The following is a 54,611-nucleotide window of genomic DNA, read 5'->3' on the forward strand; positions in this document are numbered from 1 at the left end:
GTTGATAGGCCGGATGTGGAAGCCCCGTAAGGGGTGGAGCTGACCGGTACTAATAGGCCGAGGGCTTGTCCTCAGTTGCTCGCGTCCACTGTGTTAGTTCTGAAGTAACGAACTGTGCCGATTTCCGGTTGGTTAACTTCATAGAGTTTCGGTGGTCATAGCGTTAGGGAAACGCCCGGTTACATTCCGAACCCGGAAGCTAAGCCTTTCAGCGCCGATGGTACTGCAGGGGGGACCCTGTGGGAGAGTAGGACACCGCCGAACAATCATTGTGGGAAAGCCCCGCACCTTCTGGTGCGGGGCTTTTCTGCGTTTACAGGCCGGACGGGCCCGGGCCCTTTCAGGTCGGTGTGACCAGTTGTGTGTCGTACGCCAGGATCACCGCCTGGACGCGGTCGCGGGCGCCGGTCTTGGCGAGGATGCGGCCCACGTGGGTCTTCACCGTGGACTCCGCGAGATGCAGGCGTTCCGCGATCTCGGTGTTCGTCCAGCCCTGGCCGATGACCGTGAGGATCTCGCGTTCCCGGTCCGTGAGGGAGGCGAGGCGGGAGTCCTCCTCACGCGGGGCCGTCGTGGGGGCCGACGGCAGATGGTGGACGTAGGCGTCCAGGAGACGGCGGGTCAGGCTCGGGGCCACCACCGCGTCGCCGCTCGCGACCGCGCGGATGCCCGCGAGGAGCTCCTCCGGCTGGGCGTCCTTCACCAGGAAGCCGCTCGCGCCGGCGCGGAGGCCGTCGTACGCGTACTCGTCCAGGTCGAAGGTGGTGACGATCAGGATCCGGGTGCGGTCGCCGGTGGCGATGATGCGGCGGGTGGCCTCGATGCCGTCGAGGCCGGGCATCCGGATGTCCATCAGGACGACGTCCGGATGGAAGCGGTCGACCAGCCGGATGGCTTCGGCGCCGTTCGACGCCTCTCCTACGACGGTCATGTCGTCCTGGCTCTCGAGCAGCATGCGGAAGCCGAAGCGCTGCATCGGCTGGTCGTCCGCGATGAGAACGGTCGTCACGAGGGGGAGCCCTCCCGGGGGAGTCGGAGTCGGACGGTCCAGCCGCCGGTCGGCAGCGGGCCGCAGTCGAGTGTGCCGTCGTAGAGGGCCGCGCGCTCGCGCATGCCCGTGAGGCCCTGTCCCTGGCCGGGGGAAGGGCGGCGCGTCGTCGTTCCCGTGTCGGTGACCTCCACCCGTACCTCCGCAGGGGTGTGTGCCAGGAGGACGGTCGCCCTCGCTCCGTCGCCGGCGTGCTTGAGGGTGTTCGTCAGGGCCTCCTGCACCACCCGGTAGACCGTCAGCTGGGCGCCCGGCGCGAGCGGTCGGGCGATGGGTTCGTCACGGAGGTCGAAGCGTACGGACAGGCCCGCCTTGCGCACGCCGGTGATCAGGGCGTCCAGGTCGGCCAGGGTGGGCTGGGGGTCGCGTACCGCCTCCTGCTCGTCGTCGCGGAGGACGCCGAGGAGGCGGCGGAGTTCCCCGAGGGCCTCACGGCTCGTCGTACCGATGGCGTCGAGGGCCTGGGCGGCGCGCTCGGGGCTCTTCGCCGCCGCGTACCGGCCGCCGTCCGCCAGACCGGTGATGACCGAGAGGTTGTGGCCGATGATGTCGTGCATCTCGCGGGCGATGCGGGTGCGTTCGGCCGCCGCGGCGAGCCGAACCTCCTGGTCGCGCTCGATCTCCAGGCGGCGGGCCCGGTCGACGAGGCCCGCCGTGTAGTCCTTGCGGGCACGGACCGCGATGCCGAGGAGAGCGACGAGCGCGTACGCCCACAGGACGGGGATGACGCGCTGGTCCCAGGCCTCCCGGGAGAAGCGCAGCGCCCCCGTCACGAGGGGCGGCACGATGAAGGCCAGGGACCACAGGAGCGCGCGGGGCGGGCGGAGCAGCGCGATGTGGAAGACCGGGAGCATCTGGAGGTAGGAGGCCTGGAGGAAGGCGCCGGAGGCGTCGCCGGCGAGGGCCGCGCAGGCCATCACGGCGAGGACGGCCAGGGGGTGGCGGCGGCGCCAGTACAGCGGCAGGGTGATGACCAGGCCGAGGACGGTCACGAACCAGGTGGGGAGGGTCGGGTCGGGGGCGGTGTTCCGCCAGCCGCCCGACGCGTCCACGAGCGCCGCCACCGTCCAGAGGAGCGTCACGGTGGCGTCCCACGGCCAGGGGTGCCGGGTGTCGAAGGCCCGGAGCCGGTCCAGCAGGCGCTGGACGTGTCGGCTCAGGCCCGTCGGTCCGGCCGTGTGCGGCGGCTCCTTCGTGGTCATGCCGTCATCTTCCTCATACGTCCCGGCGGTTGAGCAACAGGGCGGGGGCGGCGAGGGCCGCGACCGCCCAGAGGAGCAGGGCGAGCAGGGCGGCGCCGGGGGAGGCGGCACCCGGCAGGGGGGTCGCGGAGCCGAGGGCGCCGGCCGCCTGGGTGGGGAAGTACCGGACGGCGGTGTCCATCGCCTCGTACGGGAGCATTCCGAGGACCTCGGGGACGATCAGGACCCCGCCGACGAACGCGCCGATCGCGCCCGGTACCGAGCGGAGGGCGGCGCCGAGACCGAGGGCGATCACGCCGAGGAGGGTGACGCCGGCGGCGTTGCCCGCGACGGCGGCGAGGACGCCGTCGTCGGTGAGGGAGGCGGCCTGGTCGGTGTCGGAGAGGAAGAGCTGGGCGGTGAGGAAGGTCAGTAGGGCGGTGAGGAACGAGAGCGTGAAGACGGTGGCCGTGTAGACCGCGGCCTTCGCCCACAGGACGGGGAGGCGGCGTGGGACGGCGGTGAGGGAGGCGCGGATCATGCCCGTCGCGTACTCGCCGGCCGTGACCAGGATGCCGAGGACGGCGAGGGCGATACCGCCGAGCTGGGAGCCGTAGAGGGTGAGGACGACGGTGTCGACGTCGGAGTCACCGCCGTCGGAGGTGTAGGTGGCGCCCATGAGGACGCCGACGCCGAGGACGAGTGCGACGGCGGTGAGGACGGTGGCCCAGGTGGAGCGGACGGTCCACAGTTTGTGCCACTCCGAGTGGAGTACGCGCGCGTGGGTGAGGGCCGGGGCGACGGTCGGGGGCGTGGTCATGCGGGGGCTCCCTGGTATTCGACGGAGTCGTGGGTGAGGGCCATGAACGCCTGCTCCAGGGAGGCGGCCTGCGGGGTGAGTTCGTGGAGGGGGACGCCGTGGGCGGCGGCCGCGCGGCCGATCTCCGGTGCGTCGGGGCCGGTGACGAGGAGGGTGTCGGGTGCCTCCACGGTGATTCCGGCGCCCGGCAGCAGGGTGCGCAGCCGGGCCGCCTCGGGGGTGACGACCTTGGCCGAGGCGCCGCCGGAGGCCCGTACGAGTTCGTCCACGGTCGTGTCGGCGAGGAGCCGGCCCTTGCCGATGACGATGAGGTGGTCGGCGGTGAGGGCCATCTCGCTCATGAGGTGGGAGGAGACGAGGACGGTACGGCCTTCGGCGGCCAGGGTTTTGAGGAGGGTGCGGATCCAGAGGACGCCCTCGGGGTCGAGGCCGTTGACCGGTTCGTCGAGGACGACGGTGGCCGGGTCGCCGAGGAGGGCGGCGGCGATGCCGAGGCGCTGGCCCATGCCGAGGGAGAAGCCCTTGACGCGTTTGTGGGCGACAGGGGTGAGGCCGCTGAGGGCGAGGACCCGCTCCACGCGTGCGCGGGGGATGCCGTGGGTGTGGGCGAGGGCCATGAGGTGGTGGTGGGCGGAGCGGCCGGGATGGATCGAGCGGGCTTCCAGGAGGGCGCCGACCTGGGTCAGGGGCGCGCGGTGGGCCGCGTAGGGGCGGTCCCCGATGGTCGCGTGGCCGCGGGTGGGGGCGTCGAGGCCGAGGATCATGCGGAGGGTGGTGGACTTTCCGGCTCCGTTGGGGCCGAGGAAGCCGGTGACGGCGCCGGGGCGGACGGTGAAACTGAGGTCCTCGACGACGGTGGTGTCCCCGTACCGCTTGGTGAGGTGCTCTGCTCGGATCATGCTTCGACGTTAGGGAGCGGGCGGCGGAGGGACGTCCGACCGGGGGCGGGAGGTGGGCGGTGGGCGTAGTACCTGGGTACGACGGGGGAAAAGGCCTTGTCAGGGCGGGAGGCGCTGGTCAGGATCGCGGCATGGACTATTCGATACGCACCGTCCGCGCCGACGAATGGGAGAAGGCCCGGGAGTTGCGGCTCGCGGCGCTTCAGGACCCGGTCGCGCACCTCGCTTTCCTGGATACGTACGAGGCTGCCGTGGAGCGGCCGGACTCCTTCTGGCGGGAGCGGACCGAGGGGGGATCGGAGGACGGGCCCGGCGCGGTGCGCCAGTTCGTCGCGGAGGCACCGGACGGGCGCTGGGTGGGCACGGTGACGGTGCTGGTGGAGCGGGTCGGGGCCGAGCTGATCTTCGGGGCCGCACCCGAGGTCGAACAGACCCATGTCGTCGGGGTGTTCGTACGGGAGGAGGCGCGCGGCTCGGGGGTGATCGACGCGCTGTTCGAGGCGGCGGCGGAGTGGTCCTGGTCGCTGGTGGAGCCGCGGATCGAGCGGACGCGGTTGTACGTGCACGCCGAGAACACGCGGGCGCAGGCGGTGTACCGGCGGCTCGGATACACGGCGACCGGTGCCCGGGTCGCCGTGCCCGGCAGCGAGGACGAGGTCGAGCTGGAGTACGAGCTGCCGCGACCGGTCTGATCAGCCGCCCTGATCGGGCGGGTGCGGTCAGTGGCTGAGCGAGTTCTCCGGCCAGCGGGTCCTGGCCTGTTCGCGGGAGCGCATCAGGGCCAGGGTCGGGAGGCCCTGGGTGGTTCCGGTGGCGAGGAGTTCGGGGAGCCGGGGGAGCGGGGCCACGGCTGCGACGTCCTCGAGGACGAGCGTCAGTGGTGGGTCGAGCCGACCGTCGGATGACCGTGCGGCCATGCGGCGGCCGTGCTCGACCACGCTTGCGGCGAGGGCCGTCAGGAGCGGCATGGCGCCGGGGTGGGCGCGGGGATCCTCGATCGGTTCCCCCACCACGTAGAGGGTGCCCCCTTCGGGGAGGAAAGATGCCAGTGCCAGCGAATCCGTTCGATTCGGGGTGCAGGCCTCGCGGATGTGGACCGAGGCCAGCGAGGCGAACGCACGGGCCGTCAGTTCCTGGGCGGTGCGGCGGCTTTCGGGGTGGGCGGTGAGGGCCGATTCGAGGAGCCCCGCGTGGCCCGAGGCGGCCTTGGGGTGGCTGCGGAGGATCCGTACCGGCTCGGGGGCGCCGGTGCCCTGGGCCCAGCGGTGGACCTGGCGGAAGGGGCGTCCGTCGACGGCGGCGGCGTGCAGCCAGCAGCGCAGGAGCGTTTCCGCGGTGTCGGCGGTGGCCGCGTCGAGGCGGGAGTGCGGGCGTACGGGGGCGAGCAGTGCGGCCGCCCGTTCCTGCGCGGTGTCCGGGTTCTCGCAGCCGTCCGACGGGGACCAGTGGAGGCGGGCCGGGGTGTCGCAGAGGTGTCCGGGGTCGTAGAGGAGGACGGGGCCGAGCTTGCCGCGCGCGTCCTTGGTGGCGGCCCAGACGGTGGGGTCGGAGGTGACGACGAGGACCGGGCCGTCGGCGTCCTGGATCGCCTGGACGGCGGCGGGGCGGCGGGCCTCCGGGGGGCCGTAGAGGAGGCTGGGGGAGGTGCCGGGGGCTTCCCACAGGGGCGCGGGTGCCTGGGCCGGCCGCGGGGTCGGCGGCTGTTCCTCGGCGGGACGGCGCGGGGCCGGCGGGCTCGCTTCTCGTACGGGCGCGGGGGCCTCGTCCACGGGTGCGGGAGCCTCGTCCCGTACGGGGTCGGGGTCTTCGTCCCGCACCGGCCCGTACGCCCCCGCCCTGCGGTGCGCGCGGACCGTGCGCCAGCGGGCGATCGTGCCGAGGACGAAGACCGCGAGGACGATCAGGATCATCGCCTCGCCGATCAGCAGGCCCCAGAAGAGCCCGTATCCCGAGAGCTGTCCCGGCGGGGTGGTCGGCCAGGCCGCCGGGAGGTCCGTGGGGGCGGTCACCAGGGAGCGCAGGGCGGACGGCGTGCCCGTGAGGGTGATGCCCTCCGGCCAGGCTCCGTGGGAGAGGAGGGCGGCCAGGCCGGTCGCCGTCCACACCAGGACCGTGAGGCAGAGGAGGAGGCCGAACAGGCTGAGCAGGAGCCCGTCGGAGATCCCTCCCCCTCCCTTCCGTGCCGTGTCCATCCGGTTACGCCACCGTCGACTGGGACGTGCCGTTCATCTGCTCCTCGATGAGGATCGCGCGCTGTTCCGTCTCCCACTCCAGTTCCGGGTCGACGGCCGAGGCCTCGGTCATGGCGCGGTCGGTGTAGACGAGGGGGCGTTCCTTCTCGGTGATGAGGTGTTTGACCACCTGCACGTTGCCGTTGACGTCCCAGACCGCGATGCCGGGGGTGAGGGTCGGGATGATCTCGACCGCCCAGCGGGGCAGGCCGAGGACCCGGCCCGTGTTGCGTGCCTCGTCGGCCTTCTGGGCGTAGATGGTCCGGGTGGAGGCCATCTTGAGGATCGCCGCGGCCTCCTTCGCCGCCGCTCCGTCGACGACGTCGGAGAGGTGGTGGACGACGGCGACGAAGGACAGGCCGAGCCGGCGGCCGAACTTCAGCAGACGCTGGAACAGCTGGGCCACGAAGGGGCTGTTGATGATGTGCCAGGCCTCCTCGACGAGGAAGATGCGCTTCTTCCGGTCGGGGCGGATCCAGGTGTGCTCCAGCCAGACGCCGACGATCGCCATCAGGATCGGCATGGCGATGGAGTTGCGGTCGATGTGGGACAGGTCGAAGACGATCAGGGGCGCGTCGAGGTCGATGCCGACGGTCGTCGGACCGTCGAACATGCCGCGGAGGTCACCGTCCACCAGCCGGTCGAGGACGAGGGCGACGTCCAGGCCCCAGGCCCGTACGTCGTCTATGTCGACGTTCATCGCCTCGGCCGATTCCGCCTCGGGGTGGCGGAGCCGCTCCACGATGTCGGTGAGGATCGGCTGCCGGTCGGTGGTGTGGTCGATGACGTGGGCATGGGCGACCTTGAGCGCGAAGCCGGACCGCTCGTCGAGGCCGTGGCCCATCGCCACCTCGATGATCGTACGGAGCAGGGCGAGCTGTCCCGTGGTCGTGATCGAGGGGTCGAGGGGGTTGAGGCGGATCCCGGAGTCGTTGGCGACCATCGGGTCCAGACGGATGGGGGTTATCCCCAGCTCCTGGGCGATGAGGTTCCACTCGCCGACGCCGTCCTCGCCCTGTGCGTCGAGGACGACGACCTGCCGGTCGCGGAACCGGAGCTGGCGGAGCACGTACGTCTTCTCCAGGGCCGACTTGCCGTTGCCCGACTCGCCGAGGACCAGCCAGTGCGGGGCGGGGAGTTGCTGCCCGTACAGCTGGAAGGGGTCGTAGATGTACCCCTTGCCGCTGTAGACCTCGCGGCCGATGATGACGCCGGAGTCGCCGAGGCCGGGAGCGGCGGTCGGCAGGTAGACGGCCTGGGCCTGCCCGGTGGAGGTGCGGACGGGCAGACGGGTCGTCTCCACCTTCCCGAAGAGGAAGGAGGTGAAGGCTTCGGTGAGGACGGACAGCGGATCTCGCATGGGTCTGTGCCCCTTCGGCCCTAGCGGCGGATGCCGGTCGCGAACGGCAAGGTGTTCACAAAGGCCCGGTGGTGCTCGCGGTCGCACCACTCCAGCTTGAGATACGACTTGCCGGCGGAGGCCCTGATCGTGCGCTTGTCCCGGGCCAGGGCCTCGGGCGAACGCGACGACACCGTGATGTACCCGACGAGGTTCACCCCGGCCGCGCCGCTGGCGAGATCTTCACCCCGCTGGTCGAGCCGGCCGTGGGCGGCGATGTCGCGCGGGTCGACCGTGCGGTTCATCTTCGCGGCGCGGCTGGCGTCGGCCTCGTCGTTGGTCTTCTCGGTGAGCATCCGCTCGATGGCGACCTCGGTGGGCTCCAGGTCCATGGTCACGGCGACCGTACGGATCACGTCCGGGGTGTGGACGAGGAGGGGGGCGAGGAAGTTGACGCCGACCGGGGTCATCGGCCACTCCTTCACCCAGGCCGTGGCGTGGCACCAGGGGGCGCGGGTGGAGGACTCGCGGGTCTTCGCCTGGAGGTACGTCGGTTCCATCGCGTCGAGTTCGGCCGGCCAAGCGTTTCGTTTCGTCATGGCCTGGATGTGGTCGATGGGGTGGTCCGGGTCGTACATGGAGTGCACGAGGGAGGCGAGCCGGGACTGGCCGAGGGGCTGGCGGACCCGGATGTCGGCCTCGGCGAGGCGGGCGCAGATGTCGGTGAGCTCGCGGGCCATGACGACGGCGAGGCCGGCGTCGCGGTCGAGGCGGCGGGCGCCGGAGGCGTGCTTGGCGGCGCGGGCCATGGCGTTGGCCTCGGCGGCGAGGTCCCGCGTGTAGTGCATGCAGGCGACGAGGTAGGCGCGGTGCTGCTCGCTGGAGGTGGAGACCATCGACTGGAGCTGGTCGTACGACTCCATGAGCCACGCGGGCGCGTGCGGGTCGCCGCGCTGGCCGACGTCCTTGGCGTGCGCGTCCGGGTCGGCGGGGAGGGTGCGGGCCAGCATCTGGAGGCGGGTGACGAAGCCGTCGCCGTTGGCGACGTGCTTCAGGAGGGTGCCGAACCGGTCGACCAGGGCCTCCTGGTCCTCGCTGTCGCGCAGGCCGACGCCGGGGCCCTCGATCTCGATGGCGGCGGTGACCGTACGGCGGTCGGCGTGCAGGAGGACGGCGATCTCGTCGGGGCCGAAGGGGGCGGCGAGCCAGCCGACGCGGCCGATGCCGGGTGGCGGGCCGACCTCGACCTCGCGGCCGTCCAGGCGGGTGCCGGCCTCGGCGACGACGGAACGGTAGGCCGTACCGCGCTTGAGCATCCGCTTGTAGCTGCGGTTGATCTCGAACCACTTGTAGAAGGTGCGCTGCTTGTACGGGAGGTACACGGCGGCGATGGCGAGCATGGGCAGACCGGCGAGGAGCGCGATCCGCACGGGGAGGACGGGGACGAGGAGTCCGCTCATCATGCCGAGGAAGGCACCGACGATGATCAGGGCGATCTCGCCGGTCTCGCGGTTCTTGCCGACGATCGCGTTCGGCCGGGCACGGCCCACGAGATACGTACGGCGGGGCGCGACCGGCTGGGACTGGGTCGTCAACGCCCTCCACCTCCAGAGTTCTTGCGGTTGCTGTGCGGGGTGCCCGTGGTGGGGCTGCTGCTACGGGGCGGGGGCGGGGGAGTCGCACCGCCGCCACCGCCGCGGCTGCTGTGGGCGGCCATGCCGCCGGACATGGGGTTGGCGGGGCGGGCGGCCTGGGCGCCGCTCTGGCCGCCGCCGTCGCCGCGGGAGCTGTGGGTCTTGATGCCCTGGGAGACGAGGGAGGCCGGGGAGGTCATGACGGCCGCGGCCGCGTTCTCGCCCGCGCGGTGGAGACGGTTGTTGCGGGAGGCGGCGATCTCGTCGCCGAAACCGGGGACGAAGCGGTAGATCATCGCGGAGGCGAAGATCGCGAGCAGGATGATCGCGAGTCCGGACACGACGGCGGAGAACGAGTCCGGGCCGGTGCCCGAGGAGAGCGCCCCGGCCAGCCCGAGGACGATCACGATGACCGGTTTCACCAGGATGATCGCGATCATGATGCCGGCCCAGCGGCGGACGTGCCCCCACATGTTCTTGTCGACGAGGCCCGAGTAGACGACGACACCGAGGAGCGCGCCGACGTACAGCATGACGGCGCGGAGGAACAGCTCCAGGTACAGCACGCCCGCGGCGACGACCGTCACCAGGGACACGATGATCAGCATGATCGGGCCGCCACCGATGCTGTCGCCCTTCTGTAGGGCCTGCTTGAAGCTTCCGAAGAAGACGTCGGTCTGCTGGCCGGTGCCGGCGGCGATGACCTCGGTGACGGCGTCGGTGGCGTTGACGACGGTGTAGAGGATCAGCGGGGTGAAGGCGGAGGCCAGGACCGTCAGCCAGAGGAAACCGATGGCTTCGGAGAGCGCGGTGGTGAGGGGGACGCCCCGGATGGCGCGCTTGGCGACGGCGAGCAGCCAGATGAGGAGGGTGAGGAAGGTGGAGGCGGCGAAGACGATCGCGTACCGGCCGAGGAACTCCATGTTGGTGAAGTCGACGTCGGCGGTCTCTTTGACGGCCTTGGAGAGGTAGTCGATGGTGGCGACGGCGGCGTCGGCGCAGCCCCGGGCGAGGGAGGCGAGGGGGTCGAGGGCGGTGGTGGGGTCGGTGAGGGTGGACCTGTCGGCACCACCACCGGTTCCGGGACGGTCGGTTTCGGAGCAGTAGTCCCTTGCGGGGCCGCGGATCAGGTCGCAGGGATTGTTGCTGCTGCTCGGGCTGGGGGTAGGCGTGGGCGCGGCGAAGGCGCGGCCGGCGAAGAGCACGGCGGCCGTCTGGGCCATGCCGAGCGCCGCGGCGACCCTGGCGACGCGCGGGAGGCGCTTACCGGGCATAGGTGAAGCCTCCGAACTGACCGACTGCGTCGCTCATTTCCTCCGCCGTGGAGGCCCTCTGGTCGCTGCCGACAGGCACCGGTCCGTCCTTCTGGCTGAAGGCGGTGACCTTCCAGTCCTCGTCGACCCATTGCAGGTCGTACGTGTTGGTGTACCAGGCCTCGGAAACGGGGTTCTTCGAACCTTCACCGGCCATCCCGAACAGGGACGAGTACCAGACCGACACCGTGGCCTTGTCGTCCGTGTAGCTCTCGACCTTCGTCCCCACGGGGATGATGCGGGAGATGAAGGTCAGGCCCTGCGGGGTGGTGCCGTCCTCCTGGAGACCGATTCGGCCGAGGAAGCCCTTGTCGCTGTACACCTTGTCGAGATCGCCTTGGCGCGCGGCGGCGACGGCGGGGGCGTAGACCGTGTGCACGATCTCGTTCCGCCCCGAGCCGGTGAACATCTCGGCCGAGCCCAGCGCCACCGCGTAGTTGGACGCCGCGCTCTGTGCGCCCTGTTCGTCGTGGGCGTAGCCCGTGGGGATGGTGCCGTTCTTGCCCGTGACCGGGCGGACGCCCGTCGCCGCCGTCGGGGCCGTCTTGTCCGGGGTGTCGGCGGACGGGCCCGCCGCGCCCGCCGGATCGCCGCCGCCGCGGTTGGCGAAGGCGATCGCCGCGACGAGGAGGACCACCACGCCCACGACCGTGATGAGGGAGCGGGAGCTGCGGACGGGGCGGCGGGCACCGCCGTAGACGTCGCCGCTGTTGCCCTCGGGCAGGCGGGTCCGGGTCTGGCCCGAGCCGCCCACGCCGCCGAAGCTGTCGTGCTCGTCACCGGGACTCATGCCGGGTACGCCCCCTCACTGGTTCGCGGTACGGGCAGGCTGCAACATGACTGGACATCGGGAACGCAATCTCAGGAGGACGGGGTCCGACGGGGTATCAGACGGCCATCCCGTACACGATCGTGAAGAGCGTCCCCAGGGAACCGATGATGAAGACCCCGGTCAGGCCGGCCACGATCAGGCCCTTGCCCTGTTCCGCGCTGAACGTGTCGCGGAGGGCGGTCGCGCCGATGCGCTGCTTGGCCGCTCCCCAGATCGCGATGCCGAGGCAGAGCAGGATGGCCACGGCCATCACGACCTCGATCATGATTTTGGCCTCGGCGCCCAGACTGCCGAAAGGGCCCCAGTTCGGGGCGATTCCACCGATGATGGTGGTGATGTCGCCCTTTTCTGCCGCCAGGTACATGTAACTCACCGCCCCTGTTGGGTAGTTAGCTGCCCCTGCCGGACGGCATGGGTCATCACCCTATCTTCGCTGATGAAACCGCCCGCGTGTGACGGCTTGGCGGCTCTCTTTACCCGATCCCCGCACACTTGACCGGTCTGACCGTCTTGACCTGCGATGGTGTGGCCGGTTTCCATGCGAAGAAGCGTATGGTCACTCTGTGTATCACGGAGAGTGACTCCGGGCAATGATTGTCGTTGTTGCACTCTTGGGGCCGCGTCGGGGCGGGTCTCGCCTCCTAGACTGGCTCCCCGGGGCGTACTGCCATGAGCCGAGGGGTGGTTGACGGTGCGTAGGGCTGGCAAGGCGTGGCTGATGGGCGGAGGGGTCTTCGGGATCTGCCTCGGCTTCGTCGCACTGCTCGTCGTCGGTACGTACTCCGCCGCGGCCGGTCTCATCGGCGGCGCGGGCGGCTCCAAGAACGGCACCGTGGCGTTGGCCAAGGGTTCGGTCCCCGCCCTCTACCAGGGGCTCGTGCAGCGGTGGGGGAACCTCTGCCCCGCCATCAACCCGGCCCTGCTCGCCGCCCAGCTCTACCAGGAGAGCGGCTGGAACCCGCGGGCCGTCTCCCCCGCCGACGCCCGGGGCATCGCCCAGTTCATCCCCGGCACCTGGGCCGGGCACGGTGTGGACGGCGACGGGGACGGCGACCGGGACATCTGGGATCCAGCGGACGCGATCCCGTCGGCGGCCTCGTACGACTGCGAGCTCGCCGGCTACGTGAAGGACGTGCCCGGCGACCCGACGAGCAACATGCTGGCCGCGTACAACGCGGGCGCGTACCGGGTGATCAGGTACGGCGGGGTCCCGCCGTTCACCGAGACCCGGAACTACGTGCGCATCATCCGGTCCCTGGAGAAGAGCTTCGCCCGGCCCGTGGGGCGCGTCGAGCCCTCCCGGCAGGCGGCGGGCGCGATCCACTACGCGCAGCAGAAGCTCGGCACGCCGTACCTGTGGGGCGGTACGGGCACGGCCGCGCAGAACGGCCGGTTCGACTGCTCCGGGCTCACCCAGGCCGCGTACGAGAGCGTCGGCATCGACCTGCCGCGCGTCGCCAACGACCAGTACAACGCCGGGCCGCATCCGAGCAGGGACGAGCTTCTCCCGGGCGACCTGGTCTTCTTCTCCGACGACCTGACCAACTCCCGGGCCATCCGGCACGTCGGCATCTACGTCGGCGGCGGGTACATGATCGACGCACCGCGCACCGGGGCGGTGATCCGTTTCGACCGGATCGACACCCCGGACTACTTCGGTGCGACCCGGGTCACGGCGGAGGGCGCGGCGGCGCTGCCCACCCGTCTCCCGCAGAGCTGAGCCGGGCGGACGGGAGGTCGGACCGCCGGCCGGCCTGTGGGGCTCGGGGCGTACCCGACATGGCTGGAACTCTCCGTCATGCACTGGCCCTGAGCTGCGGTGCACCGTCACTCTTCGATAACGTCATCATGATCCACCGGAGAGAGCGGAACGTGGGCCTCAGGCGGTTCGTTCCCTGATCCGACCACTCTGACCACGGGGGTTGGAAACCACAGACACGAGAGCAAGGGGCCTCAGCAGATGGCTGGACTCGCATCGGACGGCTCGAACCCCGATGTCAGCCTGCTCTACGACATCAACGGGCTGGCCAAGGCCGCCCCGCCGTGGTTCGACCGCGTCATGGAGTTCGTCGGCGAGTACGGGATCATGCTCGCGATGGCCCTCGTCTGCCTGTGGTGCTGGTGGAGCGTCCGCCGCCGCGGCACCCTCGCCGACTCCGTCTCGGCCGTCGCCGGGCTCGTGTGGGCCCCGCTGGCCGCCGGAGTCGCCCTCCTGGTGAACGTCCCCATCCGGGACTTCGTGGAGCGCCCCAGACCCTTCAAGGACCATCAGGGGCTCGACGTCCTCGTCGACGGGAAGACCGACTTCTCCTTCGTCAGCGACCACGCCACGCTGGCGATGGCCCTCGGCGTCGGAGTCTTCGTCGCCCACCGGGGGTTCGGGCTCGCCGCCATCGGACTCGCCCTCGCCGAGGGCTTCGCGCGGGTCTACATGGGCGTTCACTACCCGACCGACGTGATCGGCGGCTTCGCCCTCGGTACGGCGGTCGCACTGCTCCTCGCCCCGCTCGCCCTCGCGCTGCTCACCCCGGTGGTCTCCGCCGTCGCCCGCTCGGTCCGCTGCGCCGGGCTCGTCCGCTCCCGCCGGGCCGCGGCGCCGCGGTGCGCGGAGGCGGTCGGCATCCCCGAGTCCCGGGTCGGCGCCCCGGCCTCGGGCACCGGCAGGAACGACCTCGCGGCCTGACCCGGCCCGATCCGACCCTGCCCGATCCGGCCTGACCCGGGCTGATGGGCACGACGTCCTCAGGTCCGGCCGACGCCCTCAGGCCTCTCCGGTGCCCGCCGTGCGGACGTGGTCCGCCGCGTCCGTACGGGCACGGTCCCTGGACCTTCGTGCCGGGCCCGTCCAGCCGCAGCTGCAGCGTGCCAGCGCGAACGAACCGCGCTCCGTCGTCGTGGCCGTGTGATGAGTGGACTGCGCGTGCACACCACCACCGTACTGCGCGTGACGACACGCCCCGACCGTCGTTATGCGGATCGGGTCTCCCCGGCCCACGGACCCGGGGAGGGGCGGGTCCCGGGCAAACAGCGGTGAGGCGTTGGGGGTTGGCAGGCGATGGTGGTGCAGCGGTACGGGCGTCCGCACGGTCGTACGAGCGGGGTGTTCGCCGTCACCGCCGCCCTGGTCGGTTCCCTCGTCGGGACCACGGCGGTCACGGGGTGCGCCGCACCCGAGGACCCGAAGCCCACGGTCGATCCCATGCTCGCCGTACGGAACGCCGCCGACGCGCTGACGAAGGCCGGCACCTCCAAGGCGAGCACCTCCATGGAGATGGCCTCCGGCGGGACCCGGGTCACGATCCGGGGCGAGGGAGGTTACGACTTCCGGCGCCGCACCGGGCGGCTCCAGGTGGTCCTGCCGAAGGATCCGGCCGGGACCGGCGACCACCGGCCGATCACCGAGCTCCTCACCCCCGGCGCCCTCTACATGAAGAACAGGGGAGCCGGCGTGCCCGCCGACAAGTGGGTCCGGGTCGACACCACCGCCCTCGACGACGGGAACCTCGTCACGGGCGGCGCCACCGACCCGGCCGCGGCGGCCGAACTGCTCCGGGGCGCCCGGAAGGTCACGTACGTCGGCGAGGTCGAGCTGGCAGGGGTGAAAGTCAGCCACTACCGGGGGATCGCCGACATCGCCCACGCCGCGCGGGTCGCCTCGCCGCAGCTGCGCGGGCCGCTCGCCGCGGCGGCGAAAGGGTTCGCCACGGACACCGTGCCCTTCGACGCGTACCTCGACGGGGAGGGGCGGCTGCGGAAGGTGCGCCACCAGTTCAGCTTCAGCAACCAGGGCCGTACGGTCGCGGTCGCGTCGACGACGCTCCTTTACGGCTTCGGCGTCCGCGTCGAGGTGACGCTGCCGGACCGCCGGGACATCTACGCCGGGAAGATCAAGGCCTGAACCGGGCCGACGCTTGTCCGGACCATCGGCAAATGGTCCGGACGTGTCATGCGCGGTGCGTGTCGCCGTCCCTACGCTGGGAGACCGCTGGGAGACCGACGCCGGCAGGAAGAGGTGGATGCGCGTGGCCCCGCCCGGTACAGCAACCGTGTCCGCGGACCCGGACTCCGTCGCCCTCGCCGAGATCGAACTGTGCGGCGAGCTGATCATCGCCGCTTCGGCGGCGGACGGGGAACGGCTCAGCGCCGACCGCATCGACGAGGTGCTGCGGGTGGCGGCGGAGCGGGCCGTGAAGGACCGCTGAGGGGCGCCGGCGAGGGGCACGGCCCGAGTCCCCGCCGGCCCCCGGACCCCGTCCCTCACCCTCGTACGGTGGGACGGGGCCCCTCGTGCCTCAGGTGCGCAGCATGCGGGCGATGGCCTTCGTGGCCTCCTCGACCTTGGCGTCGATGCCCTCGCCGGTCGCCGCCGCGTCCGCGACGCAGTGCCGCAGGTGCTCCTCCAGGAGCTGGAGCGCGAAGGACTGGAGCGCCTTCGTCGAGGCGGAGACCTGCGTGAGTATGTCGATGCAGTAGACGTCCTCGTCGACCATCCGCTGCAGACCGCGGATCTGGCCCTCGATCCGGCGGAGCCGCTTGAGGTGCTCGTCCTTCTGCTTGTGGTAGCCGTGCACGCCGTGATCGTGGTCGGTCGCCCCGACGGCCCCGACGGCCTCGGGGGTGACCTGGTCCGCCTCGGTGGTCGTCATCGCGTCCTCCCGCTGTCCATTAAGGGGGTGTATACCCCTCGTGGGTATATGGTACCGATCCCCGCCGATCCGGGCGGGGGCCCGTGCTGTTCACTGTGCCTGATGGGCGACACTGAGAGGACGCCGGTTAGCCGTGGCCGGATGATGCGCCTAGCATCAGCCTGACCGAAACCCAGCACCCCGAGGACCCCACGTGCGATTTCGTCTGACCCCCAGGGAGACGAGCTTCTACGACATGTTCGCCGCGTCCGCGGACAACATCGTCACGGGCTCCAAGCTCCTCATGGAACTGCTCGGAGCGGAGCCTTCCGCCCGGGCCGAGATCGCGGAGCGGATGCGGGCAGCGGAGCACGCCGGCGACGACGCCACCCACGCGATCTTCCACCAGCTGAACTCCTCCTTCATCACACCCTTCGACCGCGAGGACATCTACAACCTCGCGTCCTCCCTCGACGACATCATGGACTTCATGGAGGAGGCCGTCGACCTGGTCGTCCTCTACAACGTCGAGGAACTCCCCAAGGGTGTCGAGCAGCAGATCGAGGTCCTGGCGCGGGCGGCGGAGCTGACCGCCGAGGCCATGCCGAACCTGCGGACGATGGCCAACCTCACCGAGTACTGGATCGAGGTCAACCGTCTGGAGAACCAGGCCGACCAGATCCACCGCAAACTGCTCGCACAGCTCTTCAACGGCAAGTACGACGCCATCGAGGTGCTGAAGCTCAAGCAGATCGTCGACGTGCTGGAAGAGGCGGCCGACGCGTTCGAGCACGTGGCCAACACGGTGGAGACCATCGCGGTCAAGGAGTCCTGAGCTTCGTGGACACCTTCGCTCTGGTCGTGACCATCGGTGTCGCGCTCGGCTTCACGTATACGAACGGCTTCCACGACTCCGCCAACGCCATCGCCACCTCGGTGTCCACGCGGGCGCTGACGCCCCGCGCGGCGCTCGCGATGGCGGCCGTCATGAACCTCGCCGGTGCCTTCATGGGCAGCGGTGTCGCCAAGACGGTCAGCGAGGGGCTCATCGAGACCCCGGTCGGCGACAAGGGTATGGGCATCCTCTTCGCCGCGCTCGTCGGCGCGATCATCTGGAACCTGATCACCTGGTACTTCGGCCTTCCGTCCTCCTCCTCGCACGCGCTGTTCGGCGGCATGGTGGGCGCGGCGCTCGCCGGTGGCACCGAGGTGCTCTGGGGCGGCGTGCTCGACAAGGTCGTCATCCCGATGTTCATCTCGCCGGTCGTCGGCCTCGTGGCCGGTTACCTGGTGATGTGCGCGATCATGTGGATGTTCCGCAAGGCCAACCCGCACAAGGCCAAGCGCGGTTTCCGCATCGCGCAGACGGTGTCGGCGGCCGGCATGGCGCTCGGCCACGGTCTGCAGGACGCGCAGAAGACCATGGGCATCGTGGTGATGGCGCTGGTCATCGCCGACGTGCAGCAGGCCGGCGACGACATCCCGGTGTGGGTGAAGATCGCGTGCGCCGTGATGCTCTCGCTCGGTACGTACGCGGGCGGCTGGCGCATCATGCGGACGCTCGGCCGGAAGATCATCGAGCTGGACCCGCCGCAGGGCTTCGCGGCGGAGACCACGGGCGCGTCGATCATGTTCGGGTCGGCGTTCCTGTTCCACGCGCCGATCTCGACGACGCACGTCATCACCTCAGCGATCATGGGTGTGGGTGCGACGAAGCGGGTCAACGCGGTGCGGTGGGGCGTCGCCAAGAACATCATCCTGGGCTGGTTCATCACGATGCCGGCGGCGGCGCTGGTCGCCGCGACGAGCTTCTACGTGGTGCAGCTCTTCTTCGGCTGACGGGTGGCGTCACCCCTGGTGCTGCTGGGGGTCCGGGGGTTGTCCCCCGGGGGATGCAGTATCACGATGCCGGCGGCGGCGCTGGTCGCCGCGACGAGCTTCTACGTGGTGCAGCTCTTCTTCGGCTGAGGCCGACGACTGGCTGGAAATGGTCGGGCCCGGCTCCCCTGTGGGGAGCCGGGCCCTTCGTCGTACGGTGGCACCGCCATGCAGCACCGTAGACGAGCTCTTATCCGAAGCGGCCGGAGATGTAGTCCTCGGTCGCCTGGACGCTCGGGTTGGAGAAGATGCGCTCGGTGTCGTCCAACTCGATCAGCTTGCCGGGCTGGCCGACGGCCGCCAGGTTGAAGAAGGCCGTACGGTCCGAGACGCGGGCGGCCTGCTGCATGTTGTGCGTCACGATGACGATCGTGAACTGCTCCTTCAGCTCGCCGATCAGGTCCTCGATGGCGAGGGTGGAGATCGGGTCGAGGGCGGAGCACGGCTCGTCCATGAGGAGGACGTCCGGTTCGACGGCGATGGCGCGGGCGATGCAGAGGCGCTGCTGCTGACCGCCGGAGAGGCCGGAGCCCGGCTTGTTGAGGCGGTCCTTGACCTCGTTCCACAGGTTGGCGCCCTTGAGGGACTTCTCGACGATGTCGGCCAGCTGGGACTTCTTGTAGTTGCCGTTGAGGCGCAGGCCCGCCGCCACGTTGTCGAAGATCGACATGGTGGGGAAGGGGTTGGGGCGCTGGAAGACCATGCCGACCGTGCGGCGCACGGCGACGGGGTCGACGTTCGTCCCGTACAGGTTCTCGTCGTCCAGCATCACCTTGCCCTCGACGCGGCCGCCGGGGGTGACCTCGTGCATCCGGTTCAGGGTGCGCAGGAAGGTGGACTTGCCGCAGCCGGACGGGCCGATGAAGGCCGTCACGGAGCGGGGCTCGACGGTCATGGAGATGTCGTCGATCGCCTTGTGGGCGCCGTAGTAGGCGGAGAGGCCGCTGACGTCGATTCGCTTGGCCATGTGAATCACTTCCAATTGCCGCTGGTCAGCGGGCGGTCTTCGGGGCCTTCCAGCGGGCGATGCCGCGGGCCACCAGGTTGAGGATCATGACGAAGGCGATCAGGACGAGCGCGGCGCCCCAGGCACGGGCCATCGCGGCGTCGGTGCCGACCGCGAACTGCTCGTACACGTAGAGCGGCAGGGAGGACTGCGCGCCTTCGAAGGGGTTCGGGTTGATGAGCTTCGTACCGAACACGAGGAGCAGGACCGGGGCCGTCTCACCGGTGATGCGGGCGACCGCGAGCATGACGCCCGTGGTGATGCCGCCGATCGCGGTGGGCAGGACCACCTTCAGGATGGTGCGCCACTTGGGGATGCCGAGGGCGAGGGAGGCCTCGCGGAGCTCGTTCGGGACGAGCTTGAGCATCTCCTCGGTGGAGCGGACCACGACCGGCATCATCAGGATGGACAGGGCCATCGCGCCGGCGAAACCGGAGGGCCCGAAGCCCAGCATCAGGTTCCAGGTGGCGAGGACGAAGAGGCCGGCGACGATCGACGGGATGCCCGTCATGACGTCGACGAAGAAGGTGACGGCCTGGGCGAGCTTCCCGCCGCCGTACTCGACGAGGTAGACGGCGGTGAGGAGACCGATCGGCGCGGCGATCAGGGTCGCGATGCCGACCTGCTCGATGGTGCCGAGCAGGGCGTGGTAGACGCCGCCGCCCGCTTCGGCGTCGAGGACGCCGTTCATCGAGTGGCTCAGGAAGTAGCCGTCGAGGACGTCCATGCCCTTGCTGATCGTGACCCAGGCGAGGGAGAGCAGGGGGATGACGGCGAGGACGAAGCAGACCCAGACGAGGCTGGTGGCGACGCGGTCCTTGGCCTGGCGGCCGCCCTCGACCTTGGCGGTCAGGACGTACGTGGTGACGACGAAGAGCAGCGCGGCGATCATGCCCCACTGGACCTTGCTGTGCCAGCCCGCGACGAGGCCTATGCCGATGCCCGCGGCGATGGAGAAGGCGGCGACGGCGGCCGGCGTCCAGCGCGGGAGGCGGGCGTGGGAGAGGGATCCGCGGCGCGGTGCGACCGAGACCGGACGTTCCTGTATGGCGTGGCTCATGCCGCTGCCCCCGAGTACTCCTTGCGGCGGCCGATGATCCAGCGGGCGGCGCCGTTGACCAGCAGGGTGATGGCGAAGAGGACGAGACCGGAGGCGATCAGCGCGTCCCGGCCGTACTCGTTGGCCTCGTTGAACTTGGCGGCGATGTTCTGCGCGAAGGTGCCGCCGCCCGGGTCGAGCAGGTGGCCCGAGATCAGGAAGCTGGGGGAGAGGACCACGGCGACGGCCATGGTCTCGCCGAGTGCGCGGCCGAGGCCCAGCATGGAGGCGGAGATGATGCCGGAGCGGCCGAAGGGCAGCACCGACATGCGGATGACCTCCCAGCGGGTGGCGCCGAGGGCGAGGGCCGCCTCTTCGTGCATCTTCGGGACCTGGAGGAAGACCTCGCGGGTCACGTTGGTGATGATCGGCAGGATCATGATCGCCAGCAGGATGCCGACGGTGAAGAGCGAGCGGGCGGGGCCCTCGTTGGCCTTGTCGAAGACGTACGTCCAGCCCAGGTACTCGTCGAGCCAGATGTTCAGGCCGTCGAGGTACGGGACCAGGAAGATCGCGCCCCAGAGGCCGTAGATGATGCTGGGCACGGCGGCGAGCAGGTCGACCACGTACGCGAGCGGCTTGGCCAGCCTGCGCGGGGCGTAGTGCGAGATGAACAGCGCGATCCCGATGGCGACGGGGACGGCGATGAGCATCGCGATGATCGACGAGACGACCGTGCCGAAGGCGAGGACGGCGATGCCGAAGGTCGGCGGGCTGCCCGCCGGGTTCCACTCGAAGGTGGTGAAGAAGTTCGTGCTGTCCTTCGAGATCGCGAGGACGGCGCGGTAGGTCAGGAAGCCGGCGATCGCGGCCATGATCACGAGGAGGGTGATGCCGGAGCCTCGGGACAGGCCGCTGAAGATGCGGTCCCCGGGGCGTGACGCGCTCTTGGCGCGCCGGCTCCTCTGTATGTCTGGTGTGGTGGTAGCCATCTGCTTCTCCGGTCTGCGGGGCCCGTACGGGTGTGCGGGCTCCTGGCGGCGGTGCACCGGATGCCGGGACCGGCCCCTCCGTGCGGGGGCCGGACCCGGCCGGGAGTCAGGACAGGGTGGGGACGATCGCGCGGACCTTCGCGGCGATCTCGGCCGGGAGCGGGGCGTAGCCGGCGTCGGCGAGGACCTTCTGGCCCTCCTCGCTCACGGTGTAGTTGAGGAACGCCTTCAGGGTCGGCAGGGTCTCCGCCTTGTTGCCCTTGTCGCAGGCGATCTCGTAGGTGACGAGGACGATCGGGTAGGCGCCCTCGGCCTTCGTCGCGTAGTCGAGGGAGAGGGCGACGTCGCTGCCCGTGCCCTTGACCTTGGCGGCGGCGATGGCCTTGGAGGCGTTCTCCGAGGTGGCGGCGACCGGGGCGGCCGCGCCGGTGTTGATGCTGACGGTGGAGATCTTGTTCGAGGTGGCGTACGAGAGCTCGAAGTAGCCGATGGAGCCCTCGGCGTCCTTGACGGCGGTCGCGACGCCGGAGGAGCCGTTCGCGGCCTGTCCGCCCTGGGCGGGCCACGACTTGGACTTCGGGTCGTGCTTCCAGTCTGCCGGAGCGGCGGTGGAGAGGTACTTGCCGAGGTTCTGGGTGGTGCCCGACTCGTCCGAGCGGTGGAAGGCCTGGATCGTGCTGTCGGGGAGCTTGGCGCCCGGGTTCAGCTTGGCGATCGCCGGGTCGTTCCACTTGGTGATCTTGTTGTCGAAGATCTTGGCGATGGTGGAGGCGTCCAGGACCAGGTTGTCCACGCCCTCCAGCTTGTAGCCGATGGCGATGGGGCCGCCGACCATGGGCAGGTTGACGCCCTTGCCGCCCTTGCAGATCTTCTGCGACTCGGCGACCTCTTCGTCCTTCAGGGCGGAGTCGGAGCCCGCGAAGGCGACCTGGCCCTGGTTGAACTTGGTGATGCCGCCACCGGAGCCGATGCCCTGGTAGTTGATCTCGACACCCTCGCAGGCGGCCTGGAAGTTCTTGACCCACAGGTCCATCGCGTTCTTCTGCGCGCTGGAGCCGGCGGCGAGGAGCTGGCCCTTGGCGCCCTCGCACGCGATGCTCGACGCGGCGGTGGACGACTTGGTGCCGTCCTGCTTCGCCGGCGTGTCCGTGTTGTCGTCCGAGCCACACGCCGAGAGGACGAGCGCACCGGAGACGACGAGGGCACCGATCGCGGAGGCGCGAAGCCCGTTCTTGCGCGAAAGCTTCACTTTCGGGTGTTCCTTCCAGAAGCCGCCTGTCGCGGACCGAGTGTCCCGAACGTTCTACGGCGGCGCGTGTCGGTTGGCGGTGCGTTGCTGTGCTCCGTGCACCGTGTACGTCCGAAATTAGGCAGAACAGGTGAAGCGGTCGGCCGAAGAGGGTGAACGGGAAGTGAACCGTGCCGTAAGCCCGGGTGCGGGAGCCCGGACGGGTGGCTCAGTGGCGGGTCGCCACGGCCGCGTCCAGGAGCTCCCGGTCCCTCTGCTGCGTCAGGCGGGCCCTGGCCGTCGTGGGCGGCAGCCAGAGCAGGGCGTCGATCTCCCGCGTCGGGACGAAGCCGCCGTCGAGGGCGCGGGCCGCCCAGTAGACGACCTCCTTGGGGCGCCCGTCCACCGTGTAGCGGACGGTGGGCAGGCGGGCGCCGAGCTCGCAGCGCCGGCCCGTCTCCTCCAGGACCTCGCGCAGCGCGCACGCCTCCGCCGTCTCGCCGCGCTTCCGCTTGCCCTTCGGGTGGGACCAGTCGTCCCACTTCGGCCGGTGGACGAGGGCGACCTCGATGCCGTGGCCGGAAATCGCCGGGCGCCAGAGGACACAGCCCGCCGCGAGGATCGGGTCCCGGGCGTCGCTCACGGGACCGGGGCCGTCGTTCTGCGCCAGGCGCGCTGGAAGGCGAAGCGGGCCGCCTCGACCTCGTGGCGCTGGTCGGCGTGGAGGACGCCCAGGGCGTACGCGGTCGCCGGGGCGATGCGCGGGGTGCGGGCGGCGGTGGCGGCGGCCGTCGCGGCGTCGGCGGCGTCGCGGTGCCGGTCCAGGGCGCGGGCGGCCTGGTACAGGACGGAGTCGGGTTCGCCTCCGGTGTGCAGGGCCTCGCAGGCGTACCGGTGCAGGCGCAGCAGGAGCCGGGTCTGGTGCCAGGGCGCGTCCTGGCCCTCCCCGGCGAGCGCGAGGGCGTCCGCGTTGTACGGGTGGGCCGCCCGGGTCAGGGGCAGGGCGGCCACCGCGTCCAGGAGGCGCCGCTCGGCGACCTCGGCGGGGCCGTCCAGGACCTCGACGGCGGGGGCCGCGCCGACGGGGCCCAGCGGGACCTCGGAGGCCAGCAGGGCGACGGCGTCGGCGACGGCGTGGAAGCGGGCCGAGCCGAGCGCCTGGAGGGACGCCGAGTGGGCGCGCGTACGGGCCAGGGTCAGCTGGCGTTCGAGGAGGGCGCCGGCCCGGGCGGCTCCCACGGCGAGCCCGCCGGTGTCACCGCCCCGGGCGGCGGGGACGGGCCCGGTCCCGGCGCCGTACCCCGTACCCGTGCCGCCCGGTCCGCCCGACCCGTTCGTGCTGCCTGGCCCGCCCGGTCCGCCCGGTCCGCTCGACAGGCGGGACAGGGCGTCCACCAGCCGGACGAGCCGGGAGGTGCAGGCGTGCTCGAGGGCCAGGGTGCCGGAGAGCCAGGCGAGCTCGGTGCGCAGCTGGTCCGCCCAGGCCGTGTCGAGCAGCGGCCGGAACGTGTGGAGCGTGCCGCTGATCCGGCGGGCGGCGCCGCGCAGGATGCGGGCCGCCTCCTCCGAACCGGCCGTGTCCGAGCCGCTCTCGGCGTGGAGCCGGAGGCCGCGGAGGAAGTCCGCGGCACGGGCGTGCAGGTAGGGGGCCAGGACCTCGCCCGCCGTGACGTCCCGTCCGTGGTCAGAGTGGTCAGGGTTGAGCACGCCGGCGCCTCCGCGCGTCGATGAGCATCTCCTGGACGTGCCGCAGCGGCCGTCCCTCCGGGTCGGTCGCGTGCCGCGTCCAGTTCCCGTCGGGGCCGAGGTGCCAGGAGGAGGTGGTGTCGGACATCCCGGTCTCCAGGAGCCGGGTGAGCGCCGCCCGGTGGGCCGGGTCGGAGACCCGTACGAGGGCCTCGATCCGCCGGTCCAGGTTGCGGTGCATCATGTCGGCGCTGCCGAACCAGACCTCGGGTTCGCCGCCGTTGCCGAAGGCGAAGACCCGGGAGTGCTCCAGGAAGCGGCCGAGGATCGAGCGGACCCGGATGTTCTCCGAGAGGCCGGCGACCCCGGGGCGTACGGCGCAGATGCCGCGGACCCAGATGTCGACGGGGACGCCGGCCCGCGAGGCCTGGTAGCAGGCGTCGATGATCGCCTCGTCGACCAGCGAGTTGACCTTGATCCGCACGTACGCGGGCCGTCCGGCGCGGTGGTGGACGATCTCCTTGGTGATCCGGGAGACCAGACCGTCCCGCAGCGACTTCGGGGCGGTGAGCAGCCGCCGGTACGTCTCGCGGCGCGAGTAGCCGGAGAGCCGGTTGAACAGGTCGGAGAGGTCCGCGCCGACCTGCGGGTCGGCCGTGAGCAGGCCGAGGTCCTCGTACAGCCGGGCCGTCTTCGGGTGGTAGTTGCCGGTGCCGACGTGCGAGTAGCGGCGGAGCAGCTCGCCCTCCTGCCGTACGACCAGCGACAGCTTGCAGTGGGTCTTCAGGCCGACGAGGCCGTACACGACGTGGCAGCCGGACTCCTCCAGCTTGCGCGCCCACTTGATGTTGGCCTGCTCGTCGAAGCGGGCCTTGATCTCGACGAGGACGAGGACCTGCTTGCCGGACTCGGCGGCGTCGATGAGGGCGTCCACTATCGGCGAGTCGCCCGAGGTCCGGTACAGCGTCTGCTTGATCGCGAGGACGTCCGGGTCGGCCGCCGCCTGCTCCAGGAAGGCCTGCACGGACGTCGAGAACGAGTCGTACGGGTGGTGCAGGAGCACGTCCCGCTCGCGCAGCGCGGCGAATATGTCCGGCGGGGACGCCGACTCGACCTCGGCGAGGTCCCGGTGGGTGCCGGCGATGAACTTCGGGAACTTCAGCTCGAGCCGGTCCTGCCCGGCGATCCCGAAGAGCCCGGTCAGGTCGAGCGGACCGGGCAGCGGGTACACCTCGGCGTCGGAGACCTTCAGCTCGCGTACGAGCAGGTCGAGGACGTACGGGTCGATGGACTCCTCGACCTCCAGGCGCACCGGCGGGCCGAAGCGGCGCCGCATGAGCTCCTTCTCCAGGGCCTGGAGCAGATTCTCCGCGTCGTCCTCCTCGACCTCCAGGTCCTCGTTCCTGGTCACCCGGAACATGTGGTGCGCGAGCACCTCCATGCCGGGGAACAGCTCCTCCAGGTGCGCCGCGATCACGTCCTCCAGGGGGACGTACCGCTGCGGGGAGGCCTCCAGGAAGCGGGTGAGCAGCGGCGGCACCTTCACGCGCGCGAAGTGGCGGTGGCCGCTGACCGGATTGCGTACGACCACGGCGAGGTTGAGGCTCAGGCCGGAGATGTACGGGAAGGGGTGCGCCGGGTCCACGGCCAGCGGGGTGAGGACCGGGAAGATCTGCTGCCGGAACAGGGTGAAGAGCCGCGCCTGCTCCTTCTCCGTGAGCTCGGGCCAGCGGATGAGGTGGATGCCCTCGTCGGCGAGCGCCGGGGCCACGTCCTGCTGGAAGCAGGCGGCGTGCCGGGCCATGAGCTCGCGCGACCGCGTCCAGATCAGCTCCAGGACCTCGCGGGGCTGGAGCCCGGACGCGGAACGGGTGGCGACGCCGGTCGCGATGCGGCGCTTGAGGCCGGCGACCCGGACCATGAAGAACTCGTCGAGGTTCGAGGCGAAGATCGCGAGGAAGTTCGCCCGTTCGAGGAGGGGGGTCGTCGGGTCCTCGGCGAGTTCGAGGACGCGCTCGTTGAACGCGAGCCAGCTGCGCTCCCGGTCGAGGAAACGCCCCTGAGGCAGGTCGTCGCCGAGTGCGCCGTCGCCCTCGAACGTGTCGGGGTCGGTGTCCAGCTCGGGGTCGAGCTCGGTCACGACGGTGCCGTTCACCACGTGCGCGCGGTGCGCGGCTATGGAACCGACGGACGGCTGGGCGGTCGGCGGGGCGCCGGGCGTGGCGGACGACTGGGCGTTCGGCGTGGCGGAGGACTGGACCGGGACCTCGGCGGGCTGCTGGCTCATGACCCCATTCTTCCGCGCGAGGGGCAACTCAGGCGCGTCGGAGCGGGCCGTGGGGGAGGGAAGTCTCCCCCTGGGGAGACCGGACACGGAGCGCTTCATTGCGTGAGCGTCGCAAGCGCGTCTGAATGGCCGGTAACGGGGACGTGTCGTGGGGGAATCGGGGGCGGGGCCCTTGGTCAGGGTCCTGCCCCCGATTCCCCCTTACGGGTGACGGGCTTCCTCCCGTACTGGGCTTCCTACGGGTGCCGGGCGCGCAGGACGCGGAAGGCGGCGTAGGCCGCGAGGGCGGCGAGGGCGAGGACGATGCCGGTCTCCACGAACTGGAGGGGCCAGTAGTGCGAGGCGGGGTGGGTGTCGATGAACTCGACGACCCCGCCGCGGTCGGCCATGCACCGTGCGGCGTTCTGCGGCTGTGTGACGTAGCAGTCGGTCCAGGAGAGGCGTTCACCGGACGCGGTGAGCATGCCCCTGTCCAGCTGCCAGACCTCGCCCTTGGGAGACAGGCCGTGGCCGGTCAGGGTCTGGACGGGCCAGAATCCGTCGCGCAGCCGGGCGAGGACCGCCACGGCCACTCCGGTGATCAGCGCGGCCGCGGCCATCGCGACGACGGTGCGCCGGACAAGAAGGCCGACGACCGTGCCCAAGGCCAGCCCCAGGAGCGCGTGAGCCACTGGCACGATGCCGAACGAGACGAACATCATCGGCTCGTACCAGTAGGTGGGGAACTGGTCGGCGGGGCCCGTCGACCAGGACCAGTAGAACGCCAGGCTCAGCAGAGTGACACCCGTGACGACGAGCGCGCCGGTTACCGCCATCTTGGCCGTGAGCCAGCGGGCCGGGCTGATGGACTGCGTCCATGCCAGCTTGTACGTCCCGGACTCCAGCTCGCGGGCGAGCATCGGACCCGCTACGAACGCTCCGAGCAGGCCGGGCAGGACGAGCATGCCCAAGGCCACGTACCTGATGAGATCCCGGGCGATCCACTGATCGTCGGTGTAGTCGCGGGCGGACTGGAAGCAGGACCGGTCCAGGCTGTCGACGGAGCAGCCCGCCGCACGCAGTGCCTCCACCGCGCTGTCGGACCACAGCCGCGAGGTGACCAGGACTGCGATCGCGAAAGCGGTGAGGGCGATCGACCACCACAGAGCCCGCCGATGCTGGCGGACCGTCACCCAGTACGGACCCTTGAGGGCGAGGGTGGTCATGCGGAGGCTCCTTCCGGGACGCGCGAGGCGCGGAGGTGGGCGAGGAGCAGTTCCTCGAGGGAGGGCTCGGCGGATTCCCACGCGCCCTCGATCGGACCCTCTCTGCGTACGAGTGCGGTCATCTGACGGCCCGTCGTGCGGGAGTGAACGACAGTGTGTGGGGTCAGGTCGGCGACCGGTCCGGTCAGTAGGGAGTGCGCGGCGATCAGGTCGTCGATCGCGCCGTCGAGGCGGAGACGGCCGTCCTGGACAAGGAGGAGGTGATCGCAGGCGCCCTCCAGCTCGGTGAGGATGTGCGAGGACATGACGACGGTCGTGCCGTGCTCGGCTGCGTCGGCCATGAGGGCACCCATGAGTTCGTGCCTGGCGAGCGGGTCGAGATCCGCCATCGGTTCGTCGAGGAGCAGGACCTCGGGCCGCTTCCCCAGGGCGAGGGCGAGCGCGAGGCGGGTGCGCTGACCGCCGGAGAGGGCGTGGACCCGTGCGTTCCTCGGCAGCGGACCGGCCTCGACGACGCGGTCGGCGACAGCCGGGTCCCAGCGGTCGGGGTTGAGCTCACGGCCCAGCCCCAGCGTCTCGGCGACGGTGAGCTGTCCGTACAGCGGCTTGTCCTGGGCGACGTAGGAGAGCCGATCCCTCGTGGGCGCTTCGATCCGGCCCTCCGTGGGCCGGAGCAGGCCTGCGGCCAGGGTGAGGAGGGTCGACTTGCCCGCCCCGTTGGGGCCGACGACGGCGACGATCCGGCCGGCGGGCACGGTGAAGCTGCAGTCCTTCAGGGCCCAGACCTTGCCGCGTCGCCGATAGCGTATGCCGAGGCCTTCGGCCTGGATGACCGGGTCGGTCATTCGTCCCCCTCGAAGTGTTCCTTCAGTACGGATGTGAAGAGCGCGGCCACGTCCTCGCGGTCCAGGCCCGCGGCGCGTGCCCGGCGGGCCCAGTCGGTGAGTTCGCCGCGCAGGGGCGAGTCGGCGGGGCCGGTGCCGAGGGTGGTGCGGACGAAGGTCCCGAGGCCGCGGCGGGCCTCGACGAGGCCTTCGCGTTCGAGTTCTCGGTAGGCCTTGAGGACCGTGTTGGGGTTGATGGCCGTCGCTTCGACGACCTCGCGTGCGGTGGGCAGGCGGTCGCCGGGCTCCAGGAGGCCCATGCGGAGGGCCTGTTTCGTCTGCTGGACGATCTGGAGGTAGGTGGCGACGCCGCTGCGCCGGTCGATGCGGTACTCGAGCACGATCCCTTTCACCACCCTTTCACTAATCAAGTAGTGAAAGGGTGGTGCAAAGGAGGGGGCGGTGTCAACCGCCCCCTCCTCAACAGGTGTTGCGCCGGGTTCAGGACTCCGTGCGGTACATCAGGTCGACCTCGTGCGTGGTGAAGCCCAGGCCCTCGTAGACCCGCACCGCCGCGGTGTTGTCCGCGTCCACGTACAGCATCGCCGTCGGCAGCCCCTGCGCCGCCAGGTGCCGCAGGCCGATCGCGGTGAGCGCCTTGCCGAGGCCGCCGCCCTGGGCCTCGGGCAGGATGCCGACGACGTACACCTCGCCGAGCTGCTCCTCGGCGTGGGTCTTCGTCCAGTGGTAGCCGATCAGCCGGCCGTCCTTCTCGGCGAGGAAGAAGCCCTTCGGGTCGAACCACGGCTCGGCCGTCCGGTCGTCCAGGTCCCGCTGGGCGAGCGAGCCCTGCTCGGGGTGGTGGGCGAAGGCGGCGGCGTTGGCGGCGAGCCAGGCCGCGTCGTCCTGGCCCGGGGCGAACGTACGGACCGTGACGCCCTCGGGCAGGACCGGCTCGGGGATGTCCAGCGGCACCAGGGACCGCCGGAGCTGGCGCAGTTCGCGGAAGAGCGTGAGGCCGAGGACCTGCGCGAGGTGCCGGGCCGCCGCCTTGCCGCCGTGCGCCCAGACCCGCAGCCGCTTGCCGGATGCGGCGAGCAGGGCGGTGCCGAGCGCCCGGCCGTGGCCGCGGCCGCGGTGAGCGGGGTGGACGACCAGTTCGGCGGCCGGGGCCTCGATCGGGTCGGTCTCCTCCAGCTGGGCGTAGCCGTAGAGGTGCGGGCCGACGGTGAGCAGGAAGTGCCGTACGCCCTCGCGCCTGCCGCGCCGCAGGTAGAGCCGCCCCTGCTCGGACACCGCGTGCACGCCGTCGGCGCGGTCGGCGGCCTCGAGCAGGTCCAGTACGTCCTGGATCTGCTCGGGGGTGAGCTCGTCGTAGGTGTGGATCTGCCGTCCGGGTTCGAGGGCCGGTGCCGCGTCGGAAGTCATGGACACGAGCCTACGGCGACACTTCGTCAGCCAGTGGCAACTGTCTTGTAACCGGCCACCCCCTGTTGCGCTACGCGCGTTGACTCTAGGCTGCACGCGCAACGGGGGAGCAGATCGAGTCCCGACGGAACGGGGCAAGGGGACGAGTGGGAGAGATGGCAGTGGCACCGAGGAAGAACAAGACCGTGCGGCGGATTCTCGCCACCGGGGCGGGGCTTGCGACGGTCGGAGCGCTCGTCGCCGCGATGCCGTCGGCCGGGGCGTCCGGGGACGAGTTCGCCGCCGGGTACGGGAACGGCAAGGGCTGGGGCCGGATGGTCGACGTCCAGCTGCTGTCCTTCAACGACCTGCACGGCAACCTGGAGCCGCCGACCGGCTCGTCGGGCAGGCTCACGCACGTCAAAGAGGACGGTTCGGTCGGGACCATCAACGACGTCGGCGGCGTCGAGTACCTCGCCACGCACCTGAGGCAGGCCCGTGAGGGCAACCGGTACTCCGTCACCGCCGCCGCGGGCGACATGATCGGTGCCTCGCCGCTTGTCTCCGGGCTGTTCCACGACGAGCCGACCATCGAGGCGCTGAACAAGCTGAAGCTCGACGTGAGCTCGGTCGGCAACCACGAGTTCGACGAGGGCGCGCGCGAGCTGGCCCGGATACAGAACGGCGGCTGTCACCCGACCGAGGGCTGCTTCGAGGAGGGCAGGACCTTCGAGGGGGCGAACTTCCCGTACCTCGCGGCCAACGTGACGGACGAGAAGAGCGGCAAGCCGCTGCTCGACCCGTACTTCGTCTGGGAGCGTGACGGCGTCAGGATCGGCTTCATCGGCGTCACCCTGGAGGGCACGGCGAACATCGTGTCCGCCGAGGGCATCAAGGGCCTGAAGTTCGGCGACGAGGTCGAGACGATCAACAAGTACGCCAAGGTGCTCGAGCGCAAGGGCGTGAAGTCGATCGTCGCCCTGCTCCACGAGGGCGGCCTGCCCGCCTCGGGCGCGTACAACTACGACTGCGACAGCCCCGGCCCGGGCAACGGCATCTCCGGTCCGATCGTCGACATCGCCAAGAACGTCAGCCCGCAGGTCGACGCCCTGGTCACCGGGCACACCCACCAGGCGTACGCGTGCACCATCGCGGACCCGGCGGGCAAGCCGCGCACGGTCACTTCGGCGGCCTCCTTCGGCCGGCTCTACACCGACACGACGCTCACCTATGACCGTCGTACGAAGGACATCGTCCGCACCGCCGTCGCCTCCGCGAACCACGTCGTCACCCGTACCGTGGACCCGGCCGACGACATGAGCACCCTGATCAAGCGCTGGAAGGCCCTGGCCGCGCCGATCGCCAACCGTCCCGTCGGCCACATCGCCGCCGACATCGAGAACCCCCTCGATCCGGCGGTGTACGAGAAGCCGATGGGCAACCTGATCGCGGACGCGCAGCTGGAGGGCATGGCCCCGGCCGACAAGGGCGGTGCGCAGCTCGCCCTGATGAACCCGGGCGGCGTCCGCGCGCCGCTGACCCGCAAGGCGTCCGGCGCCGAGGGCGAGGGGGTCGTGACCTACGGCGAGGCGTACACCGTCCAGCCGTTCACCAACATGATGACGGCGGTCGACCTGACCGGTGCGCAGCTCATCACCACGCTCCAGCAGCAGGTCAGCGGCGCCAACCTGGGCTCCCCGAAGATCCTCCAGGTGTCGAAGAACTTCAGGTACACCCTGGACATGACCAAGACCGGCGCCGACCGGATCGTGGTCGACTCGGTGCGGCTCAACGGTGAGGCGATCGACCCGGCGAAGACCTACCGGGTCGCGATGAACGAGTTCCTGTCCGGTGGCGGCGACGGCTTCGCCGTCCTGAAGGAGCACAAGAACAAGCTGGTCGGCGCGTCCGACCTGGACATGTTCACCGCCTACCTGGGTGCCCACTCCTCGGCCGCCGCGCCGCTGGCTCCGCCGGCGACGGACCGCATCACGGTCGTCAAGTAGCCGGTCGTCAAATAGCCCTTCCGGGCCCCTGAGCGAGGGGGCGGCGGCCGTTCCGGCGGACCGCCGCCCCCTTTCGCGCACGTCCGGAAGACCTCTGGTGTGTTTGTCGTGACCCTGACATCATCCGGGCATGGAGCGACGACGTTTTCTCGTGGGGGCCCTCGCCGCCGGGGCCGGAGTGATGCTCGGGGCGCCCGCCGCCTCCGCCGTGGACGTACGGGCCTGGATGGCGGCGCACGGCGACGGGACGCCGCTGCGGCAGCTCACCATCCCCGGCACGCACGACTCCGGGGCGCGGTACGGCGGGCCCTGGAGCGCCTGCCAGAACACCACCATCGCCCAGCAGTTGGACAGCGGCATCCGGTTCCTGGACATCCGGTGCCGGGTGACCGGCGGATCCTTCGCGATCCACCACGGCGCCTCCTACCAGAACATGATGTTCGGGGACGTCCTCGTCGCCTGCCGCGACTTCCTCGCCGCGCACCCCTCCGAGACCGTCCTCATGCGGGTCAAACAGGAGTACTCCGAGGAGTCCGACGCCACCTTCCGCGCGGTCTTCGACGACTACCTCGACGGACGCGGCTGGCGCCCCCTCTTCCGCGTCGGTGACGGACTGCCGCTCCTCGGCGAGGCCCGTGGCCGGGTCGTCCTGCTCTCCGACAACGGCGGTCTGCCGGGGGTGAGATGGGCCGACGGCTCCCTCTTCGCCGTCCAGGACGACTGGAACGCGCTGCCCGACGCCAAGTACCCGAAGATCGAGGCCCACTTCCGCGCCGCCGCCGAGCGGCCGGGAAAGCTGTACGTCAACTTCGTCAGCACCTCCGCCTACCTCCCGCCCCGCTGGAACTCCGACCGGCTGAACCCGCGCGTGCACGGCTTCCTCGACGGCGCCGAGATGTCCGGCCGTACGGGGCTCGGGATCGTCCCCATGGACTTCCCGAACACCCGCTCGGGGCTGGTCGAAGCCCTGCTCCGGCACAACTAGGCGGCCCGCGGGGCCTTCTCGCCGTGTACGGCGGTGTACTCGGCCGCCAGCCACGGCCCCAGGTCCTCGACGAGCATCCGGAGGACCGCCGGATCGGGCGCGGACGAACGGCCGGTCGTCACCGCCAGCCGCATCTGCCCGGCGCGCTCCGGGTAGAAGCCGCCGAAGGCGGCGGCCTGCCGGTCGAGGTCGCTGGTCCAGCCGCCCCACCGGGGCATGACGAGGGTGAAGCCGGTACGGACGAGCCGTCGGCCGACCCGCCGCCCGAGGCCGCGCGGGTCGGTGCCCTCGGCGGCGCGCGTACGCCAGCCGGGGAGGAGCAGGCCGAGGTCGCCGTTCGTCTCGCGGGCCAGGAGCGAGGTGGGGCGGTAGCGGGGCAGTTCGTCGGCGAGGTCGGGGCCGATGAGCGGGGTGCAGAGGCAGGCGACGAAGAAGCCCCCGTCGTGGCGTTCGGCTTCGCTGAGCAACGTCCGGGAGCTGGAGAGCAGGACGCCGACGCCGTCGATCACCGGGAAGTCCCGGTCGAGCGCCGACTCCAAGGCGCGGGCGGTGGCCCGGTCGGCCGCCGTGGGCTCGTCGTACAGGGCGAGCTGGAGGTCGAGGTCCGAGGCGCCCGGGATCGCGGTGCCGCGGGGAAGGCTGCCGTACAGGTAGGCGCTGTGCAGCCGGTCAGGACCGAACGCGCCGGAGATCCGGGCCCGCGCCGCCTCGACGACCGGCGCGAACGCCGGCGCCACGCGCTCCAGGGCGCCTTCACGCAGGATCGTTCCGTCGGGGGCAAGTCCGCGTCCGTCGTCCATGACGTCACTCTGCCCCGGGCGGCGGCCGATCGCCGAAGGGTTTTTCCCACCCCGGTCGGGGGCCCTTCACCCCTCCGGCGGCGGCGTCGGTGCCCCCGGCAGCCGGACCGTCGCCACCGTGCCGCCGCCCTCCGCCGGGGTGAGGGTGATCGTGCCGCCCGCGTGGTGGACCGTGCGGGCCACGATCGAGAGGCCGAGGCCCGAGCCCGGGAGGCTGCGGGCCGAGGGGGAGCGCCAGAAGCGGTCGAAGACGTGCGGGAGCTCGTCGGGGGCGATGCCGGGGCCCTGGTCGCGGACGGTCAGTTCGCCGCGCATCAGGGTCACCTCGATCGTGCCGCGCGGCGGCGAGAACTTCACCGCGTTGTCCAGGACGTTCATCAGGGCCCGCTCCAGGGCGGCCGGTTCCGCCCGTACGTACCAGGGCGCCAGGTCCGTGACCAGGGCCAGTTCGGGGCCGCGCAGCCGCGCCCGGTCCAGGGCCGTCCGCAGGATCGTGTGGAGCGGGACCACCTCCAGGGGGCCGGGCTGCGCCGCGTCCGGGCGGGCCAGCTCCTGGAGGTCGCCGATCAGCGCCGCCAGCTCCGTCATCTGCGCCTTCACCGAGGCCATCAGGGCCCGCCGGTCGTCCGGCGGGATGGCCCGGCCCGTCTCCTCGCTGCGCGCGAGCAGTTCGACGTTCGTACGGAGGGAGGTGAGCGGGGTCCGCAGCTCGTGGCCCGCGTCCGCGATCAGCTGCGCCTGCCGGTCGCGGGAGGTGGCGAGCGCCGCCGTCATCGCGTTGAACGAACGCGACAGACGGGCGATCTCGTCCTCGCCCTCCACCGGGATCCGCACGGTCAGGTCCTCGGTCGCGGCCACGTGCTCGACCGCCCCGGTCAGCCGGTTCACCGGCTCCAGGCCGGTCCGCGCCACCCACAGGCCCGCCGCGCCCGCGCCGACGACCCCGATCCCCGAGACCAGGAGCAGCACCCAGCGCAGGGTCGACATCGAGTTGTCGATCTCGTACAGCGGACGGGCGACCGAGACCGCGACCGGCTGGCCGGCGATCGACACGGGATACGAGTACACCCGCATCTCCGTGCCGTTCTCGGCGTTCGTGGTGTGCAGCGCGAACGGCTGCTCGCCCCGCGCGACCGCGAGGTCCCCGGCCCGGGCGGGGATCGGGGAGGTGCCGAGCGTGCAGAGGTCGCCGGTGACGGTGACGATCTGCAAGGTCTGCGCGGGCCCGGCCAGCGGGCGGTTCTGAGCCCCCGGGGCGCAGGAGCCGAGCAGCCTCCGCGCCTGCTCGTCCGTGAGCCGGGTGCCGCGCAGCGAGGAGTCCAGCTCCGCCTCCAACTGCGCCCGCGTCACGAACCAGCAGGCCAGCGACACCGCCGCCACCGCCACGGCGACCGCCGTCGCCGTCAGGAGCGCCAGCCGGGACCGCAGCGGCCGTGACCGGAACCAGGTGAGGGGACTCCTCACTCCCCGCCCCCTCCGCGCAGCGCGTATCCCACGCCCCGCACCGTGTGCACGAGGCGCGGCTCGCCGCCCGCCTCCGTCTTGCGCCGCAGGTACATCACGTACACGTCCAGCGAGTTCGAACTCGGCTCGAAGTCGAAGCCCCACACGGCCTTGAGGATCTGCTCCCGGGTCAGCACCTGCCGTGGGTGCGCCAGGAACATCTCCAGGAGCGTGAACTCGGTCCGCGTCAGCTCGACCGTCCGCCCGCCCCGGGTCACCTCGCGCGTGGCCAGGTCCATCCGCAGGTCCTCGAAGGCCAGCACGTCGGTGTCGGCGGGGCCGGCGGCCGTGGCCGAGGCGTACGAGCTGCGCCGCAGCAGCGCCCTGATCCGGGCGAACAGCTCGTCCAGCTCGAAGGGCTTCACCAGGTAGTCGTCCGCGCCCGCGTCGAGCCCGGTGACCCGGTCGCCGACGGTGTCGCGGGCGGTGAGCATCAGGATCGGCACGGTGGAGCCGGAGGCCCTGATCCGGCGGGCCGCGGTCAGCCCGTCCATGCGGGGCATCTGGACGTCGAGGACGACGAGATCGGGGGCGTACGCCTCCATCCGGGCGAGCGCGTCCAGGCCGTCGACGGCGTCCTGCGTCCCGTACCCCTCGAAGGCGAGGCTGCGGCGCAGGGCCTCCCGCACGGCGGGCTCGTCGTCGACGATGAGGATCCGTTCGGCTTCGTGTCGCTGTCCCGTCATGGGCTCAGCGTCGCACGACGCCCGCTCGCCGGTCAGCTGTCGCCGCCCGCGCGCAGGCTCTCCAGGTCGGCCTTCAGGGTGGAGACCGGGATGGCGAATCCGAGGCCGACGCTCCCGGCCGTGGAACCGTTCGAAGAACTGGGCGAATACATGGCCGAATTGATTCCGATGATCTCGCCGTTCATATTGATCAGCGCGCCGCCGGAATTCCCCGGATTGAGCGAGGCGTCGGTCTGGATCGCCTTGTACGTGGTCTTCGACGAGCCGGTGTCGCCGTTGAACTGCTGTCCGCCGAACTCGAACGGCCAGCCCTGCCGGGGGTCGTACCGCTGCCCCTGGCCCTGCCCCTGGCTCTCCTCGTCCTTCGCGACGGTCACGTCCCGGTCGAGCGCGGAGACGATGCCGCTGGTGACGGTCCCGGTCAGGCCCTCGGGGGAGCCGATCGCCACGACCTGGTCGCCGACCCGCACCTTCGAGGAGTCGCCGAGCGTGGCCGCCTTGAGCCCGGAGGCGTCCTTCAGCTTGATGAGCGCCAGGTCCTTGTCGGGGTCCGTGCCGACGACCTCGGCCCGGTGGCTCCTGCCGTCGCTGAGCCGCACGGTGATCTCGGAGGCGCCGGAGATCACGTGGTTGTTGGTGACGATCTCGCCGTCGGAGGTGATGATCACGCCCGAGCCGGTGGACTTGCCGGAGGTGGAGCTCGCGGCGATCTCGACGATGGACGGGGAGACGGCCTCGGCGACGCCGGCGACCGTGCCCGTGCTGCCCGTGGAGACGTTGGTGCCGCTCACGGCCGAGGAGGCGGCGACCGGGGTGTCGGAGGCGAACTGCTGGACGAGCGTCGCCGTGCCGCCGCCGACCGCCGCGGCCGCGATGGCCACGGCCGCCATGAGCCCGACCCCGCGCCTGGCACGGCGGCGGGGAACGGGGCCTCCGGCGGGGGCGGCGGCCGGGGCGCCCATGGCGGCGACGGGCGGGACCGGCGGACCCGACGGCGGCACGTGGCCACCGGACGGCCAGACGGTGGTGCCGGGCTCGGTGACGATCGGCCGGGTGGAGAGCGGCTGCGTGGCGTACGGCTCGCCGGCGATCGGCCGGGCGGCGGTCTGTCCGGCGTCCGCCGGCGACTGGGCCGGGGCGTACGGCGGCCTCGGCGGGTAGTAGGGCTGCTGCGGCTGCTGCTCCTGGAAGTCCGTCATGGCTATGACTCTCGGAGCCGTACATGAGAGCCGTCTGAGGGCCGGCTGAGAAGCCCGACAGAAGCCTGTATGCCCGATATAAGGATCCCTCGTGCCGAGGAGGACCCCCTCCCCGGCGGAGACGGCCGGACCCGTCGTCTACCGTGCACCCCGAGGCGCCCCGACGTGCGGGGCGCGGGGAGGGAGACGATCTTGCGCAAGACGGCGAAACGGCTACTGGCCTCGGTGACCGGCGTCCTGGCCGGAGGGCTGCTGGCGGCGACGCTGCCCGCCCACACGGCCCAGGCCTCGTCGTGGATGGACCGCTGCCCCTCGGGTTACTTCTGCGGCTTCAGCGAAACGTCCGGCCAGGGCACCCTGTTCAAGACGAACAAGAGCATGGCCACGCTGGGTACCTGGGACAACAAGATCCGCTCGTACACCAACAAGTCGTCGGCCATCGCCTGTGTCTACAGCGATCCGAACTACTCGCTGAGCGGCGCGAACTCCACGTACTCCCCGGTCTCCCCGAACGGCAGTGGTCACGACTACGACGCGAGCATGGACCGGGCGATCAGCTCGGTCAAGATGGTGCTGACCGAGAACGAGTGCTCGGGCGACGCCTACCCGTGGTGGATCTCCGACCCCGGAACCCGGTCGGCCGGCTTCGGCGACCTCGACAACAACCGCAGGGCCGATGTGCTCTCCCGCGACCTGGCGGGCCGCCTCTGGTTCCTTCCGGGCGACGGCAACGGCCGGCTCGTCGGTGGCGGCTGGAACTCCATGACGGCGATGACCCGGCACGGCGACTTCACCGGCGACGGCCGCGAGGACCTGATCACCCGCGACCGCGGCGGCAGGCTGTGGCTCTATCCGGGCAACGGCGCCGGATGGTTCGGCGCCCGCAAGAACATCGGTACGGGGGGCTGGAACGGCATGTCCGTCCTGACCGCGGTGGGCGACCTCTCCGGTGACGGCAAGGCCGACCTGGTGGCGCGGGACGGGGCGGGGAAGCTGTGGCTGTACCCCGGCCGCGGCAACGGCTCGCTCGGTGCCCGCAAGGCGATCGGTGGCGGCTGGCAGGTCATGAACCTCCTCGTCGGCAGCGGCGACATGAACCGTGACGGCAAGGCCGACCTCGTCGCGCGCGACGGCGCCGGGAAGCTCTGGTTCTACCCGGGACGCAACAACGGCACCCTCGGCGCCCGGACGCTGATCGGCGGCGGCTGGCAGGTCATGGAGTACCTGTTCGCCGTCGGCTCGTACGACGGAGACGGGACCAACGACCTGGTGGCCTCGACCAACGAGCACTACCAGGGAGGCTTCCCCGGCCGGTTGCTCGGCTACCGCGGCTCGGCCACCGCGCCCACCATCCTCCGGCCCGTCCAGGAGCTCAACGGCTGGAACTGGTGGAAGCAGAACGGCATCTTCTGACGCCCGCCACGACAGAGCCCGTACGGGAAGCGGAAGACGCCGACCGTACGGGCTCTGTCGGCGGGCCGCCGTTCCGGAGCCGGGATCAGCCGCCGTCGCAGCCGCAGGAGCGGCGGACCACCAGCGCCGACGGGAAGAGCTTCACGCGCTCGCGGCGCGAGCCCGCCACCCGGAGCGAGTCGTCGAGGACCAGGTCCACCGCCGCCCGTGCCATCGCCGGCCGGTCCGAGGAGATCGTGGTCAGCGGCGGGTCGGTGAGCGCCGCCTCCTTCACGTCGTCGAAGCCCGCGACCGCCAGCTCCGTCGGCACCTCGATGCGCAGCTCGCGCGCCGCCCGCAGCACACCGAAGGCCTGGTCGTCGGTGGAGCAGAAGATGGCCGGCGGCCTGTCCGGGCCGGAGAGCAGCTTCAGCGCCACCTGATAGGCGTCGTAGCGGTTGTACGGAGCCTGGAAGAGCCGGCCCTCTATCGAGAGGCCCGCCTCCAGCATGGCCCGCCGCCAGCCCTCCTCGTGGTCGGCGACGGGGTCGCCGACGGCCGGGGTGTTCGGGACGCCGCCGAGGCACGCCACGTACGGGTGACCGTGCTCCAGGAGGTGCCGGGTGGCGAGCTGGGCGCCGCCGATGTCGTCGGTCACGACGGCCACATCGTCGATCGCCTCGGGCCGCTCGTGGAGCAGCACCACGCGCGCGTCCCAGGCCTCGATCTCGCTCGCGGCCTGCTCGCTCATGCCCTGGCTGACCAGGATCAGTCCGGAGACCCGCATCCCGAGGAAGGCGCGCAGGTAGTGGACCTCGCGCTCGGTGCGGTAGTCGGAGTTGCCGACGAGCACCATCTTCCCGCGCTCGGCGGCGGCCTGCTCGACCGCGTGGGCCATCTCGGCGAAGAACGGCTGCCGCGCGTCGGGGACGATCATGCCTATGAGGTCCGTGCGCCGGGACGCCATGGCCTGGGCCACCCGGTCGGGGCGGTAGCCCAGTTCCTTGATCGCGGCGAGGACACGCTCGCGCGTGGCCGGGGCGACCGGCCGGGGTCCGTTGTTGATGACGTAGCTCACGACCGCGGTAGAAGTACCTGCCAGTCGAGCTACGTCATCCCGCGTCACCTTGGCCACGCGCGGCAGTCTACGCGGGGTGACCTACCTACCGGCAGGTCGCACTGTGGCGTCCGCCACGTTCCTGTCCTCCGAGGGGGTGACGTCCGCCGTGGCGGCCTTGACGCCGGCGTTCGCCCGGGCCTTCTCCTGGGCCCGGGAGTCCTCCGTCTGGGAGCGGACCTCCTCCGCCGCCCGCTCGACCTTCTCCGGGGTGACGAAGCGGTAGCCGACGTTACGGACGGTGCCGATGAGCGACTCGTGCTCGGGGCCCAGCTTGGCCCGCAGCCGCCGCACGTGGACGTCGACCGTCCGGGTGCCGCCGAAGTAGTCGTACCCCCACACCTCCTGGAGGAGCTGCGCGCGGGTGAAGACCCGGCCCGGGTGCTGGGCCAGGTACTTGAGCAGCTCGAACTCCTTGAAGGTCAGGTCCAGGACCCGGCCCTTGAGCTTCGCGCTGTACGTCGCCTCGTCGACCGACAGGTCGCCGTTGCGGATCTCCATGGGGGAGTCGTCGGCGACGATCTGCTGCCGGCCCATCGCGAGCCGGAGGCGGGCCTCGACCTCGGCCGGGCCCGCGGTGTCGAGGAGGACGTCGTCGATGCCCCAGTCGGCGGTGACGGCCGCGAGGCCGCCCTCGGTGACGACGAGGATCAGCGGACAGCCGGGCCCGGTGGACCGCAGCAGCTGACAGAGCGAACGCACCTGCGGGAGGTCCCGCCGGCCGTCGACGAGGATCACGTCCGCGCCGGGGGTGTCCACGAGGGCGGGGCCCTCGGCCGGGGCCACCCGGACGTTGTGGAGCAGCAGGCCGAGTGCGGGCAGCACCTCGGTCGACGGCTGGAGAGCGTTGGTGAGGAGCAGCAGTGAACTCATCGCGTCGCGCCCCCAAGCCCTCGGCCGCGCTGGAGCAGGGGGTGTTCCCCCGCCTCGTCGGTCGGTCGGTCGTGCTTCGTACGCTCGCTCATAACGTCGGTTCCTCCTCGGTCCCTGCGAGGACGTGCACTGCTTCGTGACGTGCACCGCTTCGTACAGATCACTGCCGGCTCTCGCGCCCTGAGAGCTTTTGTTCATCCGTCCGTAACAACGGTCGGAAAACGCAAAAGGACCCGGGGGCTGCGTCGCCCGGATCCTCTGCCCAGCAGAATAGCCCACATGAGTTCAGAGGGAGAGGGCGGATTTCACATGGTGGATGTCTCCCTGATCACTTCCGGATCGCGCCGGGCCATGTTGCGTACCGATGACGGTGTCCGGATCGAGGCGGTTTACGAACCCTCTGCCGCAAGTGTCACCGATACGGCCGTCGTCGTCGCCCACGGGTTCACCGGGTCGGCCGATCGGCCCGCCGTCCGGCGCGCCGCCCGGGCCTTCGCGGAGCGCGGCGCGGCCGTCGTGACCTTCTCCTTCCGCGGGCACGGCGGCTCCGGCGGCCGCTCCACCGTCGGCGACCGGGAGGTCCTCGACCTGTCCGCCGCCGTCCGCTGGGCCCGCGCCCTCGGCCACGCGCGCGTGGCGACGGTCGGCTTCTCCATGGGCGGATCCGTGGTCCTGAGCCACGCGGCCCTGGACCGGGGGACGGCAGGACGCGCCGATGCGGTGGCCGCCGTCTCCGCACCCGCCCGCTGGTACTACCGGGGCACGGCCCCGATGCGCCGCCTCCACTGGGTGGTCACCCGGCCGGAGGGCCGCCTCGTCGGCCGTTACGGGCTCCGCACCCGGATCGACCGGCGCGCCTGGGACCCCGTGCCCCTCTCCCCGGTGGAGGCCGTGCCGCTGATCGCGCCGACCCCCCTGCTGATCGTGCACGGCGACCGGGACGCGTACTTCCCGCTCGACCACCCGCGGATGCTGGCCGCGGCCGGCGACGCGGAACTGTGGCTGGAGCGGGGCATGGGGCACGCCGAGAACGCGGCGGACGAGGAGCTGCTCACCCGGCTCGGGGACTGGCTCACGCGCGCATAGCCCATCATGGGGAGCGGCGCGCACACGAACGAAGGGAGCGCCGTTATGGCAGCGGGAACCATCCGCTACTGGGCCGCGGCCAAGGCCGCGGCCGGTGTCGCGGAGGAGCCGTACACCGCCGAGCACCTCGCGGAGGCGCTCGACGCGGCCCGCGCGAAGCATCCGGGCGAGCTCGTCCAGGTCCTCCGGCGGTGCTCGTTCCTGGTCGACGGCGACCCCGTCGGGACCCGGAGCCATGAGACGGTACGGCTTGCCGAGGGCGGCACGGTCGAGGTGCTCCCCCCGTTCGCAGGAGGGTGAACCCCAGAGCAATGAGCAACGACCAGTACTACGGCGGGCAGCAGTACGACCCGTACGCGAACGGGAACCAGGGGCAGGGCCTGGAGAACCCCGACGTCACCCAGACGTGGGAGGGGCAGACCTGGGACACCCAGTACCAGCCGGCCGTCTCGTACGACCAGGTACAGGCCGCGCGGCCCCAGCCACAACCCCAGCACCAGGCTCCTGCGCCCCACGGGGCGCAGGAGGCGTACCAGCCGTATCCGGCGTACGGGTACCCCGCCGAGCCGCAGCAGGCCGCGGCGCCGGTCCCGGCCCATGCCCCGGCTCCCGCCCCGGCTTCCGTCCCCGCTCCTGAGCCCGGTCCCGGCGCGGGCGCGGACGCGGCGGGACCCGCCTGGTCCTCGCCCACCATCTCGGGGAACACCCGGATCACCGACGCCCAGCGCGCCCGCGCCGAAGGCCGTTCGCCGGTGATCGAGCCCGGGATGCGGCCCGCCGCGCTGACCGCCGTCCTCGGACTGCTGCTCGCCGGGGGCGCCGCCCTCGGCACGTACGGCCTGCTCGTCCCGCTCGTCCTGCTCCAGGGCCTCACCGCCGCCGGCTGGTTCCGGCTCAACGGCATGTGGCCCGCCCGGCAGGGCATCGCCCTCGCCTTCGCCGGCGGACTCGCCGCCGACGCCGCCCTGCTCGCCACCGGCAAGGAGCACGCGGCCGCCGCGATCCTCGGCACGCTCGGCGTCTGGGTGCTGCTCTGCCTCGTCCTCCAGCTGCGCAGCCACGCCGATCCGGACGAGCGGATGTACGGCCTGATGGCCACCGTGGCCTCGGCGGCGCTGACCGTCATCGCCACCGGGCACCTCGGCGCCGCGTCCGACGCGGTGGTCGTCGGCGGGATCGCCGTCGCCGCCACCGTCCTGGCACGGGCCCTTCCACTGCCCGGCCCGGTGTCCCTGGTCGTCGCGCTGCTCGCCTCCGCGGGCGCGGGGATCGCGGCCGGCGGGCTCACCGGCCTGGGCGCCTCCGGGGCGCTGCTCGGCCTCGGCGCCGGGGTGTGCGCGCTCGTCGGCCTGCGGGTGGCCAGCTACGACTACCCGTCCCGCTTCGTCCACATGACGGCCGGTGTCGCGCTGCCGCTGACGGCCGCGGCGCCCGCCGTGTACCTGCTTGGCCGGGCCCTGGCCTGACTCCGGCAGGGCCCTGGCGCCGCCCCGACACAGCCCTGACGCGGCCCTGACCAGACCCTGATCCGGAGGCCGCCCGGGAACCAACCGGCCCCCCGACACGTCGATCTTGGTGTCGGGGGGCCGAACATATTCATTTCCATCGGGGGGACACTCAGCCCATGCGAGCACTGCGGATTCTGTTGGTCGTGGCCGTCGTGCTGGGCGGTGTCCTCGTCGGGATCGACCGGCTGGCCGTGGCGTACGCCGAGTCGGAGGCGTCGAGCCGGGTGAAGCTCTCGGCGACCGACACCGACTCGATCGAGGTCGACATCAAGGGCTTCCCGTTCCTCACCCAGGTCGCGGACAAGCGGTTCGACGAGGTCGACGTCAAGGCGACCGGCGTGACGGCGACGGCGGGCAGCCGGCGCATCCGGGTCGGCGAGCTGAGCGTGCGGCTGCGGGACGTCACCGTGACCGGCGACTGGGCGGGCGCGAGGGCGGGCTCCGCGAGCGGGACGGCCCTCATCTCGTACGCGGACCTCACCGCCGCCACCGACCGGGAGGCCACCGTCGCCTACGGCGAGAACGGCAAGGTGAAGGTGACCGGCGGAGTGACCGTCATGGGCCGCACCCTGACCCGCACGGTCCTGTCGACGGTGACCGTCGTGAACGGCGACACCATCCGGGTCCGCGCCGACGAGGTGCCCGGCCAGGGCATCCCGGGCATCGAGGAAATGGTCCGCGCGCGCACCGACTTCGAGCGCCCGATCGGGATGATCGCCGGCATGAAGGTGGAGAAGGTCGAGCCCCGGCCGGAGGGTCTGGCCGTCATGGTGACCGGCAAGGACATAGCCCTCGCGGGCTGACACCACCGGCGCGTACGCCCCGGAGAGCCTCCGGAGACCGCTGCGCGCACCCCTTGGTCACATGCTGAGACACCGCTGTCCGAGGCGTAGAAACGGGGCCGGACGCCCGGCCGCGCGGGCGGCCCGAGCCCTTCCGCACCGTGATCGCGTCTCGTATCTCGGACGATCGCGTCTCAAAATACGACACACCGGTGACACGGCCGCCTGTCCGTCCCTACGATCGAGGGCATGAAGCGACAGGCGGATCTCACGAAGCGGCGGGCAGTAGACCTGTGCCGCGTCGCCGCCATGCTCTGTCGCTCCGTCTGAGCGGGACTCACCACTCCCGTATTCCTCAGGCCCTCCCACCGCGAGGACAGGGCCGCCCTGTGTAGCCGTACGCACGTCCGCTGTCCGTACGCACGCGATGACGCGTACCGCACCACACCCGCACCACACCGCCGCACACTGCCCCGGAGGAGAACAGCATGGCTCGCAGCGACGTCCTGGTCGACGCGGACTGGGTCGAGGCCAACCTCGACAACCCGCAGGTCGCCATCGTCGAGGTCGACGAGGACACTTCGGCCTACGAGAAGAACCACATCCGCAACGCCATCCGGATCGACTGGACCCAGGACCTCCAGGACCCGGTCCGCCGCGACTTCATCGACCAGGAGGGCTTCGAGAAGCTCCTCTCGGCGAAGGGCATCGCGAACGACACCACGGTCGTCCTCTACGGCGGCAACAACAACTGGTTCGCCTCGTACGCCTACTGGTACTTCAAGCTCTACGGCCACCAGGACGTGAAGCTCCTCGACGGCGGCCGCAAGAAGTGGGAGCTCGACTCCCGCGACCTGGTCGACGGCTCCGAGGTCCCGGCCCGCCCGGCCACCGAGTACAAGGCCAAGGCCCAGGACTCCTCGATCCGTGCCTTCCGCGACGACGTCGTGGCCGCGATCGGCGCCCAGAACCTGGTCGACGTCCGCTCGCCCGACGAGTTCTCCGGCAAGCTGCTCGCCCCGGCGCACCTCCCGCAGGAGCAGTCGCAGCGCCCCGGCCACGTGCCGAGCGCCCGCAACATCCCGTGGTCGAAGAACGCCAACGACGACGGCACCTTCAAGTCGGACGACGAGCTCAAGGCGCTCTACGAGGCCGAGCAGGTCGATCTGGCGAAGGACACCATCGCCTACTGCCGCATCGGCGAGCGCTCCGCGCTGACCTGGTTCGTCCTGCACGAGCTCCTCGAGGTCACGAACGTCAAGAACTACGACGGCTCGTGGACCGAGTACGGCTCCCTCGTCGGCGTGCCGATCGAGCTCGGCGCCAACAAGTAATTCCCCGGACCCTCCCCTCCTCCGGACCCCTCGACCGTAAGGACAGAACGACATGTGTGGAGCGCAGCCCGGCGGCCCCGACGCCTCGACGATCAAGCCCGGTGAGACCACCATCCAGGGCTTCGTGACCAAGGACGGCGCGCCCGTCACCGGTTACGTCCGCCTCCTGGACTCGACCGGCGAGTTCACGGCCGAGGTCCCGACCTCCGCCACCGGCCAGTTCCGTTTCTACGCGGCCGAGGGCACCTGGACCGTCCGCGCCCTGGTCCCGGGCGGCACCGCCGACCGCCAGGTCGTGGCCCAGAAGGGTGGCCTCGCCGAGGTCGCCATCGCGGTGTGATCCCGCAACGCTGAACCGGCCGAAGGGCCGTGCCTCCTGGGGGGTTGGACGCCATTTCCAGGACTAGAGGCACGGCCCTTCGGTCTTCCTTTTTCCTGCACCTCTCGCCCTGCTCGGCCCCGGGGGGCCTCCGACCGCCGTATGACGGTGGTCGGGCCCGGTCGTACGCTGAAGGTGTGTACGCACGCCGTCGCCACGTCTACTTCTGGATGATGGGCGCCTGCCTGGTCCTGTTCGTGGGCGCCTGGGCCGTCGTGCGGCTCTTCTCCATGCCGGTCGCGATCGGCATGTGCGTGGTCGCCATGCTCATCCCCCCGGTCGCCGCGATGGTCGCGAACCGCCGGGGCCCGGAGGACCGCTGGTGGGACGATCCCTCGGGCGACCCTGAGTCGGACGAGTGGTGGGACGAGCTGGACGGCAAGAAGCGTCGAGGTCAGTAGACGAGGGCCTGGGTCTCGTCCGTCATGGCTTCCTGGACGAAGACCTGGGCGCCGGCGATGCGGACGCCGTCCAGGACGTCCTTCTCCGTGATCTCGCGGCGGGCCGCGCACTGGGTGCAGAGCGTGACGCGCCCGGCCGCCAGGATCGAGTCGATCAGGTCCGGCAGCGGCGCCGCGTGGGGGAGTTCGAACTCGGCGGCCCGGCCCGGGAGGGCGAACCAGGAGGACTCGCCGGTCAGCCAGAGCGATACCTCGACGCCGCTCGCGACGGCGACGGCGGCCACCGTGAAGGCCTGCGAGCAGCGTTCGGGGGCGTCGGCCCCTGCGGTCACCTTGATCACGAGCTTCTTCGCCATATGCCGAACTGTAATGCGCGGCACTGCAACCCCCTGCGCATCTCACGTGTCAGTTGGGTGCGCGGATGACGGAATCCGCGCTTCAGGTCTCGTGGGGGGACTCTTGAGCAGCGAAGAAAGTATCCAAAATCCGGAAACGGCACCGCCGCCGGAGCCGGAGACCGGGGCGGAAACCGTCCCTCCGGTCGACTCGCGGGGCGAGGCACCCGATGTGTCTCCGGACACACCGCCGGTCGCGCGGCCGCGCCGTCGTGCCCTCCGTACGGTCGGTCTGATAGCCGTCGCCGCCGTCCTCGGCCTCGTCGGCGGCACCGCCGTCGGCTACGGCATCCAGGCCGACCGCGAGCCGACCCCGCTCCCGGCCCTCAACCAGCCGGGCCTCGCCTACCCGAAGCCCCTCCCGAAGGGCCAGGAGCCGGATCCGCTCCCCGCCTCGGAGGACCTTCAGGCGAAGGCGCAGGGCGACCTGCGGAAGCTGCTGGTGCCGAAGCCCGCGGGTGCGAAGACGCCCGAGTTCGGGGACAGGGACGGCTGGATGTCGGCCTCCACGTTCGCCTCCCGATTCGAACGGTCCGGGGACGCGCTGAGCTACCAGCTGGATCTGGGGATCCGGCGCGTCGCGGTCACGTCCTGGCGGACGGGCGAGAACCGGGTGAGCGAGATCCGCCTGGTCCAGTACCGCCCCGGCGACGAAATCGGCGCGCAGGACCACGTCGAGGACCAGCAGGGTTACATGCCCGAAGAGGACTACGCGGACAGTGAGGGAGAGGCCCTCGAGGGCTCCGCCGACGGCCGCTACTACGTCTTCCCCGTGCAGAAGGAGGCCGGCTACATGGACTTCTACGAGGCCAGGGCCTACTTCCACCGCGGTGACATCGCGGTCGAGATCTTCATCGTCGACACGAAGAAGATCTCGGAGAAGGACATCCGTTCGCTGGCCGAGCGGCAGCTGGGGCGCCTGTGAGTGAGGACCGGAACGACGTGACCGTACCCGCCGACGTGACCGTACCCGCCGACGTGACCGTACCCGCCGACGAGGCCGTGCCCGTCGAGCAGCCGACGACGAAGAAGCGCGCGCGCCGCGTCCTGCTCGGGATCGTGCTGCCCGCCGTACTCGTCCTCGGCGTGGCCGGCGGCGGCATCACCTACACCGCCGTCACCGTGTCCGCCGCCGACCGGACCGCGCCGACGGAGGTGTGGGCCCCGAACGAGCCGACCGACCACGACAAGGACCCGGCCGAGACCGCCGTGCGCGGCAAGTCCGGGACGCCGCTGAGCAAGCTGCTGCTGCCCGTGCCGGACGGGTACGAGCTCGGCCCCGACCACGAGCTGTACGGGAACGACGGCGAACTCGGCGAGAAGGAGGCCGTCGCCCTGATGAAGCAGTCGGGCGAAGGACTCTCCGGCAAGAAGCGGCGCTCGTACGAGAAGGCGGTCGACCGGCTCGGTATCCAGGGCATCGCGGTCCGTTCCTTCGCCGACCTGAGCGACGCCGCCGTCGTCGACGTCCAGATCACCCGGATGAAGAACAAGAAGCAGATCAAGGACAGCTTCCTCCTGCGCAAGGACGTCCTGGACGCCCTGGAGTTCCCGAAGGGACCCAAGGTGAAGGACCACAGGAACGCCGTCTGCTACCTGGTGCCCGAGGACAAGACGCTGAAGAAGAAGGAGCGGGACGAGCAGCTGGACGGCATGGTCTGCATCGCCTACGACTCCGAGGTCATGGTCGCGGTCACCGCGGCGGGCGCCAAGCCGTTCGACCGGGCGGCCGTGGCGGACCTGCTCAAGAAGCAGCTCGACCACATCGAGTCCCCGGGGGAGTACGTATGACCGAGCAGACCCAGACCCAGACCGAGGCCGAGGCCCCGATCGAGCCGAAGCCCGCGCCCCAGCCCCAGGCCGCTCCCGAGAACGGGCCCGCGCCCGCGTCCGTACCCGCGCCCGCGCCGAAGAAGTCACGGCGCCCCCTGCTGTGGGGCATCGCCCGGTGGACCGCCGCCGTGCTCGTGTGCGGCGGTGTCGGGACCGGCGCGGCCATGGGGATCACCGCCATGGACCGCCACGAGGTGCCCGGTCTCGCGACCGAGTCCGACGGCCGCTGGACCTACCCGAAGCTCGCCCTTCCGGCGCTGCCCGAGGGGGTCCAGCGCCCGTTCACCGCCGGCAACGACGGCGAGATCCACCACGCCGACCTGCGGAAGCTCGTACTGCCGGCTCCGGAGGGTGCCAAGGTCGACCCCAGGCTGAACGGCGGCTGGATCGGCCTCGACACGTACCTCACCCACTTCTACGCCGACGACCGGGTCGCGGTGAAGGAGGCCCTGGCCGACTCCGCCCTGCGGCACATCGCCGCCCGCGGCTGGACGACTCCGGACGGTACGGCCACCCGGGTGTACCTGCTGCGGTTCTCGTCGGTGGCGTTCGCGGAGGCGTTCAAGGACGACGTCCTGGACACGGGCACCCGCGGCAGCAGGCTCCCGGACGGTGTCGACGGCGAGACGCTGGACGAGTCCACGCAGGACATCCGGGTTCCCTCCCTCTCGGTGTACGCCTTCGACGAGCGGAAGCCGCGCGGCCCCGAGCACACCCGCTGGGCGTACATCCAGGCCGGTGACACGCTCGCGCTGGTCGCCCAGACCCGCAAGGGCGAGGCGCTGACCGTGCCGTTCCAGCAGACCGTCGCCCTCCAGGCGCAGCTGCTCGGCTAGGCCCGCCGCGCGAGACCCACCTCACCGAGTGGGCCGGACCCCCGCCCACTAAGCTGGGGTCCGGCCCGTTCCGCCTTCACCGCTCAGTCGAGGAGCACCCTGTGATCATTTTCTTCGAAATCTTGCTGGTCCTGGTCGCCGTCGGCGTGCTCGCCTTCACCGGACTGGCTGTGAAGAAGCTGTACCAGGGTCAGCGCTAACCACTTCTAGAGAACGCCAGAGCTGCTCATGATCGAGATCCCGTCCGACCTCAACCCGGACCTCGTCCCCCTCGCGTTCCTGCTCGGCACGTGGGAGGGCGCGGGCGTCTCCGACTTCCCCGGCGCCGAGAAGTGCAACTTCGGCCAGTCCGTGACGTTCAGCCACGACGGCCGGGACTTCCTCGCGTACACGTCCGCCTCGTGGGTCCTGGACAACGAGGGCAACAAGGTCCGTCCGCTGGAGAGCGAGAGCGGCTACTGGCGCATCGACAAGAACCGCAAGGTCGAGGTCGTCATGGTGCGTGACCAGGGCATCGTCGAGATCTGGTACGGCGAGCTCGCCGACCAGAAGCCGCAGATCGACCTGGCGACGGACGCCGTCGCCAGGACGGCGGCCTCGGGCCCGTACTCCGGCGGCAAGCGCCTCTACGGCTACGTCAAGAGCGACCTCATGTGGGTGGGCGAGAAGGCGACCCCGGAGGTCCCGCTGCGGCCGTACATGTCGGCGCACCTGAAGAAGGTCGTGACGCCGGAGGAGGTCGCGGAGATGGCCCGCAACCTGCCCGACATGCCGGACGACGGCATCGCCTTCTTCCGCTAGAAAGCCCGGGGGCGGCGCACCGCGCCCTCCTACACTGGAGGGCGTGGTGAGCACCGACTGGAAGAGCGACCTGCGGCAGCGCGGCTATCGGCTGACGCCGCAGCGCCAGCTTGTCCTGGAGGCCGTCGACGCGCTGGAGCACGCGACGCCCGACGACATCCTCGTCGAGGTCCGCAGGACCGCGTCGGGCGTGAACATCTCCACCGTCTACCGGACCCTGGAGCTCCTGGAGGAGCTCGGCCTGGTGAGCCACGCCCATCTGGGGCACGGGGCTCCGACGTACCACCTCGCCGACCGGCACCACCATCTGCACCTGGTCTGCCGGGACTGCTCCGGGGTGATCGAGGCGGACGTCGAGGTGGCCGCCGAGTTCACCGGGAAGCTCCGCGAGACCTTCGGGTTCGAGACGGACATGAAGCACTTCGCCATCTTCGGGCGCTGCGGCGACTGCGCCGGGAAGGCCGCCGACGCGGAGTCGTAGGCTTTCCCTCATGAAGAGCCCTCTGCTGTCCCTGCCCGGTGCCGTCGCCGCCGAAGGCCGCGACGAAGGGGTCGCCGCGCACTACGGCGACCTGTTCCGTGAGCAGCGCTCCCTCGCCGGCGGCCACGGTTTCGTCGACCTCTCGCACCGTGGCGTCGTCACGGTCACCGGTGACGACCGGCTGAGCTGGCTGCACCTGCTCGTCACCCAGCACATGACCGACCTGCCGGCGGGCCGGGCGACCGAGGCGCTGATCCTCTCCGCGAACGGGCACATCGAGCACGCCCTGTACCTCGTCGACGACGGCGAGACGGTGTGGGCGCACGTCGAGCCGGGGACGCGGGAGGAGCTCGTCGCGTACCTGGAGTCGATGAAGTTCTTCTACCGGGTGGAGGTCGCCGACCGTACGGACGACATCGCGGTCGTCCACCTCCCGGCCGGTTCCATCGCCGAGGTGCCCGAAGGCGCCGTCGTACGGGAGACCCCGCACGGCCGCGACCTGTTCCTGCCCCGGGCGGACCTGGAGTCCTTCGCCGCCTCGCACGGGCCGGCCGCCGGGATCCTCGCGTACGAGGCGCTGCGCGTCGAGGCGCACCGGCCCCGGCTCGGTTTCGAGACCGACCACCGGACCATCCCGCACGAGATCGGTCTCATCGGCAGCGCCGTCCACCTGCAGAAGGGCTGCTACCGGGGGCAGGAGACCGTCGCCCGGGTGCAGAACCTGGGGAAGCCGCCGCGCCGCCTGGTCTTCCTGCACCTGGACGGCAGCGAGGTGCTGCTGCCGGGGCACGGCACCCCGGTGCGGCTCGCGGCCGACGGCGAGGAGGGCCGGCAGCTGGGCTTCGTGACGAGTTCCGTCCGCCACCACGAGCTGGGCCCGATCGCCCTGGCCCTGGTGAAGCGGAACGTGCCCGTGGACGCGCCGCTGATCGTCGGGACGACGGCGGCGGCCCAGGAGACCGTGGTCGAGCCGTAGGACGGGTCGAGCCGTAGGACGGGTCGAGCCGTAGTCGAGCCGTAGGGGACGCCGGCCCGTCGGGGTCACACCTCGATCAGTACCGTGAACGGGCCGTCGTTCGTGAGCGAGACCCGCATCGACGCTCCGAACCGGCCCGTCTCCACGTGGGCGCCCAGCTCGCGCAGCCGGCGCACGACCTCGTCCACGAGGGGTTCGGCGACGGGGCCGGGCGCGGCGGCGTTCCAGGTGGGGCGGCGGCCCTTGCGGGCGTCTCCGTAGAGCGTGAACTGAGAGATCACGAGCAGCGGCGCGTTCACGTCCGAGCACGACTTCTCGTCGTTCAGCACCCGGACGGACCAGAGCTTTCTGGCCAATTGGGCGGCCTTCTCCGGGGTGTCGTCATGGGTCACCCCCACCAGGACGCACAGCCCCTCGCCCTTGATCTCACCGACGGTCTCCCCTGCGACGACGACGCTCGCGCCGTCGACCCTCTGCACCACTGCACGCATGCGCTCCAACCTACCGAGCCGCCCGCAGGCCGGTGGACGAGGGGCCGAACGGGTGCAGAGCGCCTGCACGCGCGCGGGCAGGAGTGGCACCATGCGTGTCAGGCGGTGCGGCTCCGCACCGGTCGAGGGGACGATTCTCATGAGTGCACCTGGCACCGGGCCGACGCCGTCCGGCCCCGTACCGCTGATCCGCGCCGGAACCAGGGGCGGTGGACCGGGTGGAGGCCCGGCCACGCGCCCACCCGTACAACGCTCCGCCGAGCCCGCCCTGCCCGAGCGGGCGCAGCCGGACCTCGGCGCCCTGCGCCTTCCCGAGCTGCGGGCGCTGCGCCGGGAGGCGCAGAGCGACGAGGCCGACCTGAGCTACGTCCGGCGGATGCTCCAGGGCCGGATCGACATCCTGCGGGCCGAGCTGGCGCGGCGGACCGATCCGGAGGCCCCGGTCCTCGACCGGCTCTCCGAGATCCTCGCCGACGTGCCCTCGCGGCACCGCAGTTCCGCCCGGCACGTGACGCTGTCGACGCCACGGAGCGAGGAGTACCGGCGGCTCGCGGCCGAGATGCTGTCGGAGGTCGAGCTGTCGGACCTGACGGCCCGTACGGACGAGGAACTGCACACGGCGATGGGGCGGCTCGCGGGGTACGAGCAGCAGGTCTCCCGGCGCCGGCAGCACCTCCAGCGGACCGCCGACGACTGCAGCGCGGAGATCGCCCGCCGCTACCGGGAGGGCGAGGCGCAGGTCGACGACCTGCTGGCGTGAGCCGGGAAGGGCAGGGGGAACCCGGGTGCGGGTGTGCCGGACAGGGCAGGGGAACCCGGGTGCGGGTGCGCCGGGGAGGGCAGGGGAAACTCGGGTGCGGGTGCGCCGGGGCCGTGCGTAGGGTCGAGGGATGACTGTCGACGTACGCGTGGTGGCGGAGTCCGAGTTCCCCGACTGGCAGCGGGCCCTGCGCACCGGATTCCTCAATCCGCCCGTCGTGACGGACGCGGAGATCGCCGACCGGCTGCCGCACGTCGACCTCGCGCGGACGCTCGGGGCCTTCGACCGGGACCGGGTCGTCGCCACCTTCCGGTCGTTCCGGCAGGAGGTCAGCACGGTCGGCGGCGGCAGCCTCACCGCCGACGCGATCACCCAGGTCACCGTCTCCCCGACGCACCGCAGGCGCGGGCTGCTCAGCCGCATGATGACCGCCGACCTGGCCGCCGCGAAGGAGCGGGGCGACGCGATCGCCACCCTGATCGCCGCCGAGTACCCGATCTACGGGCGGTTCGGCTTCGGCGCGGCGAGCTGGACCACCGAGTGGAGCGTGGACCTGCGCCGGGCCGGGCTCGACCCGCGCCGCTCGGGCCGGCCGGAGGACGGCGGCCGGATCGATCTGACCGACGCCGAGGAGATCCGCAAGGTCGGCCCCGAGGTGCACCGGCGTCTCGCCGGAGTCCGTGCCGGGGTCACCGACCGCCTTCCGCGCGGCTGGGACGTCGGCACCGGCCTCGGCGTGCACACCGAGCCGTGGCGCGAGCCGTACTACGCGCTGTACCGCGCGGAGTCCGGCGAGGTCGAGGGCTTCGTGTCCTACACGGCCGACGACAAGTGGGACGACGCCAAGCAGCCGTTGAACACCGTGACCGTACGGGACCTGATCGCCTTCACCCCGGCCGCCGAGCGCGCCCTCTGGCACTACCTGTGCTCCATCGACTGGGTCAGCACGGTCCGTTCGGGCTACCGGGCACCCGACGACCCGCTGCCGATGCTGCTCCCCGACCCGCGCGCCGCCAGGACGCTGACGTACGTGGACATGCTGTGGGTGCGGGTCCTGGACGTCGTCCGGGTCCTGGAGAGCCGGACGTACCCGGTGACGGACGGTCTCGTGCTCGACCTGCGGGACGGGGACGGGCTCGCCGGCGGGCGCTACCGGCTCGACGCCTCCCCGGACGGCGTCTCCTGCTCCCGTACCGACGGGTCCGCCGATCTCGCCTTCGACATCGCCGAGTTGGGCACGCTGGCCTTCGGTGACGAGTCGGCGGTACGGCTCCACCGGCTCGGGCGGGTCGAGGAGCTGACGGCGGGCGCCGCCGCCCGCGCCGACCTGCTGTTCCGTACCCCGCTGCGGCCGTTCTCGCCCGACATCTTCTGACGTCCTCCGGGGTCGGCCGTCAGCGGGTGCGGAGGCGGAAGAGGAATCCGGTGGCCGCGACCGCGACCGCGAACAGGGCCGCGCACCAGCCCAGGGCGATCCAGGGGGAGTTCCCGACCGGCTGGTCGAGCAGCAGGCCGCGCATCGACTCGATCAGCGGGGTCACCGGCTGGTGTTCGGCGAAGCCGTGCAGCCAGCTCGGCATGGTGTCGATCGGTACGAACGCGCTGCTGGGGTACGGCAGGAACATGACGAAGAAGGCGACCGCTCCGGCCGCCTCCGCCGTCCTGGTGACGAGCCCGACGGCCGCCGACAGCCAGGAGACGACGGTGATGTAGGCGAGCAGCAGGCCGATCGCCGCGAGCCAGCCGCCCGCCGTCGCGGCGGGGCGGAAGCCGATGAGGAAGGCGACGCCCAGGACGAGGGCGGTCGAGAGCGCGTTGCGGGTGACGGCGGCGGCCACGTGCCCGGCGAGGAACGGCGTCCCGCCGATGTCGAGCGTGCGGAAGCGGTCGACGACCCCGAGTCGCATGTCCTCGCTGACGGAGACGGCGGTGCCGGCCGCGCCGAACCCGGCGCAGAGGACGAGGACGCCGGGGACGACGTAGGTGACGTAACGGGTGCCGGTGTCGATGGCTCCGCCGAAGAAGTAGACGAAGACCAGCATCAGCATGATCGGCATCATCAACGAGGTGATGACGGCGTCGAGGTTGCGGCGGCTGAGGCGGATGCCGCGCCCGGCGAGGGTGCTCGCGGCGGTCAGCGGCCTCGCGGTGGCGGGGCGGCTCGTGGCGGTGAGGGTGTCAGACACGGCTGGGCTCCTTGCCGGAGGTGCTCGGCTTCTCGTCGGAGGCGGTGAGGGTCAGGAAGACGTCGTCGAGGGTGGCCGTGTGCAGGGCGAAGCGGGCGATGTCACGGCGCTCGGGGTCGAGGTCGTCGAGGAGCGCGCGGACGTGGGCGGCGCTGCCGTCGGTGGGGACGCCGAGCGTGCGGGTCCCGGGGTCGTGGGCCGTCGTGGGGTCCGTGGTGCGGTCTGTGGCGCGGTCCGTACGGGCGGCTCGGGCGGTGAGGCGCAGGTAGCTCTCCGGGTCGTGGGCGACGAGGTCGAGCCGGTGGGCGGCGTAGCGGGCCTTCAGCT

The 54,611-nt window shown here is 71.3% G+C and carries 58 protein-coding genes and 2 rRNA genes (1 of these 60 running past the window's edge); 28 read left to right on the forward strand and 32 right to left on the reverse strand.

The window, feature by feature from the left end; genetic code table 11:
* Both ACFWUY_RS22215 and rrf read left to right on the forward strand, forming a co-directional pair.
* A 23S ribosomal RNA gene (locus tag ACFWUY_RS22215) occupies window positions 1-73 on the forward strand; the annotation flags it as partial.
* A 74-nt stretch (window positions 74-147) separates the two neighbouring features.
* Window positions 148-264 (forward strand): 5S ribosomal RNA (gene rrf, locus ACFWUY_RS22220).
* Window positions 265-340: 76 nt separating this feature from the next.
* On the opposite strand, the gene ACFWUY_RS22225 is transcribed toward rrf, so the two are convergent.
* Genes ACFWUY_RS22225 through ACFWUY_RS22240 form a run of 4 tightly spaced genes read right to left on the reverse strand, consistent with a single transcriptional unit; the run spans window position 341 to window position 3,948 of the window.
* Window positions 341-1,009 carry a response regulator gene (locus tag ACFWUY_RS22225; protein WP_384111376.1) on the reverse strand — a complete coding sequence of 223 codons (669 nt, stop codon included), beginning with the start codon at window positions 1,007-1,009 and terminating at the stop codon, window positions 341-343.
* Window positions 1,006-2,250 (reverse strand): sensor histidine kinase, encoded by a 1,245-nt coding sequence (locus ACFWUY_RS22230; RefSeq protein ID WP_384111379.1) that lies wholly within the window; start codon window positions 2,248-2,250, stop codon window positions 1,006-1,008. Before ACFWUY_RS22230 ends, ACFWUY_RS22225 begins: the two co-directional genes overlap by 4 nt.
* 13 nt (window positions 2,251-2,263) lie before the next feature.
* A complete protein-coding gene (locus ACFWUY_RS22235) occupies window positions 2,264-3,049 on the reverse strand; it encodes an ABC transporter permease (protein ID WP_384111383.1) in 786 nt (261 codons plus the stop codon).
* On the reverse strand, window positions 3,046-3,948 hold the full coding sequence (locus ACFWUY_RS22240; RefSeq protein WP_384111386.1) for an ATP-binding cassette domain-containing protein: 903 nt from the start codon (window positions 3,946-3,948) through the stop codon (window positions 3,046-3,048). Before ACFWUY_RS22240 ends, ACFWUY_RS22235 begins: the two co-directional genes overlap by 4 nt.
* Window positions 3,949-4,079: 131 nt before the next feature.
* Between ACFWUY_RS22240 and ACFWUY_RS22245 the strand changes: the two genes are divergently transcribed.
* Window positions 4,080-4,640 (forward strand): GNAT family N-acetyltransferase, encoded by a 561-nt coding sequence (locus tag ACFWUY_RS22245; protein ID WP_384111389.1) that lies wholly within the window; start codon window positions 4,080-4,082, stop codon window positions 4,638-4,640.
* A 27-nt stretch (window positions 4,641-4,667) separates the two neighbouring features.
* Here ACFWUY_RS22245 and ACFWUY_RS22250 read toward each other — a convergent pair whose 3' ends face one another.
* The 6 genes from ACFWUY_RS22250 to ACFWUY_RS22275 all read right to left on the reverse strand — a co-directional run bounded on the left by ACFWUY_RS22250 (window position 4,668) and on the right by ACFWUY_RS22275 (window position 11,661).
* Entirely contained in the window at window positions 4,668-6,140 is a 1,473-nt protein-coding gene (locus ACFWUY_RS22250; RefSeq protein ID WP_384111392.1) for a type VI secretion protein, read from the reverse strand.
* Window positions 6,141-6,144: 4 nt separating this feature from the next.
* Complete coding sequence (locus ACFWUY_RS22255) at window positions 6,145-7,539, reverse strand: ATP-binding protein (protein WP_384111395.1); 1,395 nt, start codon at window positions 7,537-7,539, stop codon at window positions 6,145-6,147.
* Window positions 7,540-7,559: 20 nt separating this feature from the next.
* On the reverse strand, window positions 7,560-9,113 hold the full coding sequence (locus ACFWUY_RS22260; protein ID WP_384111398.1) for an SCO6880 family protein: 1,554 nt from the start codon (window positions 9,111-9,113) through the stop codon (window positions 7,560-7,562).
* A complete protein-coding gene (locus ACFWUY_RS22265) occupies window positions 9,110-10,426 on the reverse strand; it encodes a hypothetical protein (protein WP_384111401.1) in 1,317 nt (438 codons plus the stop codon). The genes ACFWUY_RS22260 and ACFWUY_RS22265 overlap by 4 nt, the downstream gene beginning before the upstream one ends.
* Window positions 10,416-11,255, reverse strand: coding sequence for a hypothetical protein (locus ACFWUY_RS22270; RefSeq protein ID WP_384111404.1), 840 nt, complete (start codon window positions 11,253-11,255; stop codon window positions 10,416-10,418). Before ACFWUY_RS22270 ends, ACFWUY_RS22265 begins: the two co-directional genes overlap by 11 nt.
* A gap of 97 nt (window positions 11,256-11,352) precedes the next feature.
* On the reverse strand, window positions 11,353-11,661 hold the full coding sequence (locus ACFWUY_RS22275; protein ID WP_017242359.1) for a hypothetical protein: 309 nt from the start codon (window positions 11,659-11,661) through the stop codon (window positions 11,353-11,355).
* Between the two features lie 354 nt (window positions 11,662-12,015).
* Here ACFWUY_RS22275 and ACFWUY_RS22280 point away from each other — a divergent pair, with 354 nt between their 5' ends.
* From ACFWUY_RS22280 to ACFWUY_RS22295, 4 genes are all read left to right on the forward strand, one after another.
* Entirely contained in the window at window positions 12,016-13,017 is a 1,002-nt protein-coding gene (locus ACFWUY_RS22280; RefSeq protein ID WP_384111407.1) for an NlpC/P60 family protein, read from the forward strand.
* Window positions 13,018-13,257: 240 nt separating this feature from the next.
* A complete protein-coding gene (locus ACFWUY_RS22285; RefSeq protein ID WP_384111409.1) occupies window positions 13,258-13,980 on the forward strand; it encodes a phosphatase PAP2 family protein in 723 nt (240 codons plus the stop codon).
* Between the two features lie 372 nt (window positions 13,981-14,352).
* Entirely contained in the window at window positions 14,353-15,195 is an 843-nt protein-coding gene (locus tag ACFWUY_RS22290) for a hypothetical protein (RefSeq protein WP_384111412.1), read from the forward strand.
* 118 nt (window positions 15,196-15,313) lie between these two features.
* Window positions 15,314-15,499, forward strand: a complete 186-nt coding sequence (locus tag ACFWUY_RS22295) for a hypothetical protein (protein ID WP_384111415.1) — start codon at window positions 15,314-15,316, stop codon at window positions 15,497-15,499.
* Window positions 15,500-15,589: 90 nt separating this feature from the next.
* On the opposite strand, the gene ACFWUY_RS22300 is transcribed toward ACFWUY_RS22295, so the two are convergent.
* Entirely contained in the window at window positions 15,590-15,943 is a 354-nt protein-coding gene (locus ACFWUY_RS22300; protein ID WP_384111418.1) for a metal-sensitive transcriptional regulator, read from the reverse strand.
* Between the two features lie 193 nt (window positions 15,944-16,136).
* On the opposite strand from ACFWUY_RS22300, the gene ACFWUY_RS22305 reads away from it, so the two are divergent.
* A complete protein-coding gene (locus ACFWUY_RS22305) occupies window positions 16,137-16,757 on the forward strand; it encodes a DUF47 family protein (RefSeq protein ID WP_327163361.1) in 621 nt (206 codons plus the stop codon).
* Between the two features lie 5 nt (window positions 16,758-16,762).
* Window positions 16,763-17,761 carry an anion permease gene (locus tag ACFWUY_RS22310; RefSeq protein ID WP_384111421.1) on the forward strand — a complete coding sequence of 333 codons (999 nt, stop codon included), beginning with the start codon at window positions 16,763-16,765 and terminating at the stop codon, window positions 17,759-17,761.
* 229 nt (window positions 17,762-17,990) lie between these two features.
* On the opposite strand, the gene pstB is transcribed toward ACFWUY_RS22310, so the two are convergent.
* The 11 genes from pstB to mshD form a co-directional block, all read right to left on the reverse strand.
* Entirely contained in the window at window positions 17,991-18,767 is a 777-nt protein-coding gene (pstB, locus tag ACFWUY_RS22315; protein WP_384111424.1) for a phosphate ABC transporter ATP-binding protein PstB, read from the reverse strand.
* A gap of 25 nt (window positions 18,768-18,792) precedes the next feature.
* Complete coding sequence (gene pstA / locus ACFWUY_RS22320) at window positions 18,793-19,866, reverse strand: phosphate ABC transporter permease PstA (RefSeq protein WP_384111427.1); 1,074 nt, start codon at window positions 19,864-19,866, stop codon at window positions 18,793-18,795.
* The gene (gene pstC / locus ACFWUY_RS22325) at window positions 19,863-20,837 is read right to left on the reverse strand and encodes a phosphate ABC transporter permease subunit PstC (RefSeq protein ID WP_384111430.1); all 975 of its coding nucleotides are present in this window, start codon (window positions 20,835-20,837) and stop codon (window positions 19,863-19,865) included. Before pstC ends, pstA begins: the two co-directional genes overlap by 4 nt.
* Window positions 20,838-20,943: 106 nt before the next feature.
* Window positions 20,944-22,086, reverse strand: coding sequence for a phosphate ABC transporter substrate-binding protein PstS (gene pstS, locus ACFWUY_RS22330; protein WP_384111433.1), 1,143 nt, complete (start codon window positions 22,084-22,086; stop codon window positions 20,944-20,946).
* Between the two features lie 208 nt (window positions 22,087-22,294).
* The gene (locus tag ACFWUY_RS22335) at window positions 22,295-22,708 is read right to left on the reverse strand and encodes an NUDIX hydrolase (RefSeq protein ID WP_384111436.1); all 414 of its coding nucleotides are present in this window, start codon (window positions 22,706-22,708) and stop codon (window positions 22,295-22,297) included.
* Window positions 22,705-23,772 (reverse strand): CHAD domain-containing protein, encoded by a 1,068-nt coding sequence (locus ACFWUY_RS22340; protein WP_384111438.1) that lies wholly within the window; start codon window positions 23,770-23,772, stop codon window positions 22,705-22,707. The genes ACFWUY_RS22335 and ACFWUY_RS22340 overlap by 4 nt, the downstream gene beginning before the upstream one ends.
* The gene (locus ACFWUY_RS22345) at window positions 23,759-26,038 is read right to left on the reverse strand and encodes an RNA degradosome polyphosphate kinase (RefSeq protein WP_384111441.1); all 2,280 of its coding nucleotides are present in this window, start codon (window positions 26,036-26,038) and stop codon (window positions 23,759-23,761) included. Before ACFWUY_RS22345 ends, ACFWUY_RS22340 begins: the two co-directional genes overlap by 14 nt.
* A 236-nt stretch (window positions 26,039-26,274) precedes the next feature.
* Window positions 26,275-27,243: a hypothetical protein gene (locus tag ACFWUY_RS22350; protein WP_384111443.1), complete on the reverse strand. Its 969-nt coding sequence runs from the start codon at window positions 27,241-27,243 to the stop codon at window positions 26,275-26,277.
* Window positions 27,240-28,088: an ABC transporter ATP-binding protein gene (locus ACFWUY_RS22355; RefSeq protein WP_384111446.1), complete on the reverse strand. Its 849-nt coding sequence runs from the start codon at window positions 28,086-28,088 to the stop codon at window positions 27,240-27,242. The genes ACFWUY_RS22350 and ACFWUY_RS22355 overlap by 4 nt, the downstream gene beginning before the upstream one ends.
* Window positions 28,085-28,468 (reverse strand): GntR family transcriptional regulator, encoded by a 384-nt coding sequence (locus tag ACFWUY_RS22360; RefSeq protein ID WP_384111449.1) that lies wholly within the window; start codon window positions 28,466-28,468, stop codon window positions 28,085-28,087. The genes ACFWUY_RS22355 and ACFWUY_RS22360 overlap by 4 nt, the downstream gene beginning before the upstream one ends.
* Window positions 28,469-28,568: 100 nt before the next feature.
* Window positions 28,569-29,495, reverse strand: coding sequence for a mycothiol synthase (mshD, locus tag ACFWUY_RS22365; RefSeq protein ID WP_384111452.1), 927 nt, complete (start codon window positions 29,493-29,495; stop codon window positions 28,569-28,571).
* 155 nt (window positions 29,496-29,650) lie between these two features.
* On the opposite strand from mshD, the gene ACFWUY_RS22370 reads away from it, so the two are divergent.
* The gene (locus tag ACFWUY_RS22370; RefSeq protein ID WP_384111455.1) at window positions 29,651-31,480 is read left to right on the forward strand and encodes a bifunctional metallophosphatase/5'-nucleotidase; all 1,830 of its coding nucleotides are present in this window, start codon (window positions 29,651-29,653) and stop codon (window positions 31,478-31,480) included.
* A gap of 130 nt (window positions 31,481-31,610) precedes the next feature.
* On the forward strand, window positions 31,611-32,465 hold the full coding sequence (locus tag ACFWUY_RS22375) for a phosphatidylinositol-specific phospholipase C (RefSeq protein ID WP_384111458.1): 855 nt from the start codon (window positions 31,611-31,613) through the stop codon (window positions 32,463-32,465).
* Here the strand turns inward: ACFWUY_RS22375 and ACFWUY_RS22380 are convergent.
* From ACFWUY_RS22380 to ACFWUY_RS22395, 4 genes are all read right to left on the reverse strand, one after another.
* Window positions 32,462-33,265 (reverse strand): nucleotidyltransferase, encoded by an 804-nt coding sequence (locus ACFWUY_RS22380; protein WP_384111461.1) that lies wholly within the window; start codon window positions 33,263-33,265, stop codon window positions 32,462-32,464. The genes ACFWUY_RS22375 and ACFWUY_RS22380 overlap by 4 nt on opposite strands.
* A gap of 66 nt (window positions 33,266-33,331) precedes the next feature.
* On the reverse strand, window positions 33,332-34,729 hold the full coding sequence (locus tag ACFWUY_RS22385) for a sensor histidine kinase (RefSeq protein WP_384111464.1): 1,398 nt from the start codon (window positions 34,727-34,729) through the stop codon (window positions 33,332-33,334).
* A complete protein-coding gene (locus ACFWUY_RS22390) occupies window positions 34,726-35,454 on the reverse strand; it encodes a response regulator transcription factor (RefSeq protein WP_384111467.1) in 729 nt (242 codons plus the stop codon). Before ACFWUY_RS22390 ends, ACFWUY_RS22385 begins: the two co-directional genes overlap by 4 nt.
* Window positions 35,455-35,486: 32 nt before the next feature.
* Entirely contained in the window at window positions 35,487-36,653 is a 1,167-nt protein-coding gene (locus ACFWUY_RS22395; protein WP_384111470.1) for a S1C family serine protease, read from the reverse strand.
* Between the two features lie 192 nt (window positions 36,654-36,845).
* Here ACFWUY_RS22395 and ACFWUY_RS22400 point away from each other — a divergent pair, with 192 nt between their 5' ends.
* Window positions 36,846-38,066 carry an FG-GAP-like repeat-containing protein gene (locus tag ACFWUY_RS22400; protein WP_384111473.1) on the forward strand — a complete coding sequence of 407 codons (1,221 nt, stop codon included), beginning with the start codon at window positions 36,846-36,848 and terminating at the stop codon, window positions 38,064-38,066.
* Between the two features lie 85 nt (window positions 38,067-38,151).
* Here ACFWUY_RS22400 and ACFWUY_RS22405 read toward each other — a convergent pair whose 3' ends face one another.
* Together ACFWUY_RS22405 and ACFWUY_RS22410 are read right to left on the reverse strand one after the other, a co-directional pair.
* Window positions 38,152-39,180, reverse strand: a complete 1,029-nt coding sequence (locus ACFWUY_RS22405) for a LacI family DNA-binding transcriptional regulator (protein ID WP_384111476.1) — start codon at window positions 39,178-39,180, stop codon at window positions 38,152-38,154.
* Between the two features lie 24 nt (window positions 39,181-39,204).
* Window positions 39,205-40,035 carry a response regulator transcription factor gene (locus ACFWUY_RS22410; RefSeq protein ID WP_384111479.1) on the reverse strand — a complete coding sequence of 277 codons (831 nt, stop codon included), beginning with the start codon at window positions 40,033-40,035 and terminating at the stop codon, window positions 39,205-39,207.
* 279 nt (window positions 40,036-40,314) lie between these two features.
* Between ACFWUY_RS22410 and ACFWUY_RS22415 the strand changes: the two genes are divergently transcribed.
* The 8 genes from ACFWUY_RS22415 to ACFWUY_RS22450 all read left to right on the forward strand — a co-directional run bounded on the left by ACFWUY_RS22415 (window position 40,315) and on the right by ACFWUY_RS22450 (window position 45,525).
* Window positions 40,315-41,121, forward strand: a complete 807-nt coding sequence (locus ACFWUY_RS22415) for an alpha/beta hydrolase (RefSeq protein ID WP_384111482.1) — start codon at window positions 40,315-40,317, stop codon at window positions 41,119-41,121.
* A 45-nt stretch (window positions 41,122-41,166) separates the two neighbouring features.
* On the forward strand, window positions 41,167-41,421 hold the full coding sequence (locus ACFWUY_RS22420; RefSeq protein WP_189834445.1) for a MoaD/ThiS family protein: 255 nt from the start codon (window positions 41,167-41,169) through the stop codon (window positions 41,419-41,421).
* An 11-nt stretch (window positions 41,422-41,432) separates the two neighbouring features.
* Window positions 41,433-42,587: a hypothetical protein gene (locus tag ACFWUY_RS22425; RefSeq protein ID WP_384111485.1), complete on the forward strand. Its 1,155-nt coding sequence runs from the start codon at window positions 41,433-41,435 to the stop codon at window positions 42,585-42,587.
* Window positions 42,588-42,745: 158 nt separating this feature from the next.
* Window positions 42,746-43,432: a DUF2993 domain-containing protein gene (locus ACFWUY_RS22430; RefSeq protein ID WP_384111488.1), complete on the forward strand. Its 687-nt coding sequence runs from the start codon at window positions 42,746-42,748 to the stop codon at window positions 43,430-43,432.
* Window positions 43,433-43,660: 228 nt separating this feature from the next.
* Window positions 43,661-43,741, forward strand: a complete 81-nt coding sequence (locus tag ACFWUY_RS22435) for a putative leader peptide (RefSeq protein ID WP_350497993.1) — start codon at window positions 43,661-43,663, stop codon at window positions 43,739-43,741.
* 158 nt (window positions 43,742-43,899) lie between these two features.
* Window positions 43,900-44,745, forward strand: coding sequence for a sulfurtransferase (locus ACFWUY_RS22440; protein ID WP_384111491.1), 846 nt, complete (start codon window positions 43,900-43,902; stop codon window positions 44,743-44,745).
* A gap of 52 nt (window positions 44,746-44,797) precedes the next feature.
* On the forward strand, window positions 44,798-45,085 hold the full coding sequence (locus ACFWUY_RS22445) for a DUF1416 domain-containing protein (RefSeq protein WP_384111494.1): 288 nt from the start codon (window positions 44,798-44,800) through the stop codon (window positions 45,083-45,085).
* Window positions 45,086-45,180: 95 nt separating this feature from the next.
* Window positions 45,181-45,525, forward strand: a complete 345-nt coding sequence (locus ACFWUY_RS22450) for a DUF3099 domain-containing protein (RefSeq protein ID WP_384111696.1) — start codon at window positions 45,181-45,183, stop codon at window positions 45,523-45,525.
* Here the strand turns inward: ACFWUY_RS22450 and ACFWUY_RS22455 are convergent.
* Window positions 45,519-45,881 (reverse strand): DsrE family protein, encoded by a 363-nt coding sequence (locus ACFWUY_RS22455; protein WP_384111497.1) that lies wholly within the window; start codon window positions 45,879-45,881, stop codon window positions 45,519-45,521. The two genes, ACFWUY_RS22450 and ACFWUY_RS22455, sit on opposite strands and share 7 nt — an antisense overlap.
* A gap of 211 nt (window positions 45,882-46,092) precedes the next feature.
* Here ACFWUY_RS22455 and ACFWUY_RS22460 point away from each other — a divergent pair, with 211 nt between their 5' ends.
* The 6 genes from ACFWUY_RS22460 (at window position 46,093) to ACFWUY_RS22485 (ending at window position 50,847) form a co-directional block, all read left to right on the forward strand.
* On the forward strand, window positions 46,093-46,845 hold the full coding sequence (locus tag ACFWUY_RS22460) for a hypothetical protein (RefSeq protein ID WP_384111500.1): 753 nt from the start codon (window positions 46,093-46,095) through the stop codon (window positions 46,843-46,845).
* Between the two features lie 17 nt (window positions 46,846-46,862).
* Window positions 46,863-47,711 (forward strand): hypothetical protein, encoded by an 849-nt coding sequence (locus tag ACFWUY_RS22465; protein WP_384111504.1) that lies wholly within the window; start codon window positions 46,863-46,865, stop codon window positions 47,709-47,711.
* Window positions 47,708-48,589, forward strand: coding sequence for a hypothetical protein (locus tag ACFWUY_RS22470; protein ID WP_384111507.1), 882 nt, complete (start codon window positions 47,708-47,710; stop codon window positions 48,587-48,589). Before ACFWUY_RS22465 ends, ACFWUY_RS22470 begins: the two co-directional genes overlap by 4 nt.
* 228 nt (window positions 48,590-48,817) lie before the next feature.
* Window positions 48,818-49,390, forward strand: coding sequence for an FABP family protein (locus tag ACFWUY_RS22475; RefSeq protein ID WP_384111510.1), 573 nt, complete (start codon window positions 48,818-48,820; stop codon window positions 49,388-49,390).
* A 43-nt stretch (window positions 49,391-49,433) separates the two neighbouring features.
* Entirely contained in the window at window positions 49,434-49,871 is a 438-nt protein-coding gene (locus tag ACFWUY_RS22480) for a Fur family transcriptional regulator (RefSeq protein ID WP_384111513.1), read from the forward strand.
* A gap of 10 nt (window positions 49,872-49,881) precedes the next feature.
* Window positions 49,882-50,847, forward strand: a complete 966-nt coding sequence (locus ACFWUY_RS22485) for a YgfZ/GcvT domain-containing protein (protein WP_384111516.1) — start codon at window positions 49,882-49,884, stop codon at window positions 50,845-50,847.
* Window positions 50,848-50,912: 65 nt separating this feature from the next.
* Here ACFWUY_RS22485 and dtd read toward each other — a convergent pair whose 3' ends face one another.
* A complete protein-coding gene (gene dtd, locus ACFWUY_RS22490) occupies window positions 50,913-51,338 on the reverse strand; it encodes a D-aminoacyl-tRNA deacylase (protein WP_384111519.1) in 426 nt (141 codons plus the stop codon).
* A 139-nt stretch (window positions 51,339-51,477) separates the two neighbouring features.
* Between dtd and ACFWUY_RS22495 the strand changes: the two genes are divergently transcribed.
* Together ACFWUY_RS22495 and ACFWUY_RS22500 are read left to right on the forward strand one after the other, a co-directional pair.
* Window positions 51,478-52,098 (forward strand): ABC transporter substrate-binding protein, encoded by a 621-nt coding sequence (locus ACFWUY_RS22495; protein ID WP_384111522.1) that lies wholly within the window; start codon window positions 51,478-51,480, stop codon window positions 52,096-52,098.
* 130 nt (window positions 52,099-52,228) lie between these two features.
* Window positions 52,229-53,473 (forward strand): GNAT family N-acetyltransferase, encoded by a 1,245-nt coding sequence (locus ACFWUY_RS22500; protein ID WP_384111525.1) that lies wholly within the window; start codon window positions 52,229-52,231, stop codon window positions 53,471-53,473.
* Window positions 53,474-53,492: 19 nt separating this feature from the next.
* Here the strand turns inward: ACFWUY_RS22500 and ACFWUY_RS22505 are convergent, their stop codons facing one another.
* Complete coding sequence (locus tag ACFWUY_RS22505) at window positions 53,493-54,236, reverse strand: ABC transporter permease (RefSeq protein ID WP_384111699.1); 744 nt, start codon at window positions 54,234-54,236, stop codon at window positions 53,493-53,495.
* A gap of 40 nt (window positions 54,237-54,276) precedes the next feature.
* Window positions 54,277-54,611: the end of an ABC transporter ATP-binding protein gene (locus tag ACFWUY_RS22510; protein ID WP_384111528.1), read on the reverse strand. The gene runs 670 nt beyond the window's last position; the window shows 335 of its 1,005 coding nt (coding positions 671-1,005); the start codon falls outside the window, past its right edge; its stop codon occupies window positions 54,277-54,279.

Origin of the sequence: Streptomyces sp. NPDC058664 (assembly GCF_042716635.1) — a bacterium.
Taxonomy (GTDB): domain Bacteria; phylum Actinomycetota; class Actinomycetes; order Streptomycetales; family Streptomycetaceae; genus Streptomyces.

Excerpts from the sequence above, each read along its gene's own strand:
- ACFWUY_RS22430 (WP_384111488.1), top strand. The coding sequence starts at position 42,746 with ATGCGAGCACTGCGGATTCTGTTGGTCGTGGCCGTCGTGCTGGGCGGT.
- ACFWUY_RS22240 (WP_384111386.1), bottom strand. The coding sequence starts at position 3,948 with ATGATCCGAGCAGAGCACCTCACCAAGCGGTACGGGGACACCACCGTC.
- ACFWUY_RS22475 (WP_384111510.1), top strand. The coding sequence starts at position 48,818 with ATGATCGAGATCCCGTCCGACCTCAACCCGGACCTCGTCCCCCTCGCG.
- ACFWUY_RS22440 (WP_384111491.1), top strand. The coding sequence starts at position 43,900 with ATGGCTCGCAGCGACGTCCTGGTCGACGCGGACTGGGTCGAGGCCAAC.
- ACFWUY_RS22390 (WP_384111467.1), bottom strand. The coding sequence starts at position 35,454 with ATGACGGGACAGCGACACGAAGCCGAACGGATCCTCATCGTCGACGAC.
- mshD (WP_384111452.1), bottom strand. The coding sequence starts at position 29,495 with ATGACTTCCGACGCGGCACCGGCCCTCGAACCCGGACGGCAGATCCAC.
- ACFWUY_RS22270 (WP_384111404.1), bottom strand. The coding sequence starts at position 11,255 with ATGAGTCCCGGTGACGAGCACGACAGCTTCGGCGGCGTGGGCGGCTCG.
- ACFWUY_RS22425 (WP_384111485.1), top strand. The coding sequence starts at position 41,433 with ATGAGCAACGACCAGTACTACGGCGGGCAGCAGTACGACCCGTACGCG.
- ACFWUY_RS22435 (WP_350497993.1), top strand. The coding sequence starts at position 43,661 with ATGAAGCGACAGGCGGATCTCACGAAGCGGCGGGCAGTAGACCTGTGC.
- ACFWUY_RS22415 (WP_384111482.1), top strand. The coding sequence starts at position 40,315 with ATGAGTTCAGAGGGAGAGGGCGGATTTCACATGGTGGATGTCTCCCTG.
- ACFWUY_RS22280 (WP_384111407.1), top strand. The coding sequence starts at position 12,016 with ATGGGCGGAGGGGTCTTCGGGATCTGCCTCGGCTTCGTCGCACTGCTC.
- ACFWUY_RS22485 (WP_384111516.1), top strand. The coding sequence starts at position 49,882 with ATGAAGAGCCCTCTGCTGTCCCTGCCCGGTGCCGTCGCCGCCGAAGGC.
- ACFWUY_RS22350 (WP_384111443.1), bottom strand. The coding sequence starts at position 27,243 with ATGACCACCCTCGCCCTCAAGGGTCCGTACTGGGTGACGGTCCGCCAG.
- ACFWUY_RS22500 (WP_384111525.1), top strand. The coding sequence starts at position 52,229 with ATGACTGTCGACGTACGCGTGGTGGCGGAGTCCGAGTTCCCCGACTGG.
- ACFWUY_RS22285 (WP_384111409.1), top strand. The coding sequence starts at position 13,258 with ATGGCTGGACTCGCATCGGACGGCTCGAACCCCGATGTCAGCCTGCTC.
- ACFWUY_RS22235 (WP_384111383.1), bottom strand. The coding sequence starts at position 3,049 with ATGACCACGCCCCCGACCGTCGCCCCGGCCCTCACCCACGCGCGCGTA.
- ACFWUY_RS22230 (WP_384111379.1), bottom strand. The coding sequence starts at position 2,250 with ATGACCACGAAGGAGCCGCCGCACACGGCCGGACCGACGGGCCTGAGC.
- ACFWUY_RS22470 (WP_384111507.1), top strand. The coding sequence starts at position 47,708 with ATGACCGAGCAGACCCAGACCCAGACCGAGGCCGAGGCCCCGATCGAG.
- ACFWUY_RS22380 (WP_384111461.1), bottom strand. The coding sequence starts at position 33,265 with ATGGACGACGGACGCGGACTTGCCCCCGACGGAACGATCCTGCGTGAA.
- ACFWUY_RS22455 (WP_384111497.1), bottom strand. The coding sequence starts at position 45,881 with ATGGCGAAGAAGCTCGTGATCAAGGTGACCGCAGGGGCCGACGCCCCC.
- ACFWUY_RS22395 (WP_384111470.1), bottom strand. The coding sequence starts at position 36,653 with ATGACGGACTTCCAGGAGCAGCAGCCGCAGCAGCCCTACTACCCGCCG.
- ACFWUY_RS22495 (WP_384111522.1), top strand. The coding sequence starts at position 51,478 with ATGAGTGCACCTGGCACCGGGCCGACGCCGTCCGGCCCCGTACCGCTG.
- ACFWUY_RS22290 (WP_384111412.1), top strand. The coding sequence starts at position 14,353 with ATGGTGGTGCAGCGGTACGGGCGTCCGCACGGTCGTACGAGCGGGGTG.
- ACFWUY_RS22355 (WP_384111446.1), bottom strand. The coding sequence starts at position 28,088 with ATGACCGACCCGGTCATCCAGGCCGAAGGCCTCGGCATACGCTATCGG.
- ACFWUY_RS22445 (WP_384111494.1), top strand. The coding sequence starts at position 44,798 with ATGTGTGGAGCGCAGCCCGGCGGCCCCGACGCCTCGACGATCAAGCCC.
- ACFWUY_RS22300 (WP_384111418.1), bottom strand. The coding sequence starts at position 15,943 with ATGACGACCACCGAGGCGGACCAGGTCACCCCCGAGGCCGTCGGGGCC.
- ACFWUY_RS22375 (WP_384111458.1), top strand. The coding sequence starts at position 31,611 with ATGGAGCGACGACGTTTTCTCGTGGGGGCCCTCGCCGCCGGGGCCGGA.
- pstB (WP_384111424.1), bottom strand. The coding sequence starts at position 18,767 with ATGGCCAAGCGAATCGACGTCAGCGGCCTCTCCGCCTACTACGGCGCC.
- ACFWUY_RS22265 (WP_384111401.1), bottom strand. The coding sequence starts at position 10,426 with ATGCCCGGTAAGCGCCTCCCGCGCGTCGCCAGGGTCGCCGCGGCGCTC.
- ACFWUY_RS22345 (WP_384111441.1), bottom strand. The coding sequence starts at position 26,038 with ATGAGCCAGCAGCCCGCCGAGGTCCCGGTCCAGTCCTCCGCCACGCCG.
- ACFWUY_RS22245 (WP_384111389.1), top strand. The coding sequence starts at position 4,080 with ATGGACTATTCGATACGCACCGTCCGCGCCGACGAATGGGAGAAGGCC.
- ACFWUY_RS22370 (WP_384111455.1), top strand. The coding sequence starts at position 29,651 with ATGGCAGTGGCACCGAGGAAGAACAAGACCGTGCGGCGGATTCTCGCC.
- ACFWUY_RS22420 (WP_189834445.1), top strand. The coding sequence starts at position 41,167 with ATGGCAGCGGGAACCATCCGCTACTGGGCCGCGGCCAAGGCCGCGGCC.
- dtd (WP_384111519.1), bottom strand. The coding sequence starts at position 51,338 with ATGCGTGCAGTGGTGCAGAGGGTCGACGGCGCGAGCGTCGTCGTCGCA.
- pstA (WP_384111427.1), bottom strand. The coding sequence starts at position 19,866 with ATGAGCCACGCCATACAGGAACGTCCGGTCTCGGTCGCACCGCGCCGC.
- ACFWUY_RS22275 (WP_017242359.1), bottom strand. The coding sequence starts at position 11,661 with ATGTACCTGGCGGCAGAAAAGGGCGACATCACCACCATCATCGGTGGA.
- ACFWUY_RS22410 (WP_384111479.1), bottom strand. The coding sequence starts at position 40,035 with ATGAGTTCACTGCTGCTCCTCACCAACGCTCTCCAGCCGTCGACCGAG.
- ACFWUY_RS22250 (WP_384111392.1), bottom strand. The coding sequence starts at position 6,140 with ATGGACACGGCACGGAAGGGAGGGGGAGGGATCTCCGACGGGCTCCTG.
- ACFWUY_RS22295 (WP_384111415.1), top strand. The coding sequence starts at position 15,314 with ATGCGCGTGGCCCCGCCCGGTACAGCAACCGTGTCCGCGGACCCGGAC.
- ACFWUY_RS22255 (WP_384111395.1), bottom strand. The coding sequence starts at position 7,539 with ATGCGAGATCCGCTGTCCGTCCTCACCGAAGCCTTCACCTCCTTCCTC.
- pstC (WP_384111430.1), bottom strand. The coding sequence starts at position 20,837 with ATGGCTACCACCACACCAGACATACAGAGGAGCCGGCGCGCCAAGAGC.